Origin of the sequence: Streptomyces sp. NPDC051822 (assembly GCF_044452745.1) — a bacterium.
GTDB lineage: Bacteria > Actinomycetota > Actinomycetes > Streptomycetales > Streptomycetaceae > Streptomyces.
Window position 1 is genome coordinate 969916 of record NZ_JBITBZ010000002.1, and the last position, 57671, is coordinate 1027586.

At 72.4% G+C, this 57671-nt stretch carries 44 protein-coding genes (1 of these 44 running past the window's edge); 29 read left to right on the forward strand and 15 right to left on the reverse strand.

The window, feature by feature from the left end; translation table 11 throughout:
* The first annotated feature begins 20 nt into the window (after window positions 1-20).
* The 10 genes from ACIA8N_RS10210 (at window position 21) to ACIA8N_RS10255 (ending at window position 13225) form a co-directional block, all read left to right on the forward strand.
* A complete protein-coding gene (locus ACIA8N_RS10210; protein ID WP_365780527.1) occupies window positions 21-1031 on the forward strand; it encodes an EamA family transporter in 1011 nt (336 codons plus the stop codon).
* Between the two features lie 137 nt (window positions 1032-1168).
* Window positions 1169-2614, forward strand: coding sequence for an aldehyde dehydrogenase family protein (locus tag ACIA8N_RS10215; RefSeq protein WP_365780528.1), 1446 nt, complete (start codon window positions 1169-1171; stop codon window positions 2612-2614).
* Between the two features lie 170 nt (window positions 2615-2784).
* On the forward strand, window positions 2785-4719 hold the full coding sequence (locus tag ACIA8N_RS10220) for an acyl-CoA dehydrogenase family protein (RefSeq protein WP_365780529.1): 1935 nt from the start codon (window positions 2785-2787) through the stop codon (window positions 4717-4719).
* A 70-nt stretch (window positions 4720-4789) separates the two neighbouring features.
* Window positions 4790-6040 carry a 3-phosphoshikimate 1-carboxyvinyltransferase gene (gene aroA, locus ACIA8N_RS10225; RefSeq protein ID WP_365780530.1) on the forward strand — a complete coding sequence of 417 codons (1251 nt, stop codon included), beginning with the start codon at window positions 4790-4792 and terminating at the stop codon, window positions 6038-6040.
* Between the two features lie 49 nt (window positions 6041-6089).
* Complete coding sequence (gene dxr / locus ACIA8N_RS10230; RefSeq protein ID WP_365780531.1) at window positions 6090-7340, forward strand: 1-deoxy-D-xylulose-5-phosphate reductoisomerase; 1251 nt, start codon at window positions 6090-6092, stop codon at window positions 7338-7340.
* A complete protein-coding gene (locus ACIA8N_RS10235; RefSeq protein ID WP_365780532.1) occupies window positions 7337-8644 on the forward strand; it encodes a site-2 protease family protein in 1308 nt (435 codons plus the stop codon). The genes dxr and ACIA8N_RS10235 overlap by 4 nt, the downstream gene beginning before the upstream one ends.
* Before the next feature lie 103 nt (window positions 8645-8747).
* On the forward strand, window positions 8748-9905 hold the full coding sequence (gene ispG, locus ACIA8N_RS10240; RefSeq protein WP_030206559.1) for a flavodoxin-dependent (E)-4-hydroxy-3-methylbut-2-enyl-diphosphate synthase: 1158 nt from the start codon (window positions 8748-8750) through the stop codon (window positions 9903-9905).
* 129 nt (window positions 9906-10034) lie between these two features.
* Window positions 10035-10880 (forward strand): GNAT family N-acetyltransferase, encoded by an 846-nt coding sequence (locus ACIA8N_RS10245; protein WP_365780533.1) that lies wholly within the window; start codon window positions 10035-10037, stop codon window positions 10878-10880.
* A 28-nt stretch (window positions 10881-10908) separates the two neighbouring features.
* Complete coding sequence (locus ACIA8N_RS10250; protein WP_365780534.1) at window positions 10909-11454, forward strand: GNAT family N-acetyltransferase; 546 nt, start codon at window positions 10909-10911, stop codon at window positions 11452-11454.
* 70 nt (window positions 11455-11524) lie between these two features.
* Entirely contained in the window at window positions 11525-13225 is a 1701-nt protein-coding gene (locus tag ACIA8N_RS10255) for a proline--tRNA ligase (RefSeq protein ID WP_365780535.1), read from the forward strand.
* A gap of 63 nt (window positions 13226-13288) precedes the next feature.
* Here the strand turns inward: ACIA8N_RS10255 and ACIA8N_RS10260 are convergent, their stop codons facing one another.
* From ACIA8N_RS10260 to ACIA8N_RS10275, 4 genes are all read right to left on the reverse strand, one after another.
* Window positions 13289-14221, reverse strand: coding sequence for a slipin family protein (locus ACIA8N_RS10260; RefSeq protein WP_365780536.1), 933 nt, complete (start codon window positions 14219-14221; stop codon window positions 13289-13291).
* Between the two features lie 67 nt (window positions 14222-14288).
* The gene (locus ACIA8N_RS10265; protein WP_365780537.1) at window positions 14289-15197 is read right to left on the reverse strand and encodes an aminoglycoside phosphotransferase family protein; all 909 of its coding nucleotides are present in this window, start codon (window positions 15195-15197) and stop codon (window positions 14289-14291) included.
* A gap of 31 nt (window positions 15198-15228) precedes the next feature.
* Window positions 15229-15645, reverse strand: a complete 417-nt coding sequence (locus ACIA8N_RS10270; protein WP_365780538.1) for a ferritin-like domain-containing protein — start codon at window positions 15643-15645, stop codon at window positions 15229-15231.
* Entirely contained in the window at window positions 15642-16187 is a 546-nt protein-coding gene (locus ACIA8N_RS10275; protein WP_365780539.1) for a hypothetical protein, read from the reverse strand. Before ACIA8N_RS10275 ends, ACIA8N_RS10270 begins: the two co-directional genes overlap by 4 nt.
* A gap of 166 nt (window positions 16188-16353) precedes the next feature.
* Here ACIA8N_RS10275 and rimP point away from each other — a divergent pair, with 166 nt between their 5' ends.
* From rimP to ACIA8N_RS10320, 9 genes are all read left to right on the forward strand, one after another.
* A complete protein-coding gene (gene rimP / locus ACIA8N_RS10280) occupies window positions 16354-16860 on the forward strand; it encodes a ribosome maturation factor RimP (protein ID WP_365780540.1) in 507 nt (168 codons plus the stop codon).
* A 2-nt stretch (window positions 16861-16862) separates the two neighbouring features.
* Complete coding sequence (nusA, locus tag ACIA8N_RS10285) at window positions 16863-17858, forward strand: transcription termination factor NusA (RefSeq protein WP_030206586.1); 996 nt, start codon at window positions 16863-16865, stop codon at window positions 17856-17858.
* Between the two features lie 74 nt (window positions 17859-17932).
* Window positions 17933-18214 carry a YlxR family protein gene (locus ACIA8N_RS10290; protein ID WP_078623400.1) on the forward strand — a complete coding sequence of 94 codons (282 nt, stop codon included), beginning with the start codon at window positions 17933-17935 and terminating at the stop codon, window positions 18212-18214.
* A 147-nt stretch (window positions 18215-18361) separates the two neighbouring features.
* Window positions 18362-21463, forward strand: coding sequence for a translation initiation factor IF-2 (gene infB, locus ACIA8N_RS10295; RefSeq protein WP_365780541.1), 3102 nt, complete (start codon window positions 18362-18364; stop codon window positions 21461-21463).
* Window positions 21464-21611: 148 nt separating this feature from the next.
* Entirely contained in the window at window positions 21612-21905 is a 294-nt protein-coding gene (locus ACIA8N_RS10300) for a DUF503 domain-containing protein (protein ID WP_030206595.1), read from the forward strand.
* Window positions 21906-21935: 30 nt separating this feature from the next.
* Entirely contained in the window at window positions 21936-22376 is a 441-nt protein-coding gene (rbfA, locus tag ACIA8N_RS10305) for a 30S ribosome-binding factor RbfA (RefSeq protein ID WP_365780542.1), read from the forward strand.
* Window positions 22373-23272: a tRNA pseudouridine(55) synthase TruB gene (gene truB, locus ACIA8N_RS10310; protein WP_365780543.1), complete on the forward strand. Its 900-nt coding sequence runs from the start codon at window positions 22373-22375 to the stop codon at window positions 23270-23272. Before rbfA ends, truB begins: the two co-directional genes overlap by 4 nt.
* Window positions 23273-23509: 237 nt before the next feature.
* Window positions 23510-27127: a trypsin-like peptidase domain-containing protein gene (locus ACIA8N_RS10315; RefSeq protein ID WP_365786862.1), complete on the forward strand. Its 3618-nt coding sequence runs from the start codon at window positions 23510-23512 to the stop codon at window positions 27125-27127.
* A 31-nt stretch (window positions 27128-27158) separates the two neighbouring features.
* Window positions 27159-28124 (forward strand): bifunctional riboflavin kinase/FAD synthetase, encoded by a 966-nt coding sequence (locus tag ACIA8N_RS10320; protein WP_365786864.1) that lies wholly within the window; start codon window positions 27159-27161, stop codon window positions 28122-28124.
* An 80-nt stretch (window positions 28125-28204) separates the two neighbouring features.
* Here ACIA8N_RS10320 and ACIA8N_RS10325 read toward each other — a convergent pair whose 3' ends face one another.
* Entirely contained in the window at window positions 28205-29476 is a 1272-nt protein-coding gene (locus ACIA8N_RS10325) for a cytochrome P450 (protein ID WP_365786867.1), read from the reverse strand.
* A gap of 178 nt (window positions 29477-29654) precedes the next feature.
* Between ACIA8N_RS10325 and ACIA8N_RS10330 the strand changes: the two genes are divergently transcribed.
* Both ACIA8N_RS10330 and ACIA8N_RS10335 read left to right on the forward strand, forming a co-directional pair.
* Window positions 29655-30788, forward strand: coding sequence for a type III polyketide synthase (locus tag ACIA8N_RS10330; protein ID WP_399416064.1), 1134 nt, complete (start codon window positions 29655-29657; stop codon window positions 30786-30788).
* Between the two features lie 98 nt (window positions 30789-30886).
* Entirely contained in the window at window positions 30887-31789 is a 903-nt protein-coding gene (locus tag ACIA8N_RS10335) for a hypothetical protein (protein WP_365786871.1), read from the forward strand.
* An 11-nt stretch (window positions 31790-31800) separates the two neighbouring features.
* Here the strand turns inward: ACIA8N_RS10335 and ACIA8N_RS10340 are convergent, their stop codons facing one another.
* The 8 genes from ACIA8N_RS10340 to eccE all read right to left on the reverse strand — a co-directional run bounded on the left by ACIA8N_RS10340 (window position 31801) and on the right by eccE (window position 43491).
* Window positions 31801-32802: an ABC transporter ATP-binding protein gene (locus ACIA8N_RS10340; RefSeq protein WP_365786907.1), complete on the reverse strand. Its 1002-nt coding sequence runs from the start codon at window positions 32800-32802 to the stop codon at window positions 31801-31803.
* Window position 32803: 1 nt separating this feature from the next.
* On the reverse strand, window positions 32804-33790 hold the full coding sequence (locus ACIA8N_RS10345) for an ABC transporter ATP-binding protein (RefSeq protein ID WP_365786873.1): 987 nt from the start codon (window positions 33788-33790) through the stop codon (window positions 32804-32806).
* Window positions 33787-34692 carry an ABC transporter permease gene (locus ACIA8N_RS10350; RefSeq protein ID WP_365786875.1) on the reverse strand — a complete coding sequence of 302 codons (906 nt, stop codon included), beginning with the start codon at window positions 34690-34692 and terminating at the stop codon, window positions 33787-33789. The genes ACIA8N_RS10345 and ACIA8N_RS10350 overlap by 4 nt, the downstream gene beginning before the upstream one ends.
* The gene (locus ACIA8N_RS10355) at window positions 34689-35750 is read right to left on the reverse strand and encodes an ABC transporter permease (RefSeq protein ID WP_365786877.1); all 1062 of its coding nucleotides are present in this window, start codon (window positions 35748-35750) and stop codon (window positions 34689-34691) included. The genes ACIA8N_RS10350 and ACIA8N_RS10355 overlap by 4 nt, the downstream gene beginning before the upstream one ends.
* Window positions 35751-35754: 4 nt before the next feature.
* Window positions 35755-37596, reverse strand: a complete 1842-nt coding sequence (locus tag ACIA8N_RS10360) for an ABC transporter substrate-binding protein (RefSeq protein WP_365786910.1) — start codon at window positions 37594-37596, stop codon at window positions 35755-35757.
* Window positions 37597-37788: 192 nt separating this feature from the next.
* Window positions 37789-41130: an SCO5717 family growth-regulating ATPase gene (locus ACIA8N_RS10365; protein WP_365786879.1), complete on the reverse strand. Its 3342-nt coding sequence runs from the start codon at window positions 41128-41130 to the stop codon at window positions 37789-37791.
* A 229-nt stretch (window positions 41131-41359) separates the two neighbouring features.
* Entirely contained in the window at window positions 41360-42190 is an 831-nt protein-coding gene (locus ACIA8N_RS10370; protein ID WP_365786881.1) for a hypothetical protein, read from the reverse strand.
* Window positions 42190-43491: a type VII secretion protein EccE gene (eccE, locus tag ACIA8N_RS10375; protein WP_365786883.1), complete on the reverse strand. Its 1302-nt coding sequence runs from the start codon at window positions 43489-43491 to the stop codon at window positions 42190-42192. The genes ACIA8N_RS10370 and eccE overlap by 1 nt, the downstream gene beginning before the upstream one ends.
* A 188-nt stretch (window positions 43492-43679) precedes the next feature.
* Here eccE and eccB point away from each other — a divergent pair, with 188 nt between their 5' ends.
* From eccB to ACIA8N_RS10395, 4 genes are all read left to right on the forward strand, one after another.
* Complete coding sequence (gene eccB, locus ACIA8N_RS10380; protein ID WP_365786885.1) at window positions 43680-45230, forward strand: type VII secretion protein EccB; 1551 nt, start codon at window positions 43680-43682, stop codon at window positions 45228-45230.
* A 177-nt stretch (window positions 45231-45407) separates the two neighbouring features.
* Window positions 45408-46526, forward strand: coding sequence for a type VII secretion-associated serine protease mycosin (gene mycP, locus ACIA8N_RS10385; protein ID WP_399416094.1), 1119 nt, complete (start codon window positions 45408-45410; stop codon window positions 46524-46526).
* A 190-nt stretch (window positions 46527-46716) separates the two neighbouring features.
* Window positions 46717-47049 carry a WXG100 family type VII secretion target gene (locus ACIA8N_RS10390; protein ID WP_030550882.1) on the forward strand — a complete coding sequence of 111 codons (333 nt, stop codon included), beginning with the start codon at window positions 46717-46719 and terminating at the stop codon, window positions 47047-47049.
* A 53-nt stretch (window positions 47050-47102) separates the two neighbouring features.
* Window positions 47103-47393 (forward strand): WXG100 family type VII secretion target, encoded by a 291-nt coding sequence (locus tag ACIA8N_RS10395; protein WP_030206635.1) that lies wholly within the window; start codon window positions 47103-47105, stop codon window positions 47391-47393.
* 68 nt (window positions 47394-47461) lie between these two features.
* Here the strand turns inward: ACIA8N_RS10395 and ACIA8N_RS10400 are convergent, their stop codons facing one another.
* On the reverse strand, window positions 47462-47767 hold the full coding sequence (locus ACIA8N_RS10400; protein WP_365786890.1) for a DUF397 domain-containing protein: 306 nt from the start codon (window positions 47765-47767) through the stop codon (window positions 47462-47464).
* Between the two features lie 105 nt (window positions 47768-47872).
* Window positions 47873-51835 (reverse strand): type VII secretion protein EccCa, encoded by a 3963-nt coding sequence (eccCa, locus tag ACIA8N_RS10405; protein WP_365786892.1) that lies wholly within the window; start codon window positions 51833-51835, stop codon window positions 47873-47875.
* A 183-nt stretch (window positions 51836-52018) separates the two neighbouring features.
* On the opposite strand from eccCa, the gene eccD reads away from it, so the two are divergent.
* The 4 genes from eccD to ACIA8N_RS10425 form a co-directional block, all read left to right on the forward strand.
* Entirely contained in the window at window positions 52019-53500 is a 1482-nt protein-coding gene (gene eccD, locus ACIA8N_RS10410; protein ID WP_365786894.1) for a type VII secretion integral membrane protein EccD, read from the forward strand.
* Between the two features lie 201 nt (window positions 53501-53701).
* Entirely contained in the window at window positions 53702-53992 is a 291-nt protein-coding gene (gene rpsO, locus ACIA8N_RS10415; protein ID WP_030206644.1) for a 30S ribosomal protein S15, read from the forward strand.
* Window positions 53993-54275: 283 nt separating this feature from the next.
* On the forward strand, window positions 54276-56495 hold the full coding sequence (locus ACIA8N_RS10420; protein WP_365786896.1) for a polyribonucleotide nucleotidyltransferase: 2220 nt from the start codon (window positions 54276-54278) through the stop codon (window positions 56493-56495).
* On the forward strand, window positions 56492-57671 hold the 5' portion of the coding sequence (locus ACIA8N_RS10425; protein ID WP_030550873.1) for a pitrilysin family protein. Its footprint extends 200 nt past the window's final position; only the first 1180 of its 1380 coding nucleotides appear in the window; it begins with the start codon at window positions 56492-56494; its stop codon lies beyond the right edge, outside the window. Before ACIA8N_RS10420 ends, ACIA8N_RS10425 begins: the two co-directional genes overlap by 4 nt.

A 57671-nucleotide genomic window follows, 5' to 3' on the forward strand; every position in this document is an offset into this window, starting at 1 on the left:
CGCTCCCTACTCTCCTGCTCATGACAAGCCCTGCCGTCGACCCGGCCCCCGAGACGCGCCCGGATGCCCCCGAGCCCCGTACCACCGCCTCGACCGGCGACTCCGTCGGCTCCGCCGCCCCCGCCGTGCCCGCCGCGCCCGCCCGTCGGATCAGCGGCGCCGTCTGGGCCGCGCTCGGCATCGTGTACGTCGTCTGGGGGTCCACGTACCTCGGGATCCGGATCGTCGTCGAGACCCTCCCACCGTTCCTCTCCGGCGGCGCCCGCTTCGTCACCGCCGGCCTGCTCCTCGCCGCGATAGTCGCCTGGCGGCAGGGCCCCGCCGCCCTCAAGGTGACCCGCGGGGAGCTCGGCTCCGTCGTCCTCGTCGGCCTGCTCCTGATCCTCGGCGGCAACGGTCTCGTCGTCCTCGCCGAGACCTCCATCCCCTCCGGCCTCGCCGCGCTCCTCGTCGCCGCGGTGCCCGTCTGGGTCGTCCTGCTCCGCGCCGCCTTCGGCGAGCGCCCCGGCCTCGGCGCCTTCGGCGGTGTCCTGCTCGGCTTCGCGGGCCTCGGCGTCCTCACCGTCCCCGGCCTGAGCGGCGAGGTGAAGATCGGCGGCGTGCTGCTCGTCGTCGTCGCGGCCCTGCTGTGGTCAGTCGGCACCGTCTCCTCCGCCCGGCTTCCCATGCCCGCGAACCCCTTCACCGCGAGTGTGTACGAGATGCTGGCCGGCGGCCTCGGCGCGCTCCTCCTCGGTCTCACGCGCGGCGAACACCACGGCCTGGACCTGGGCGCCGTCTCCGGCCGCTCCTGGGGCGCCCTCGCCTACCTCATCGTCTTCGGCTCGATCGTCGCCTTCACCGCGTACGCCTGGCTCCTCCAGAGCGCCCCGATCTCGCTCGCCGCCACCTACGCCTACGTCAACCCGGTCGTCGCCGTCCTGCTCGGCGCACTCGTCCTGAACGAGGCCCTGACCTGGCCCATCCTCCTCGGCGGTGCGATCGTCGTCGGCGGCGTCTGGCTCATCGTGTCGACCGAACGGCGAGGTTGACGACGGGTCCCCTGTCCGGGGCGGACAGAGCGGCGACTCCACTACTCCATACCGGACAAGCCCGCGCCCGCCGTCCCGGCCCTAACGTGTCACCAGAGCAACCGCTCGCTCCCCGAAACGGAAAGGGCCGGGACGCAATGACGACCACCCACGCCTTCTGGCTCGCCGGCCGCGAGGCCACCGGCGACGCCTCCTTCGACGTCACGAACTCGTACGACGGACGTCTGGTCGGCAAGGTCAGCGTGCCCACCGAGGCCCAGGTCGAGGAGGCCGTCGCCGCCGCGCACGCCGTCGTCGACGAGTTCGCCGCGACCCCGGCGCACGTCCGCGCCGCCGCCCTCGACCACGTGTCGAAGCGGCTCGCCGAGCGCACCGAGGAGATCGCCCTGCTGATCTCCGCCGAGAACGGCAAGCCCATCAAGTGGGCCCGCGGTGAGGTCGGCCGTGCCGTCTCCGTCTTCCGTTTCGCCGCCGAGGAGGCCCGCCGCTGGAACGCCGGCGAGGCCCAACGCCTGGACACCGAGGCCGGTGGCGCGGGCCGCCTCGCCCTCACCCGCCGTATCCCCACGGGCGTCGTCCTCGGCATCGCGCCGTTCAACTTCCCGCTGAACCTCAGCGCCCACAAGGTCGCCCCGGCCATCGCCGTCGGCGCCCCCATCATCCTCAAGCCGGCCCCTTCGACCCCGATCTCCTCCCTGATCCTGGGCGAGATCCTGGCCGAGACCGACCTGCCGGCCGGCTCCTGGTCGATCCTCACCGTGCCGAACGACCGGATGCCCGCCCTCGTCCAGGACGAGCGCCTCCCGGTCATCTCCTTCACCGGCTCGGACAAGGTCGGCTACGCCATCCAGCAGTCGGTGCCCCACAAGCACTGCACCCTGGAGCTCGGCGGCAACGCCGCGGCCGTCGTCCTGCCCGACTGGTCCTCCGAGGCCGACCTGGACTGGGCCGCGACCCGTATCGCCACCTTCTCCAACTACCAGGGCGGCCAGTCCTGCATCTCCGTGCAGCGCGTGATCGCCGACGCCTCGGTCTACGACCGCCTGGTGCCGAAGATCGTCGCCGCCGTGGAGGCGCAGGTCACCGGTGACCCGTCCGACGCCGCCACCGACGTCGGCCCGCTGGTCGACGAGGCCGCCGCCAAGCGCGTCGAGTCCTGGGTGGACGAGGCCGTCGCGGCCGGCGCCAAGCTCCTCGCCGGCGGCAAGCGCGAGGGCGCGACCTACGCCCCGACCGTGCTGGCCGACCTTCCGGCCGACGTCACCCTGGCCCGCGCCGAGGTCTTCGGCCCGGTCCTGACGATCGCCAAGGTCGACGGCGAGGCCGAGGCGTTCGCCGCGGTCAACGACTCGGACTTCGGCCTCCAGGCCGGTGTCTTCACCCACGACCTGCAGACCGCGTTCCGCGCCCACCGCGCCCTTGAGGTCGGCGGCGTGATCGTCGGCGACGTCCCCTCGTACCGCGCCGACCAGATGCCGTACGGCGGCGCCAAGCGCTCCGGCGTCGGCCGCGAGGGCGTGAAGTTCGCGATGGACGACTACACCTACGAGCGCGTCCTCGTCCTTACGGGCCTCGCCCTGTAAGCCGTAGCCCCGCCCCGCCCGTACCCCCGCCGGTACGGGCCACGAGACCAGGCGGCCTGAGCCCACTGTGCGGGGGCTCAGGCCGTCTTCTCGTCTTCCTCTCATCTTCCTCTCGTCTTTCCGGACCGCCGGAAATCGGGTACGACGGACAAAGACCCCAGGAGGTGTCCATGTCCGCGCCCACCCAGCGGCCCAAGGTCACCGCACACGAAGCCCGGCAGACCGCCGAGGCCGCACGTGAGCGGGACTGGCACAAGCCGAGCTTCGCCAAGGAGCTCTTCCTCGGCAGGTTCCGCCTGGACCTCGTCCACCCCCATCCGCTCCCCGCCGAGGAGGACGCCCGCCGCGGCGAGGCCTTCCTGGCGGCCCTGCGCACGTTCTGCGAGACCCGGATCGACGGCGCCCGCATCGAGCGCGAGGCCCGCATCCCCGACGAGACGATCACCGGTCTCAAGGAGCTCGGCGCGCTCGGCATGAAGATCGACCGGAAGTACGGCGGTCTCGGCCTCACCCAGCTGTACTACAACCGCGCCCTCGCCCTCGTCGGCTCCGCCAGCCCCGCCGTCGGCGCCCTGCTCTCCGCGCATCAGTCGATCGGCGTACCGCAGCCGCTGAAACTCTTCGGCACCCAGGAGCAGAAGGACGCGTTCCTGCCGCGGCTCGCCAGGACCGACCTCTCCGCCTTCCTCCTCACCGAGCCCGACGTCGGCTCCGACCCGGCGCGCCTCGCCACCACCGCCGTACCGGTCCGGGACGGCGAGGGCGACGCGTACGTCCTCGACGGGGTCAAGCTCTGGACCACCAACGGCGTCGTCGCCGACCTGCTCGTCGTCATGGCCCGGGTGCCCGCCTCCGACGGCGGGCGCGGCGGCATCACCGCCTTCGTCGTCGAGGCCGACTCGCCCGGCATCACCGTCGAGCACCGCAACGCCTTCATGGGCCTGCGCGGACTGGAGAACGGCGTCACCCGCTTCCACCGGGTGCGGGTGCCCGCGGAGAACCGCATCGGCCCCGAGGGCGCGGGCCTCAAGATCGCCCTCACCACCCTCAACACCGGCCGCCTCTCGCTCCCCGCCGCCTGCGCGGGCGCCGGGAAGTGGTGTCTGAAGATCGCCCGTGAGTGGGCGGGCGTCCGCGAGCAGTGGGGCGGCCCCGTCGCCCGGCACGAGGCCGTCGGCACCAAGATCTCCTTCATCGCGGCGACCACCTTCGCCCTGGAGGCGGTGGTCGACCTCGCCTCGCAGATGGCGGACGAGGACCGCAACGACATCCGGATCGAGGCCGCCCTCGCCAAGCTGTACGGCTCCGAGATGGCGTGGCTCATCGCCGACGAACTCGTCCAGATCCGGGGCGGCCGGGGTTACGAGACGGCCGACTCGCTCGCCGCCCGCGGCGAGCGCGCGGTCCCCGCCGAGCAGCTCCTGCGCGATCTGCGGATCAACCGGATCTTCGAGGGATCGACCGAGATCATGCACCTGCTGATCGCCCGCGAGGCCGTCGACGCCCACCTCTCCGTCGCGGGGGACCTCATCGACCCCGGGAAGTCGCTCGGCGACAAGGCGAAGGCCGGCGCGCGGGCCGGCGGCTTCTACGCCCGCTGGCTGCCGGGACTCGTCACCGGAGCGGGACAACTGCCTGGGTCCTACGGGGAGTTCGGCGTCCTCGCCGGACACCTCAGGTACGTCGAACGGACCTCCCGCAAGCTGGCCCGCTCCACCTTCTACGCGATGTCCCGCTGGCAGGGCCGCATGGAGCTCAAGCAGGCCTTCCTCGGCCGGATCGTCGACATCGGCGCGGAACTCTTCGCGATGAGCGCCGCCTGCGTACGGGCCGAACTCCTCCGCACCACCGGCGACCACGGGCCGGAGGCCCACCAGCTCGCGGACGCGTTCTGCCGGCAGGCCCGGCTGCGGATCGAGGAGCTGTTCGGCCGCCTCTGGTCGAACACGGACGACGTCGACCGGAGGGTCGTCGACGGCGTCCTCGCCGGCCGCTACACCTGGCTGGAGGCCGGGATCGTCGACCCGAGCGGCGAGGGCCCGTGGATCGCGGACGCGGCTCCGGGCCCGTCCGCGGAGGAGGACGTGCACCGCCGGATCCCGTGAGCGCCGGGCCCGTGTTCCGCCATGCGGAACGCGGGCCCGCCCCGCCCACCGAAACGGCAGGATGACGTCCGTGACCGTCATCGACATCCCCGGCTCCAAGTCCGTCACCGCCCGTGCGCTCTTCCTCGCCGCGGCCGCGGAGGGCACCACCACCCTCCTCAGGCCGCTCGTCTCCGACGACACCGAGGGCTTCGCCGAGGGCCTCACCGCCCTCGGCTACGCCGTCCGCCGCGAGACCGGCGCCCGCGAGACCGGCGCCTGGCACATCGAGGGCCGCCCCGCGGGCCCCGGCGCGGACACGGCCGACGTGTACTGCCGCGACGGCGCCACCACCGCCCGCTTCCTGCCGACCCTCGCCGCCGCCGGCCACGGCACGTACCGCTTCGACGCCTCCGCCCAGATGCGAGTACGACCCCTTGGCCCCCTGACGACCGCGTTGCGCACCCTCGGTGTCGATCTGCGGCATGGGGAGAAGGAGGGCCACCACCCCCTCACCGTCGCCGCCGACGGGGTCAAGGGCGGCGCGCTCACCCTGGACGCCGGGCAGTCCTCCCAGTACCTGACCGCCCTGCTCATGCTCGGCCCGCTGACCGCAGAGGGCCTCGACATCACCGTCACGGACCTGGTCTCGGAGCCGTACGTCGAGATCACCCTCGCGATGATGCGGGCCTTCGGCGCCGACGTACGCCAGGAGGGCCGTACGTACCGGGTGGCTCCCACCGGCTACCGGGCGCGTACGTACGGCATCGAGCCCGACGCCTCGACGGCCAGCTACTTCTTCGCCGCCGCCGCCCTCGAACCGGGCCGCTCCGTCACCGTCCCCGGGCTCGGCACCGGCGCCCTCCAGGGCGACCTCGGCTTCGTCGACGTGCTGCGCCGCATGGGCGCCGACGTCGAGATCACCGACGCGGGCACGACCGTCCGCTCCACCGGCACCCTGCGCGGCCTGACCGTGAACATGCGGGACATCTCCGACACCATGCCGACCCTCGCCGCCCTCGCCCCCTTCGCCGAAGGACCGGTCCGTATCGAGGACGTCGCCAACACCCGGGTCAAGGAGTGCGACCGCCTCGACGCCTGCGCCGAGAACCTGCGCCGCCTCGGGATCACCGTCCGCACCGGGCCCGACTGGATCGAGATCCACCCCGGAACCCCCACCGGACCGGTCGAGATCGCCACCCACGGGGACCACCGCATCGTCATGTCCTTCGCGGTCACCGCCCTGCGCACGCCGGGCATCACCTTCGACGACCCCGGCTGTGTGAAGAAGACCTTCCCCGACTTCCACCGGGTCTTCGACACCTTCGTCCACACGCCGTGAAGCCCGCCCGCGTGAAGAGCGCACAGCGTTTGCCGCAAGAATGGGGGGCATGAGCGACCGCCCCTCTCCTCTCGCCGATCCGCACATCGCCTTCGACGTGTCCGAAGGACGCCGGGACATCGTCGTCCTCGGCTCGACCGGGTCCATCGGCACCCAGGCCATCGACCTGGTGCTGCGCAACCCCGACCGCTTCCGGGTCACCGCCCTGGCCGCCTCGGGCGGCCGGGTCGCGCTGCTCGCCGAGCAGGCGCACCGGCTGAAGGTCGCCGCGGTCGCCGTGGCCCGCGAGGAGGTGCTGCCGGAGCTGCGCGACGCGCTGAAGGCGCTGTACGGCCCCGAGCCGCTGCCCGAGCTCCTGGCGGGCCCCGAGGCCGCCACGCGGCTCGCCGCCTCGCCGTGCCACACCGTCCTCAACGGCATCACCGGCTCCATCGGCCTCGCGCCGACGCTCGCGGCGCTCGAAGCCGGCCGCACCCTGGCCCTCGCCAACAAGGAGTCGCTGATCGTCGGCGGCCCGCTGGTGAAGGCGCTCGCCAAGCCGGGCCAGATCATCCCGGTCGACTCCGAGCACGCGGCCCTCTTCCAGGCGCTCGCCGCCGGCACCCGCGCCGACGTCCGCAAGCTGGTCGTCACCGCCTCCGGCGGCCCGTTCCGCGGCCGTACGCGGGAGCAGCTGGCCGGCGTCACCCGCGAGGACGCGCTCGCCCACCCGACCTGGGCCATGGGCCCGGTGATCACGGTGAACAGCGCGACCCTGGTGAACAAGGGCCTGGAGGTCATCGAGGCCCACCTGCTCTACGACATCCCCTTCGACCGCATCGAGGTCGTCGTGCACCCCCAGTCGTACGTCCACTCCATGGTCGAGTTCACGGACGGCTCCACGCTCGCCCAGGCCACCCCGCCCGACATGGGCGGCCCCATCGCGATCGGCATCGGCTGGCCCGAGCGGGTCCCGGACGCGGCCCCCGCCTTCGACTGGACCAAGGCCTCCACCTGGGAGTTCTTCCCGCTCGACACCGAGGCGTTCCCGTCCGTCGGCCTCGCCCGGCACGTCGGCGAGCTGGGCGGAACCGCCCCCGCCGTCTTCAACGCGGCGAACGAGGAGTGCGTGGCGGCGTTCCTCGCCGGAAGGCTGCCGTTCAACGGAATCATGGATACGGTCACAGCGGTCGTCGCGGAGCACGGCGTTCCCGTCACGGGAACCTCCCTCACCGTCCCGGACGTCCTCGAAGCGGAGACCTGGGCGCGCGCCCGGGCCCGAGAGCTCGCAGCGAAGGCAACAGCGGAGGCCCGCGCATGACCGAAATGCTCCTGTACGCCCTGGGCATCGTGCTGTTCGCGCTCGGGCTGCTCGTCTCCATCGCCTGGCACGAGCTCGGCCACCTGTCCACGGCCAAGCTCTTCGGCATCCGCGTGCCGCAGTACATGGTCGGCTTCGGCCCCACCATCTGGTCGAGGAAGCGCGGCGAGACCGAGTACGGCATCAAGGCCATCCCGGCCGGCGGCTACATCCGCATGATCGGCATGTTCCCGCCCGGCGAGGACGGGAAGATCGAGGCCCGCTCCACCTCGCCCTGGCGCTCGATGATCGAGGACGCCAGGGAGGCCTCGTACGAGGAGCTCAAGCCCGGCGACGAGACCCGCCTCTTCTACACGCGCAAGCCGTGGAAGCGCGTGATCGTGATGTTCGCGGGACCGTTCATGAACCTGGTCCTGGCCCTCGCGCTGTTCTTCGGCTCGATGATGACGCTGGGCATCCAGGGCCAGACGACCGAGGTCGCCGGGGTCCAGAAGTGCGTCATCAAGCAGAGCGAGAAGCGCGAGAAGTGCGCGACGGGCGACCCCGTCTCCCCGGCGTTCAAGGCCGGCCTGAAGGACGGCGACAAGATCGTCGCCTTCAACGGCACGCCGGTGAACGACTGGGACGCCCTCTCCGACCGCATCCGGGAGACCATCGGCCCCGCGACGATCACCGTCGAGCGGGCCGGACAGCGCGTGGAGCTGCACCCCACGCTCGTCTCCAACAAGGTCCCGAAGAAGGACGAGGACGGCAAGGTCGTCCAGCCCCTGACCTACATCGACGCCGGCTACCTCGGCTTCGCCTCCAAGTCCGAGGTAGCGCCCCTCACCTTCGGCGAGACCACCGAACGCATGTCCGACCGCCTGGAGAGCAGCGTCGAGTCGGTCATCGCCCTTCCGGGCAAGATCCCCGACCTCTGGGACGCCACCTTCGGTGACGGCGAGCGCGCCGACGACTCGCCGGTGGGCGTGGTCGGCGCCGCCCGGATCACCGGCGAACTCATGAACATCGAGGCGCCGCCGACGACGATCCTCGTGATGTTCATGGACCTCCTGGTCATGTTCAACGTGTCGTTGTTCCTGTTCAACATGCTGCCGCTGCTGCCGCTCGACGGCGGTCACATCGCGGGCGCCCTGTGGGAGTCCGTACGCCGCCACACGGCCCGGATCTTCAAGCGTCCCGACCCGGGCCCGTTCGACGTGGCCAAGCTGATGCCCGCCGCCTACGTGGTGGCCGGCGTCTTCGTCTGCTTCACCCTGCTCGTCCTCGCCGCCGACATCGTCAACCCGGTGAGGATCACGTAGCACCCAAGGGGGCCGGACACCGTGGTGTCCGGCCCCCCGCGCCCGGGGCGGTAACCTCGGAGACCTGAGCCCGCCGACGCACAACCTTGAGGTTGCACAGAAGATGACCGCGATTTCTCTCGGTATCCCGACCGTTCCGACCCGGCTCGCCGAGCGGCGCAAGAGCCGCCAGATCCAGGTCGGCACCGTGGCCGTCGGCGGTGACGCCCCCGTCTCCGTGCAGTCGATGACCACGACCCGCACGTCCGACATCGGCGCGACGCTCCAGCAGATCGCCGAGCTGACCGCCTCCGGCTGCCAGATCGTGCGGGTGGCGTGCCCGACCCAGGACGACGCCGACGCCCTCGCGGTCATCGCCCGGAAGTCGTCCATCCCGGTGATCGCCGACATCCACTTCCAGCCGAAGTACGTGTTCGCCGCGATCGACGCCGGCTGCGCGGCCGTCCGCGTCAACCCCGGCAACATCAAGCAGTTCGACGACAAGGTCAAGGAGATCGCCAAGGCGGCCTCCGACGCCCGGACCCCGATCCGGATCGGCGTCAACGCCGGCTCGCTCGACGCGCGGCTCCTGAAGAAGTACGGCCGTGCCACCCCCGAGGCGCTCGTCGAGTCCGCCCTCTGGGAGGCGTCCCTCTTCGAGGAGCACGGCTTCCGCGACATCAAGATCTCGGTCAAGCACAACGACCCGGTGATCATGGTCGAGGCCTACCGCCAGCTCGCCGCCCAGTGCGACTACCCGCTGCACCTCGGCGTCACCGAGGCCGGTCCCGCCTTCCAGGGCACCATCAAGTCGGCCGTCGCCTTCGGCGCCCTGCTCTCCCAGGGCATCGGCGACACCATCCGCGTCTCGCTCTCCGCGCCGCCGGCCGAGGAGATCAAGGTCGGCATGCAGATCCTGGAGTCGCTGAACCTGCGCCAGCGCCGCTTGGAGATCGTCTCCTGCCCGTCCTGCGGCCGGGCCCAGGTCGACGTCTACAAGCTCGCGGAGGAGGTCACCGCCGGCCTCGACGGCATGACCGTCCCGCTGCGCGTGGCCGTCATGGGCTGCGTCGTCAACGGCCCCGGCGAGGCCCGCGAGGCCGACCTCGGCGTCGCCTCCGGCAACGGCAAGGGCCAGATCTTCGTCAAGGGCGAGGTGATCAAGACCGTCCCCGAGTCGAAGATCGTCGAGACCCTCATCGAAGAGGCGCTGAAGATCGCCGAGCAGATGGAGAAGGACGGCGTCGCCAGCGGCGAGCCGTCGGTCGCCATCGCCGGCTGAGGGACACGAGTCTCCCGCGAAGCCCCGCCGCCCGCCCCGGGCAGCGGGGCTTCGCACTGCCGCAGGCGTGGTTCCGGAGCCTCCGGGTACAGTGCGGGAATCAGCAGAACGTACCGTGAGGCCCCCCTCGTGTTGACACAACCCTCCACCCGGGTCCTCGAACCCGCCGACCTCGGCGCCGCACTCGCCGTCCTGGAGAGCGCCCCCGTCGAGAACGCCTTCGTGACCGCCCGCGTCCAGGTCGCCGGACTCGACCCGTGGCGCCTCGGCGGCGAGATGTGGGGCTGGTACAGCGAGGGCCGGCTGCGTTCCCTCTGCTACTCCGGTGCCAACCTGGTGCCCCTCTGCGCCACCCCCGAGGCCGTCCGCGCCTTCGCCGACCGGGCCCGCAGGGTCGGCCGCCGCTGCTCCTCGATCGTCGGCCCCGCCGAGCCCACCGGCGAACTGTGGCGGCTACTCGAACCCAGCTGGGGCCCCGCGCGCGACATCCGCGCCCGCCAGCCGCTGATGGTCGCGGAGGCGCCGTCCACCACGGTCCCGGCCGACCCGCTGGTGCGCCGCGTCCGCAAGGACGAGATGGACGTGATCATGCCCGCCTGCGTGGCCATGTTCACCGAGGAGGTCGGCGTCTCCCCGCTCGCCAACGACGGCGGCCTGCTCTACCAGGCCCGGGTCGCCGAACTCGTCGGCGCGGGCCGCTCCTTCGCCCGCATCGAGGACGGCAAGGTCGTCTTCAAGGCGGAGATCGGCGCCGCCACCCGGCAGGCCTGCCAGATCCAGGGCGTCTGGGTCGCCCCCGAACACCGCGGCAAGGGCCTCTCGGAGACCGGCATGGCCGCCGTGCTCCGGTACGCGCTCGCGGATGTCGCACCTCTCGTCAGCCTGTACGTGAACGACTACAACACCCCGGCGAGGGCGGCGTACCGCCGTGTCGGCTTCCAGGAGACCGGCGCCTTCATGAGCGTGCTGTTCTGAGGCCCCGGCCGCTTGTAGGGTGCGCCGCATGGATGACGCAGAGGTCATGATCGGACCGGTCAATCTCGCCGCCCGGGTGGACGAGGCGCTCGCCGTGCAGGCGCTCGCCTTCGGCCTGGACGAGGACGAGATCGCCGTACGCCGCCACATCGTGCTGCGCCACCTGCTGTGCCCCGGCGCCCGCGCCTACGGGGCCACCACGCCCGACGGCGCGCTCGTCGGATTCGTGTACGGGATGCCCAACGACCGCACCCACTGGTGGTCCACCGTCGTCGAGCCGTACCTGCGCGCCACCGGCACCGCCGACTGGCTCGACGACTCCTTCGTCATCACCGAACTGCACGTCCACCCGGCCCACCAGGGCAGGGGCCTCGGCCGTGAACTGATCACCACCATCACCGACACGGCCGCCGAGCCGCGCTCGATCCTCTCCGCGATCGACACGGAGAGCCCGGCCCGCGGCCTCTACCGCTCCCTCGGCTACACCGACCTCGCCCGCCAGGTCCACTTCCCGAGCGCCGCCCGCCCGTACGCCGTGATGGGGGCGCCCCTGCCGCTCGAGCGCCGGAACTGATTTCTCCGACGCGGTGCCGCCCGGCTAACCTCGGGCCATCACCGTCAGTCCCGGCAGGAGTACGAGAACCATGGCCAACGCACCGGTCCAGCGCATGTCCCAGTTGATGGCGAAGACGCTGCGCGACGACCCGGCCGACGCCGAGGTCCTCAGCCACAAGCTCCTCGTCCGCGCCGGCTACGTCCGTCGCACCGCCGCCGGCATCTGGAGCTGGCTGCCCCTCGGCAAGAAGGTCCTCTCCAACATCGAGCGCATCGTCCGCGAGGAGATGGACGCGATCGGCGCGCAGGAGGTCACCCTCCCCGCGCTGCTGCCCCGCGAGCCGTACGAGGCGACCGGCCGCTGGAACGAGTACGGCGCCGAACTCTTCCGTCTCCAGGACCGCAAGGGCGGCGACTACCTCCTCGGCCCGACGCACGAGGAGATCTTCACCCTCCTGGTCAAGGACCAGTGCTCGTCCTACAAGGACCTGCCGGTCATCCTGTACCAGATCCAGAACAAGTTCCGTGACGAGGCCCGCCCCCGCGCCGGCATCCTGCGCGGCCGTGAGTTCCTGATGAAGGACTCGTACTCCTTTGACACCGAGGACGAGGGCCTGGCCCGGTCCTACGCCCTGCACCGTCAGGCCTACGAGCGCGTCTTCGAGCGCCTCGGCCTCGACTACCGCATCGTCGCCGCCACCGCCGGCGCCATGGGCGGCTCGAAGTCCGAGGAGTTCCTCGCCCCGGCCGAGGCCGGCGAGGACACCTTCGCCGACTGCCCGAACTGCGACTTCGCGGCCAACACCGAGGCCGTCTCCTACGAGCTGCAGACGGTCGACGGCTCCGCCGTCCCGGCCGCCGAGGAGATCCCGACCCCCGACACCCCGACGATCGAGACCCTCGCCGCCTCGCTCGGCGTGCCGGCCTCCGCCACGCTCAAGAACCTCCTCGTGCGGGTCGACGGCGAGATCGTCGCCGTGGGCGTGCCGGGCGACCGTGAGGTCGATCTCGGCAAGGTCGAGGAGCACTTCGCGCCGGCCACCGTCGAGATGGTGACCGAGGCGGACTTCGCGGCCCGTCCCGACCTGGTACGCGGCTACGTCGGCCCGCAGGGCCTGGAGAAGGTCACGTACCTCGCCGACCCGCGCGTGGCACCCGGCACCTCCTGGATCACGGGCGCCAACAAGGAGGGCATGCACGCGAAGAACGTCGTCGCGGGCCGTGACTTCGAGGTCTCCGAGTACGTCGACGTCGTCGTCGTGCAGGAGGGCGACCCGTGCCCGAAGTGCGGCACCGGCCTGAAGCTGGACCGCGCCATCGAGATCGGCCACATCTTCCAGCTGGGCCGCAAGTACGCCGACGCCCTCAAGCTCGACGTCCTCGGCCAGAACGGCAAGCCGGTCCGCGTGACCATGGGCTCGTACGGCATCGGCGTCTCCCGCGCGGTGGCGGCGCTCGCCGAGCAGACCGCCGACGAGAAGGGCCTGTGCTGGCCGGCCGAGGTCGCCCCGGCCGACGTCCACGTCGTCGCCGCCGGCAAGGCGCTCCAGACCGAGCTGGCGCTCGACGTCTCCGACAAGCTGGCCGCGGCCGGTCTGCGGGTCCTGGTCGACGACCGCGCGGGCGTCTCCCCGGGCGTCAAGTTCACCGACTCGGAGCTCATGGGCGTCCCGCAGATCCTGGTGGCGGGCCGCCGCGCGGCCGAGGGCGTCCTGGAGCTGAAGGACCGCCGCACGGGCGAGCGCGAGGAGCTGACCGTCGACGAGGCGATCGCCCGCCTCACGGCGTGAGCGAACGAGGTGGCCGGGCCCGACCGGGCCCGGCCACCTCTCTGCCGCGCGGGCGCGGGGGCCTCAGCCGGCGTCCTCCCGCGGCGCCGGTTCCACCGACGTCCCCGTCAGGTCCTCGATCGCGTCCGCCGCGTCGGCCCGTCCCGCCAGGTACGCGTCCGTGCGTGGGGGCACCGGCGGTACCGGCGGCATGTGCGTCATCGTCTCGGCGTGCCCCGCGGAGGCCCCCGGGGACCCGGGCGTCGCCCGTTCCAGGAACCTCAGCAGCTCCACCGGGATCGGCAGCACCAGCGTCGAGTTCTTCTCGGCCGACACGGCCATCACCGTCTGCAGCAGCCGCAGCTGGAGCGCCGCCGGCTGCGCGGACATGACCTGCGCCGCCTCCGACAGCTTCTTCGACGCCTGGAGCTCCGCGTCCGCGTTGATCACCCGCGCCCGCCGCTCCCGGTCCGCCTCCGCCTGCCGGGCCATGGAGCGCTTCATCGTCTCCGGCAGCGACACGTCCTTGATCTCGACCCGGTCGATCTGCACGCCCCAGCCGATCGCGGGGGAGTCCAGCATCAGTTCGAGCCCCTGGTTGAGCTTCTCCCGGTTCGACAGCAGGTCGTCGAGGTCGCTCTTGCCGATGATGGACCGCAGCGAGGTCTGCGCCATCTGCGAGACCGCGAACTTGTAGTCCTCGACCCTGACGAGCGCCTCCGCGGCGTCGACGACCTTGAAGTAGACCACCGCGTCCACCCGGACGGTCACGTTGTCCCGGGTGATGCCCTCCTGCGCGGGCACGGGCATCGTGACGATCTGCATGTTCACCTTGTGCAGGCGGTCCACGCCCGGAACGATCATGGTGAAGCCGGGCGCGCGGACGTCGTTGCGCAGTCGGCCGAAGCGGAAGACGACGCCACGCTCGTACTGCTTCACGACCCGGGCCGCCGCGCCCGTGTACACCGCGACCGCCGCGGCCGCGCCGGCCGCCGCCATCAGCAGCTCTTCGATCATCACGGCCCCCTGGGAATCGAGCCGCCGAACGCCGCGGACCGGCGAACGGTACAAAAAGGGTATTCCCCTACAGCCAGCTCGCGAACTCGAGAAGCAGCTCGGCATCCTGCCGCCGCCCCGCCGCCAGCGCCCGCGTGCCCGATTCCACCGCGCGGAACAGGGTCCAGCCGTGCAGCCGCTCCCGGTCCAGGTCCAGCGAGTCCGCCAGCTTGTTGACCCGCCGCCGGGCCGCCGAGGCGCCCGAGGACGCGGCCACCAGGTCCTCGACCCGGTCCCGTACGAGCCGGGCCAGGTCGTACGCCCGCTCGCCGACCAGCGGCTCGGGCCCGACGGCCAGCCAGGGCGCCCGGTCCCCGGCGAGGACCTTGCCCTGCCGGAAGTTCCCGTGCAGCAGCAGCGTCTCCGCCTCGCCCGCCACCAGCTCCTCACGCGCCGCGAGCGCCGCCGCCGTCAGCTCGCCGGTCGCCGCGTCGGACAGGTGCGGGCGCATCGCCTCCGCCTGCCGGGCCGTCCGCTCGGTCACCGTCTCGAAGCCGTGCTCCGCCGGGGGCTCGACCCACAGCTTGCGTACCGTCCCCGCCGCCTCCAGGAGCGCCTTCGCCTCGGGCAGCGAGCGCAGCGAGACCTCGTGGTGCAGCCGTTCGAGGACGAGGGCGTCCGCCCCTGTCCCCCCGACCTCGTCGAGCAGCAGGGCGGCGCCCCAGCCGTTCCAGTGCGCGAGGGCCTCCCGCTCCCGCTCGGGCCGGCTGAAGGGGGGTGCGATCTTGAGCGCGGCGGGGGAGCCGTCCGAGCGCCGGACGAGCACGACGAGGCTGCTCCGCCCGCCCGGCGCCAGCACGCGTTCGGCGTCCAGGGAGGCCTGGTCGAGCACCTGGTCGGCGAGCCCGGGCAGTTTCCCGAGCCACTCGGCCGCGGCGGCGTCCCCGTACGTCTCACCGAGCGCCTTCACCAGTCGCTGCGGCGGTTCGAAAGCCATACGTGCGTTGTTCCTTCGGTCGGGGCGGGGCTCACACCCGCTCGGCGAGCCCAGGAAAGGTTACGTCGCTGCCGCGCCAGCGGACGGCCCGTACCGCCGCCTCCCTGAGCGCGGCGGCCGCCTCGCGCCGCCGTGGTCCCTCGGATGCCCGGACCAGGTCGGAGTACACCCCGGCGACCCGGTCCTCCAGTACCGCCGCGAGCCGCACCGCGCCGGCCGGGTCCGCGACCCCGAACGGCAGCTCGTACGCGGCCGCCGCCACCACCGGCGTGCCGCCGAGGTCCCGGACGGCCCTGCGCAGCGCGTCACGGCGCCCCCGGTGGGCCTCGTGGGCCGCCGCGGCCTCGGCCCGCCGCTCGGCTCCGATCCGGCCGCCGACGACCCCGTACCCGTACACCGCCGCGTGCTCGGCGGCCAGCGCGGCCTGGGTCGCTTCGAGGGCGCTCATGCCCGGGCTCCTTCGGTCAGCAGATAGGCGTGGGCCGCGCCGGCGGCGGCCACGGAGGCGAGCAGCCTGGCGTACTCGGGCGGCGCGGTGAGCAGGGCGGCGGTGTGCGCGTCGGCGGCCGTGCGCTCGGCCGCCGCGAGCTCCTTGAGCGCCGCGAGGGGGTCACCGGTGACCGGTACGGGGGCGGAAGCGGTCTTCGAGGGTGCGCTCTTCGATGGCGTGGCCGTCGCGGGCCGCACCGTCGTACCGCCCTCCCCGAGGGCCTTCGCGTGCGCCGCCACCGAGCGCCGGAGCGGGGTCAGCCGGGGCGCGAGCGCCGGGTGGGCGGCGAGGGTCGCGTCGTACCGTTCGAGCAGGGTCCGGGAGGCGGTCACCGAGCGGAGCCGCAGCGCCGCCTCGGCGCGCGCCACCCGTTCGGCCTCCAGTTCGGCGGCGCCGGGCCGCCGCGGACCGGGGGCCTCCGAGGTGCAGCCCGCGAGGACCGCCGTGGCGGCGGCCGAGACCCCCGCCGTCAGGAGTGCGCGCCTGCCCGTCGTCGTCACGCTCTCTCCTCAGCCGTGGTATGTCGTCGAAGATCGTCGGATCACCGCAGGCGAGCGTACCCGCGGGGCCCGGGGCGGTGGACGGCAACACCCTCCCGGACCGGATACCCTTTGGTCTGACACGCGACGAACACACAACAGCACACGCGGCCGAGGAGTCACCCGGATGAGCACCACCCAGAGCGACAGGCTGCGCGGACTCGTGGAGCCGCTCGTCCACGCGAGGGACCTGGATCTGGAAGAGATCGAGGTGTCCCGGGCCGGCCGCCGCGGACTGCTGAGGATCGTCGTCGACTCGGACGAGGGCGTGGAGCTGGACGCCTGTGCCGAGCTGAGCCGCGCGATCTCGGAGAAGCTCGACGAGACCGACGCGATGGGCGAGGGCGAGTACGTCCTCGAAGTCAGCTCTCCTGGCGCCGACCGGCCTCTGACGCAACACCGCCACTACGAGCGGGCCGTCGGCCGGCTGGTGAAGCTCCAGCTGTCCGTCGACGATGCTTCCGAAGAGCTGGTCGCGCGGATCCTCACCGTGGACGCGGACGGCCTCGACCTCGAAGTGCCGGGCGTGAAGGGGCGCAAGCCCACCGCCCGCCGGGTCGGGTTCGCCGACATCGTCAAGGCGCGTGTCGAGATCGAGTTCAACCGCAAGGACAAGAAGGAAGAGGAGGCGTAGCCGTGGACATCGACGTGAAGCTGCTCAAGGGCTTGGCGCATGAGAAGGAGATCTCCTTCGACCTGCTGGTCGAGGCGATCGAGTCGGCCCTCCTCATCGCCTACCACCGCACCCCCGACGCCCGCCGCCACGCACGCGTGGAGCTGGACCGGGCCACCGGGCACGTGACGGTGTGGGCGAAGGAAGACCCCTCCGACCTGGAGGAGGGCCAGGAGCCCAAGGACTTCGACGACACCCCGTCCGACTTCGGCCGGATCGCGGCGAGCACCGCCCGCCAGGTCATCCAGCAGCGGCTGCGGGACGCCGAGAACGACGTGACGTTCGGCGAGTACGCGCGCCGCGAGGGCGATGTCGTCGCCGGTGTGGTGCAGCAGGGCAAGGACCCGAAGAACGTCCTGGTCCGCCTCGACGACAAGCTGGAAGCCATTCTTCCGGTGCAGGAGCAGGTGCCGGGCGAGGACTACACGCACGGTCTGCGGCTGCGCACGTACGTCGTCCGGGTGGCGAAGGGTGTGCGCGGTCCGTCCGTCACCCTTTCGCGTACGCATCCCAATCTGGTGAAGAAGCTGTTCGCACTCGAGGTGCCGGAGATCGCCGACGGATCGGTCGAGATCTCGGCCATCGCCCGTGAGGCCGGTCACCGCACCAAGATCGCCGTCCGTTCCACCCGTTCGGGTCTGAACCCCAAGGGCGCCTGCATCGGCCCGATGGGCAGCCGCGTGCGGAACGTGATGGCGGAGCTGCTGGGCGAGAAGATCGACATCGTCGACTGGTCGGACGACCCGGCCGAGATGGTGGCGAACGCGCTCTCCCCGGCGCGGGTCTCCCGGGTCGAGATCGTCGACATGGCGGCCCGTTCCGCCCGTGTGACGGTGCCGGACTACCAGCTGTCGCTCGCCATCGGCAAGGAGGGCCAGAACGCCCGCCTCGCCGCGCGCCTCACCGGCTGGCGGATCGACATCCGGCCGGACACGGAGCCGAGCGGTCCGGAGGACTGAGACCGTTTTTGGCCAACGACTGTTCGATTCTTGCCCCAAACAGGTGAGGTCGGTACGGGGAGGTAGACTTAATCGTGTCTGGCCGGACGCAGGCCCGTGCGTGCCCTGAGCGAACCTGTGTGGGATGCCGGGAGCGAGCGGCCAAGAGCGATCTGCTGCGGATCGTGGTGAGCAAGGACGAATGCGTTCCCGATCATCGCGGTACGCTGCCCGGCCGGGGTGCGTACCTGCACCCCGCCGTGGTCTGTCTCGACCTGGCGGTCCGCCGCCGAGCGTTCCCGAGGGCCTTCAGGGTCCAGGGCCCGCTCGACACCGCGGAACTCCGTCACCACGTCGAGCGGCCGACACCGCAGTGAAGAAGTACGGCACGGAACACCGTGCGGTCAGGTACCTCGCGAGTTGGAAGTAGGTCGAGATTGCGATGAGCACTCGATGAGTACGCGATGAGTACGCCCATGAAGTAGCGACGGTCCGGCGGTAACCGGACCTCACAAAGGAGCAAAGTGGCTAAGGTCCGGGTATACGAACTCGCCAAGGAGTTCGGTGTGGAGAGCAAGGTCGTCATGGCCAAGCTCCAAGAACTCGGTGAATTCGTCCGTTCGGCGTCCTCGACGATCGAGGCGCCGGTCGTGCGCAAGTTGACTGACGCACTGCAGGGTCCCGGCGGCAACGCCGGCAAGACCGCTGCCAAGCCTGGCGCGCCCCGCAAGGCGGCGCCCTCCCCCGCGGCGCCGTCCCCGGCCGCCGCGGCACGTCCCGCTGCCCCGAAGCCCGGCGCCCCGGCCCCCAAGCCGGCCCCCGCCGCGCCTGCGGCGCCCGCCCCGGTCACTCCGGTGACTCCGGCCGCGCCCGCGAGCAGCACCCCCTCTCCGGCTCCGGCCGCCTCGGGCCCCCGCCCGGGCCCGAAGCCCGCGCCGAAGCCGGTCACGCCGGCTCCGGCCGCCCCCGAGTTCACCGCGCCTCCGTCGGCTCCCGCCGCCGGTCAGCGCCCCGGTGCCTCGGGTCCCCGCCCCGCCGGCGAGCGTCCGGCCCGTCCGGCCCAGCAGGCTCCCCGCCCGCAGGGTCAGGGCGCGCCGCGTCCGCAGGGCCAGGGCGCTCCCCGTCCGGGCGGTGCCCGTCCGGCCGGTCCGCGTCCCGGCAACAACCCCTTCACCTCGGGTGGCTCCACCGGCATGGCGCGGCCGCAGTCGCCCCGTCCCGGTGGCGGCGCCCCGCGTCCGCAGGGTGGCCCCGGCGCCGCTCCGGGCGCTCCGCGTCCGCAGGGCGGCCCCGGTGGCGCCCCGCGTCCCCAGGGTCAGGGCGGCGCCCGTCCGACCCCCGGTGGCATGCCTCGCCCGCAGGCTCCCCGTCCGGGCGGCGCGCCCGGCGGTAACCGTCCGAACCCGGGCATGATGCCGCAGCGTCCCGCGGCCGGCCCGCGTCCCGGTCCTGGCGGTCGTGGCCCCGGTGGCCCCGGCGGCCGTCCGGCAGGTCCCGGCGGTGGCGGCGGCGGTCGTCCCGGCTTCACCGGTCGTCCGGCCGGTCCCGGCGGTGGCGGTGGCGGCTTCGCCGGCCGTCCCGGTGGTCCCGGTGGTGGCGGCGGCGGTCGTCCGGGTGGTCCCGGCGGCGGTGGCGGCGGCTTCGGCGGTCGTCCCGGTGGCTTCGGTGGCCGTCCCGGCGGTCCGGGTGGACGTGGTGGCACGCAGGGCGCCTTCGGTCGTCCCGGCGGTCCCGCGCGTCGTGGTCGCAAGTCGAAGCGTCAGAGGCGCCAGGAGTACGAGGCCATGCAGGCCCCGTCCGTGGGCGGCGTGATGCTTCCCCGCGGTGGCGGCGAGGTCATTCGCCTGTCGCGCGGTGCGTCCCTCACCGACTTCGCCGAGAAGATCGGCGCCAACCCGGCGTCGCTCGTCGCGGTGATGATGAACCTCGGCGAGATGGTCACGGCGACGCAGTCGGTCTCCGACGACACGCTGCAGATGCTCGGTGACGAGATGAACTACACCGTTCAGATCGTCAGCCCCGAGGAGGAGGACCGCGAGCTGCTCGAGTCCTTCGACATCGAGTTCGGCGAGGACGAGGGCGGCGAAGAGGCTCTGGTCTCCCGTCCGCCGGTCGTCACCGTCATGGGTCACGTCGACCACGGTAAGACCCGACTGCTCGACGCGATCCGCAAGACGAACGTCGTCGCGGGCGAGGCCGGTGGCATCACCCAGCACATCGGTGCCTACCAGGTGGGTACCGAGGTCAACGGCGAAGAGCGTCGCATCACCTTCATCGACACCCCGGGTCACGAGGCGTTCACCGCCATGCGTGCCCGTGGTGCGAAGTCGACCGACATCGCGATCCTCGTGGTCGCGGCCAACGACGGCGTCATGCCGCAGACGATCGAGGCGCTCAACCACGCCAAGGCCGCCGGCGTCCCGATCGTCGTCGCGGTCAACAAGATCGACGTCGAGGGTGCGGACCCGACCAAGGTCCGCGGTCAGCTGACCGAGTTCGGTCTGGTGGCCGAGGAGTACGGCGGCGACACGATGTTCGTCGACATCTCCGCCAAGCAGGGTCTGCACATCGACTCCCTGCTCGAGGCCGTCGTCCTCACCGCCGACGCCTCGCTCGACCTGCGGGCCAACCCGAACCAGGACGCGCAGGGTATTGCGATCGAGTCCCACCTCGACCGTGGTCGCGGTGCCGTCTCGACCGTCCTGGTCCAGCGCGGAACGCTGCGCATCGGCGACACCGTGGTGGTCGGCGACGCGTACGGCCGCGTCCGGGCGATGCTCGACGACAAGGGCAACAACGTCGAGGAGGCGACCCCGTCGACTCCCGTCCTGGTGCTCGGTCTCACCAACGTGCCGGGTGCCGGCGACAACCTCCTGGTGGTCGACGAGGACCGTACGGCGCGTCAGATCGCCGAGAAGCGCGCTGCGCGTGAGCGCAACGCCGCCTTCGCCAAGCGCGTCCGCCGGGTGTCCCTCGAGGACCTCGACAAGGTGCTCAAGGCCGGTCTCGTCCAGGAACTCAACCTCATCATCAAGGGCGACGCGTCCGGTGCGGTCGAGGCCCTCGAGGCTTCGCTGCTCCAGCTCGACGTCGGCGAAGAGGTCGACATCCGTGTCCTGCACCGCGGTGTGGGTGCGGTCACCGAGTCGGACATCGACCTGGCCATGGGCTCCGACGCCATCGTCATCGGCTACAACGTCCGCGCTGCGGGCCGCGCGGCGCAGATGGCGGAGCGCGAAGGCGTCGACGTCCGGTACTACTCGGTCATCTACCAGGCGATCGAGGAGATCGAGGCGGCCCTGAAGGGTCTCCTCAAGCCGGAGTACGAAGAGGTCGAGCTCGGTACGGCGGAGATCCGCGAGGTCTTCCGCTCGTCCAAGCTGGGCAACATCGCCGGTGTCCTCATCCGCTCGGGCGAGGTCAAGCGCAACACCAAGGCGCGTCTGGTCCGCGACGGCAAGGTCATCGCCGAGGACCTCACGATCCACGGTCTGCGCCGCTTCAAGGACGACGTCACCGAGATCCGCGAAGGCTTCGAGGGCGGTATCAACCTCGGAAACTTCAACGACATCAAGATCGACGACGTCATCGCGACGTACGAGATGCGCGAGAAGCCGCGCGGCTGATCGCGTCCCATCGCAGCAGTGAGCCGGGGCCGGTCGGCGGAAAGTATTCCGTCGATCGGCCCCGGCCGTTGCGTGTACGGTTTCCGGTGTCCCCGCCGAGTGGTCGGCGGGAACACCGAACCCGAACCGGCGGGACATCCGGACACACATGTATGTGGGGACACTGTCCTTCGATCTGCTCCTCGGCGACGTTCGTTCGTTGAAGGAGAAACGCTCCCTCGTCAAGCCGATCGTCGCCGAGCTCCATCGGAAGTTCGCGGTGAGCGTGGCGGAGGTCAGCGGCCAGAACCTCCACCGGCGGGTCGAGATCGGCGTCGCGATGGTGTCGGGGGACACGGCACATCTCAGCGACGTACTGGACCGGTGCGAGCGGCTCGTCGCCGCCCGCCCCGAGGTGGAGCTGCTGTCGGTGCGCCGCAGGCTCCACACTGATGAAGACTGATTTGAGCAAGGCAAAGAAGGAGAAGGACCAGTGGCCGACAACGCGCGGGCGAAGAAGCTGGCAGACCTCATCCGGGAGGTGGTCGCCGAGAAGCTGCAGCGCGGCATCAAGGACCCCCGCCTGGGTACGCACGTGACCATCACGGACACCCGCGTCACCGGCGACCTGCGGGAGGCCACGGTCTTCTACACGGTCTACGGCGACGAGGAGGAGCGGGCGAGCGCCGCCGCCGGCCTGGAGAGTGCCAAGGGCATCCTCCGTTCGGCCGTGGGCCGTGCCGCCCAGACCAAGTTCACGCCGACGCTGACCTTCGTGGCCGACGCCCTCCCGGAGAACGCCAAGACCATCGAGAACCTCCTCGACAAGGCGCGGGCCATCGACGCCCAGGTGCGGGAGGCGTCCTCGGGCGCCGCCTTCGCGGGCGACGCCGACCCCTACAAGAAGCCGGGCGAGGACGAAGCCGCCGAATGAGCAACGCAGCAAAGACGCCCGACGGCCTTGTCATCGTCGACAAGCCGTCGGGCTTCACCTCGCACGACGTCGTGGCCAAGATGCGTGGGATCGCCAGGACCCGCCGCGTCGGCCACGCCGGCACCCTCGACCCCATGGCCACGGGCGTCCTCGTCCTCGGCGTGGAGCGGGCCACCAAGCTCCTCGGTCACCTCGCGCTGACCGAGAAGGAGTACCTGGGCACCATCCGCCTGGGCCAGACCACGATCACCGATGACGCCGAGGGCGAGATCACGGCGTCGGTCGACGCTTCGAAGGTCACCCGAGAAGGCATCGACGCGGGCGTCGCCGAGCTGACCGGCGCCATCATGCAGGTGCCGTCGAAGGTCTCCGCGATCAAGATCGACGGCAAGCGGTCGTACGCGCGCGTGCGTGGCGGCGAGGAGTTCGAGATCCCGGCCCGCCCGGTCACCGTCTCCTCCTTCCAGGTGTACGACGTCCGCGAGGCGACCGCCGAGGACGGCACTCCCGTCGTCGACCTGGTCGTCTCCGTCGTCTGCTCCTCCGGTACGTACATCCGGGCGCTCGCCCGGGACCTCGGCGCCGGGCTCGGCGTGGGCGGTCATCTGACCGCGCTGCGCCGCACCCGGGTCGGCCCGTACAAGCTGGACTCGGCGAGGACGCTCGACCAGCTCCAGGAGGAGCTCACCGTCATGCCGGTCGCCGACGCGGCCGCGGCGGCGTTCCCCCGGTGGGAGGTCGACGAGAAGCGGGCCGCGCTGCTGCTCAACGGCGTCCGTCTGGAGATGCCGGCGTACCCGGCGGGTCCGGTCGCGGTCTACGGGCCGGACGGGAAGCTCCTCGCACTCGTCGAGGACCAGCGGGGCAAGGCCAAGAGCCTCGCCGTCTTCGGCTGACACACGGGCCGCTGGGACAAGGGCCGCTGAGACACGGGCCGTAGGACTTCACGGTGGGGCGGGCACGCGCGCGTGCCCGCCCCACCGTTGTCCCCCCATCCCCCCGGGGGAGTCTGTCCGGCGGACACCGCGAAATCACCCCATCGGGGAGGCGCTCGGAGTGAATGGGGGAGTGCCAGGGGGCGCGTTTCCCCTCGTGCGCCTCCGGGTGATCACCGGCGACCTACCGTCGACACCATGGGACGCGGGGACCTGGCGACGCTGGTACGTATCTGCGATCTGGCGGGCCGGCCGCGCGGTACCGGATTCCTCGCCGACCACCACGGAACGGTCGTCACCAGCCACGAAGCCGTCGACGGGCTCAGCCGTGTCCTTCTGCGCGCCCCCGGCGACCGGAGCTGGCTCGCCGAGGCCGAGGCCGTCACCCCCCTGCCGGAGCGCGGCCTCGCGCTCGTGCGCACCGAAGGGCTCGGCGTCCGCCCGCTGCCGCTCGCGACCCGCGACCGGATCGACCCCGGCACGTACGTGCGGATCGCCGCCCAGGGCTGGCGCGAGGCCCGTGTCCTCGGCCCCGCCGCCGTCACGTACGTCGCCGCCGACCGCTGCCACGACCTCACCGAGGCCCTCGAACTCGCCATCGGCACCGAGGGGGCCGAGGCCCTCCGCCTCAGCGGACAGGCCGCCGGCGGCCCCGTCCTCGACACCGCCACCGGCACCGTCCTCGCCGTCCTCGGCACCGCTCTGCACGGCCGTCGCAAGGCCGCCGGATACGCCGTGCCCATCCGGCCCGACGGTCCCCTCACCGCCGTGCTCCGGCGCAACGCGGCCACCGTCCCCGCCTACGGCCCCGACCTCAACCTCGCCGGAATCCTGGAGCTCACCGCGACCTCCGCCGGACCAGCGCGGGAGCCCGACCCCTGGCCCGAGCCCGTCGAACGGCCCGAGTGCGTCCGCGAGTTCACCCGCTTCGCGGCGGGCGACGCACCGGTCCTCGCGCTCGTCGGCGCCCCCGGCACCGGCCGCACCACCGCGCTCGCCGCGCTCTGCGCCCGCCGCGCCGGGGGCGCCGCCCCGGCCCCCACCGTCCGGCTGCGCGGCGCCGACCTGCGCGCCGAGGACCGCTCGCTCGCCGACGCCGTCGGCCGCGCCCTGCACCAGGCGGGCCGTATCGTCGCCGCCTCCGGTGCGCTCGGGGACACCACGACCGCCACCCCCGAACGGGCCGCAGCCCTCGCCCACGAGGCGGGCCGCCCGCTCCTCGTCGTCCTCGACGGCCCCGAGGAGATGCCGCCGCTCCTCGCCCACCGGCTCGCCGACTGGACCACCGCCACCGAGGACTGGCTCCGCGCCCACCACACCCACCTCGTCACCGCCTGCCGCCCCGAGCACTGGGAACTGGCCGGGGCCCTCTACACGCCGGGCGCGCTCCACCGGCCGGCCACTGGACAGGGACACGGACCCGGACTGGGACCCGGACCCGGACTGGGACTCGGACCTGGGGAAGCAGCGCCCGCCGCCCTCGTCCTCGGGCCGTACTCCGCGACGGAGGCGCGGGCCGTACGCGAGGGATACGGCCTCCGGGAGACGGACCTCGCCGAGTGCGACGCCCGGCACCCGCTCGCTCTGCGGCTGCTCGCCGAGGTGCGGGCCGCGCTGCCGGGGCACGTACCCGGGCGGCCGGCACGCGAGGAGATCTTCACCGCCTACCTGGACCTCATGTGCCTGCGGATCGCCGTCCGGATCGCCGCGGGCTCCCGGCCGCTCGCCCGGGGGACCGCCGTACGCCGGCTGGCCGCGCGCGTGACCGGCCAGGTCCACGAGGCGGCCCGCCGGTGCCTAGGCCCCGGGCACGGCGTCCTCGACCGGACCTCCTTCGAGCAGCTCTTCCCCTGGCGGGACGGCTGGGCCTCCGCGGTCCTCACCGAAGGCCTGCTCGTCCCCGCCGGCAGCGGCTACCGCTTCGCCCACGAGGAGCTCGCGGACTGGGTGCAGGCCGCCCACCTGGACCTGGACGCGGCCCTCCCCACGCTCCTCTCGGCGGGCACCGCTTCCCCGGCGCCGGGAGGCGAGGCCCGGCCGGGTCCGCCCGGCTCGTCCCTCCACCCGCTCGGCCCCGTCGCCCCGACGTTCCCCTCGGCCCCTCCCGCCGCACCGGTTCCCCGGCAGCGCACCGCCGAGGACCCGCTGCCGGCCGGCCGGCCACCCGTCCCGCGCCACCGCATCGGCCCCGTGCTCCAGGCACTGCTGCTGCTCCACCGCGAACGCGGCCCGGCGGCCCTCGCCCCGCACCTCACCACCCTCGCCGAAGCCCTCGCCCGCTTCGCGGACGCGGACCCCGGAGGACCGCCGGCCGGTGACGGGCCCTGGTGGGCCGCCCGGCTGTTCGGGGAGACCCTGCGGCGGCTGTCCGACCCCCGGCCGTATCTGCCCGCCCTGCGGCTGCTCGCCGACCTGATCGGGGCCCGCCCCGGGCGGCACGCCGAGTTCGCCGCGTTCGGGCCGGAATTCTGGCTGGGGCTCCCGCTCGGTGAGGACGAGCGGATCGACCTGCTGCGACGGCTCGTGCCCGCAGACCCGCCGCCAGGCGCGGAAAGCGACGGTGAGCGGAGTCTCGACGCCGTCGCCGGGATGCTCGCCGCCGACCCCCGGGGCGTCCAGCCCCTCCTCTGCCGCTGGTTCGGCGACGACCGCCCCCTCCCCTCCGCCCCGCACGCGACCGTCGCCGACGCCGCCCAGGCCCTGCTGCACACCCATCGGGCGCTCGCCGTCGACGACCTGTGCGAGGCGCTCGTCGCCACCGCCCACCCGCTCGCCGACGGTCTTCTCGCCTCCCTCGCCGAGGACGAGCCCGCCGCCCTCTGCCGGGCCGTCGACCGCTGGGCCCACGACGACGGGCGCCCGGAGCGACGCGTCGCCGCCGCCGCGTACGGACATCTGGTCGCCGGACGCGCCGCCACCTCCGCCGACCGCGAACTCCTCCGCTACGCCGCCCTCGCCCTGCTCGCCCGCCCGGGCGACCAGGCCCTCCACGGTGCCGCCCTCGGCCTCCTGATCCGCGACCCGCACACCAGGGCCCGCCACCTGCCCCGCGCCCTCGCCGAGCCCCGGGTGCCCGCCGACGCGCTCGCCGAGGCCCTCGCGGCCCACCCCGGGCCGGTGCTCGCCGCCTTCCGGGCCCGGCTGCACGGCACGGGCGAGGCTCCGGCCGCCGCCCTGCGCGCCCTCGCCGAGGTCGACACGCCCGCCCTCGCACGCCGGATCGCCGTGCTCGTCCGCGAGTACGTGGCCCGCCACCCCGAGGGCGCGGGACACGCCGCCGCCTTCGTCGACCGGCGGTTCGAGGACGGCCCGGCGGCCAGGGCCGTGCTCTTCCCGCTGGTCGCCGGGCTGATCCGGGGCCGCCCCGCCGCGGTCCGCCGCGCCCTCGCCCCCGTCCTCGCCGCCCCCGGCACCGGAGCCTCCCGCCATCTGCGGGCCGAACTGCTCGACGTACTCCTCGAACACGAGCGGTACGAGGCCGAGGCGGGCGAGTTCACCGTCCTGGAGGCCCTCCTGAGGGCCGCGGCCGAGGGCGCCGAACTCCGCAGCGAGCCGCGCACCAGGGAGCTCACCCTCCGGGCCGGCACCCTGTGGGCCCGTACCCCCGAAGGCGCGGGGCGGCTCGACCCGGCCCTCGCGGGACTCGCCCGCGCGCGGCCCGCGTTCGCCGTGCTGCTCGCCCGCTGGACGGTCGCGGCCCCCGTCGACTGGGTCCCGCTGCTCGGCCCCGAGTCCCTCCAGGCGCTGCGGCGCCACGGCACTTCCATGCCGATGCGAACCGACGGCCGTGGGCATGGCAGTCTTAGACCTGCGTAATCGGCGAACAGGCGGACGAGGAGCGGTCACAGTGCAGCGCTGGCGTGGCTTGGAGGACATCCCCCAGGACTGGGGGCGCAGCGTCGTCACCATCGGCTCCTACGACGGGGTGCACCGCGGACACCAGCTGATCATCGGGCGGGCCGTGGAGCGCGCCCGGGAGCTGGGCGTGCCGGCCGTCGTCGTGACCTTCGACCCGCACCCCTCCGAGGTCGTGCGGCCCGGCAGCCATCCGCCGCTGCTCGCCCCGCACCACCGGCGCGCCGAGCTGATGGCCGACCTCGGGGTCGACGCGGTGCTCGTGCTCCCCTTCACCGCCGAGTTCTCCCAGCTGTCCCCGGCCGACTTCATCGTCAAGGTGCTCGTCGACAAGCTGCACGCGAAGGCCGTCATCGAGGGCCCCAACTTCCGCTTCGGGCACCGGGCCGCCGGGAACGTCGCCTACCTGTCCGAGCTGGGCGCCACCTACGACTACGAGGTCGAGGTCATCGACCTGTACGTCTGCGGCGAGGCGGGCGGCGGTGAACCCTTCTCCTCCACCCTCACCCGCCGGCTGGTCGCCGAGGGCGACATGGCGGGGGCCGCCGAGGTCCTCGGCCGCCCGCACCGGGTCGAGGGCATCGTGGTCCGCGGCGCGCAGCGCGGCCGCGAGCTCGGCTTCCCGACGGCCAACGTCGAGACCCTGCCGCACACGGCGATCCCGGCGGACGGCGTCTACGCGGGCTGGCTGACGGCCGCGGGCGAGCGGATGCCGGCGGCCATCTCGGTCGGCACGAACCCGCAGTTCGACGGCACGGAGCGGACGGTGGAGGCGTACGCCATCGACCGCGAGGGGCTCGACCTGTACGGGCTGCACGTTGCCGTGGACTTCCTGGAGTACGTGCGCGGGATGCTCAAGTTCGACACCCTGGACGACCTGCTCCTGGCGATGGCGGGCGACGTGAAGCGCTGCCGGGAGCTGACCGAGGCGTACGACCGCGAGCACGCGGAGGCCTGAGCCGGGGCGGAGGTCTGAGCCGGGGCGGAGGCCTGGTCCGGGCGGAGGCCTGATCCCGGCCCCCGCCCGCCCCGTACGGCTCACCAGGTGACGAAGAGCTCCTTCGGACCGCGGATCAGCCCCTTCGACTGCCACACCACGTCCTCGGGGGCGTCCGCCAGCCGCAGCCCCGGATAGCGGCTCAGCAGCGTCGACAGCATCACCTCCGACTCCATCCGGGTGAGCATCGCGCCCATGCAGTGGTGCGGCCCGTGCCCGAAGGACACGTGCCCGGTGCCCTCCCGGTCGAAGTCGAGGGTGTGCGGGTCGTCGAAGACCTCCGGGTCCCGGTTGGCCGCCAGGTAGGAGGCGTACACCGCCTCACCCGCCCGGATCAGCACCCCGCCGATCTCGACGTCCTCCGTGGCGATCCGGGGCAGCCCCACGCCGTTGCGGTGCGGGATCCAGCGCAGCAGCTCGTCCACGGCCTGCGGGATCAGCTCCGGCTCCGCGCGCAGCCGGTCCGCGAGCTCCGGACGGGTGAGCAGGACGTAGACCATGTTGGCGCTGTTGTTCCGTACCGCGTGGGCGCCGCTGATCAGCACGGCCATGGCCAGCGAGACGGCCTCGTCCACGTCGATCCTGCCGTCCGCGAGGGACTCGGCGAGCACCCCCGCCAGATCGTCCCCGGGCTCGGCGAGCCGCCGGTCGAGCAGCCGGGTGATGTAGCCGTGGATCTGCGCCTTGGCCGCCCGGCTGCTCTCAGGACCCGGCCCGGACGACAGGATGAGATCGGGCCAGGAGGCCAGCTCGGCGCGGTCCTCCTCCGGGATGCCGAGCAGGTCGCACACCACCGCCATCGGCAGCGGGCCGTGCAGGTGCTTCACCAGGTCGGCGGGCCGGCCCGCCGCCTCCATCGCGTCCAGGAGCCGGTCGGTGGTCGCCTGGGCCGCCGGGCGGAGCCGCTTGGTGTTCTGCCCGGTGAAGGCCTTGGTGACGGCCTTGCGCAGCTGGGTGTGGTACGGCGGATCGGCGTAGTTGAGGGCGGCCTTCGAGGCCACCATGTGCCCGGTCATCTTCGTGACCTGGCGGTCGAGGAGGGCCGTCCGGCTGAACCTGGGGTCGGAGGTCACCGCGCGCACGTCCTCGTACCGCGTCACCAGCCAGGCCTCGTTGGCCGCGGCGAACGGCAGCCGGATGCGGGCGACGGGCTCCTTGTCGAGGAGCTCGCTGAGCAGCGGGTCGAAGGCGAGGGCCGGAAGGTCGTCGACGGCCCAGTCACGGACGGGCGGCAGGGCGGCCGGGGGCTCGTGGGCCGTACCGGCGGGCGCCGTTCTCGCGGAGGGCGCTTCGGAGGTCGTCTCGGAGGTCATGTGGTGCCTGTTCCCGGCGGCGGACGGCGGCGACCCGCCGAGCGCCCACAGCCCCCTGAACGGAGCACCCCGCCGTTCACCCTGCGTAGGCATCCGGTCGCGCTCGCGGTTGCGGCTTGGCGATCACCGGGTGAGTGTGGGCCGCAGTTCACGCGAACGAGACGAAGGAGCGAGTGTCGTGGTGACTTTGTGCAAGCCCGCTGTGTCCGTGCCCGAGCACGTGATCACGATGGAGGAGACCCTCGACCTCGCCCGCTCACACCATGAGGGGCATCCCCAACTGGCCCTGGCACTGCGGCTGATCGGCAACACCGGGGTGGCCAGGAGACACATCGTCCAGCCCATCGAGGAGACCCTGAAGCATCCGGGCTTCGAGGAACGGAACATCCGCTACGAGGCGGAGGCCAAGGCCCGGGTCCCGGCGGTCGTCCGGGAGGCGCTGGACAACGCGGCGCTGCGTCCCGCGGACATCGACATGATCGTCTACGTGTCGTGCACGGGCTTCATGATGCCCTCGCTCACCGCCTGGATGATCAACACCATGGGCTTCCCCAGCCACACCCGTCAGGTCCCCATCGCGCAGCTCGGCTGCGCCGCCGGCGGAGCGGCGATCAACCGCGCGCACGACTTCTGCACCGCGTACCCCGACGCCAACGTCCTCATCGTGGCCTGCGAGTTCTGCTCGCTCTGCTACCAGCCCACCGACCTCGGCGTCGGCTCGCTGCTCTCCAACGGACTGTTCGGCGACGCCGTCGCCGCCGCCGTGGTGCGCGGCCGGGGTGGCACCGGCATCGGCCTGGAGCGCAACAGCTGCCACCTCGTGCCCGACACCGAGGACTGGATCGCCTACAGCGTCCGCTCCACCGGATTCCACTTCCTGCTCGACAAGCGGGTGCCCGGGACGATGGAACCGCTGGCCCCCGCGCTCCGCGAGGTCGCGGGAGCGCACGGGTGGGACGCCGGGGAGCTGGACTTCTACATCATCCACGCGGGTGGCCCCCGCATCCTCGACGACCTGAGCCGCTTCCTGGAGGTGCCCCCGGAGGCCTTCCGCTTCAGCCGCGCCACGCTGACGGAGTACGGCAACATCGCCAGCGCCGTCGTCCTGGACGCCGTCCGCCGGCTCTTCGACGAGGGCGGGCAGGCCGAGGGCGCGAGGGGCATCCTCGCCGGGTTCGGCCCCGGCATCACCGCCGAGATGTGCCTCGGACGGTGGACGAACGCCCCGGTCTCGCCCGAGCCGAGCCTCGGCACCCGTCGCATCGTGGGCTACTCGCCGCCGTTCCGTCCGGCCCGTACGCCCGCCGCCTGAGCGTCGGCCACCACCCCGTACGGGCGCGAGCACCGCGTGCCCGTACGGATACCGCCCGCACCGCATCGCCCCAGCACGCCCCAGCAGAGGAGAACCGTATGTCCGTCACGCCACCCTCCCGTTCCCGCAAGCGCCCACGGGCCCTGCGCGGCCCCGCCGCGATCACCGCGCTGCTCGCCGGCGCCGCGGCGGCCTCGCTCGCCGGCGCGCCCGCCGAGGCGTCCGCGCCGCGCGCGGTCCGGGTGCCCATGCACCAGTGCTGGGTGAACGGGGTCTCCGCTCCGCCCGGCGACCTGGTGAAGGGCACCAAGGGCGACGACCACATCTTCTGCGACAGCGACCTGGAGAACGTCACCGTGTGGGGCGGCGACGGCAACGACATGATCGAGGTGCGCGGCCTGGTCATCGACTCGGCCGTGATGGGCGGTGAGGGCGACGACGTCATCCGCGCCAAGCACCTCGTGCCCCAGAACGCCTCCAGCATGGTCCGGGGCAACATGGGCAACGACGTCATCAAGGTGGCCACCGTCTCCGGCGACGGCGCGACGCGCGGTGCGGTCGTCCACGGCGACGGCGGTGACGACAAGATCACCACCGGCTCGGTCACCGGCGCCCCCGGCAAGTTCAACCGGGGCGGCGGCATCGTCACCGGGAACGACGGCGCCGACACCATCAAGGTCGGCACGATCGACTTCTCCGGCCGCGTCCTCGGCGGCAGCGAGGCGGACGTCATCGAGGCGAAGGCGCTCGGCCCCGAGTCCGGCGGGCTCATCCAGGCGGGCCCCGGCGACGACAGGATCAGCGGCCCCGACGGTGCGCTCCTCATCGTCGGAGAGCACTGGGGATCGGTGGACGCCGGCGTCGGAAAGGACACCTGCACGGTGAAGTCGGTGTCCACCCGGACGTCCATCAGCTCCTGCGAGGTGATGCCGAAGCCGGCGAACCCGGAGGGCAAGCCGGCGAATCCCGAGGGCAAGCCGGCGCACCCCGCCGCGCGCTGAGCCCCCCGGTCTCAGACCACCGCCTCCCGCGTCACCCAGTGGCAGGCCACCGCCTGTGCCCCGCTGCCGCCGAGAACCGGCAGGTTCTCGCCGCGGCAGCGGTCCGCGACCGCCGCGGCCTCACCCGAGGCGAGGACCTGGCAGCGGGCGTGGAAGCGGCACCCGGACGGGATGCGTGACGGGTCCGGGGGCTCGCCGGTGAGCACCACCGGAGCGTCCCCGGACTCCGGAAGCACCGACAACAGTGCCCGTGTGTAAGGGTGTTGCGGACTGGTCAGTACGGACTCCACCGTGCCGGTCTCCACCACCCGGCCGAGGTACATCACCGCCACCCGGTCCGCGATGTTCCACGCGAGCCCCAGGTCGTGCGTCACCACCAGCGCGGACAGACCGAGTTCGTCCCGCAGGCGCAGCAGCAGCGCCAGGATCTCGCCCCGTACGGACGCGTCGAGGGAGGCCACCGGCTCGTCGGCGACGATGAGTTCGGGCTCCAGGACGAGCGCCCCCGCGATCACCACCCGCTGCCGCTGCCCGCCGGACAGCTCGTGCGGATAGCGCAGGAAGAAGCGCTCGGGGGGCCGCAGTCCGGCCCGCGCGAGAGCCCCGGCGACCGCCTCCCGCTCGCCGGTCCCCGTCCGGTGGACCCCGTGGATCCGCAGCCCCTCCGCCACCGCGTCGTACACGGTGTGCCGGGGGTTCAGCGAACCGCTCGGGTCCTGCAGGACCAGCTGCGCCCGCTTCCGGTAGGCCTTGAGGGCCCCGGAGGAGTAACCGAGCGGCTGCCCGTCGAACGCGACCGTGCCCGACGTGGGCCTGACCAGGCCGAGCAGCGAGCGCGCGAGCGTCGTCTTGCCGCAGCCCGACTCCCCGACGAGCGCCACGATCTCGCCCGCGCCGATGTCGAGGTCCACCCCGTCGACCGCGCGCGCGGTGGCCGCGCCCCGCCGCCCGGGGAAGGTGACGTGCAGTCCGCGCGCCGACAGCAGCGGCCCCGTCGTCGTCTCCGTACTCATGTCACTCATGTCGTACTCCCACATGCACGCAGGCGGCCCGGTGACCCGCACCCGCCTCCCGCAGTTCCTGGTCGCTCGTCCCGCAGGCGTCGACGGCCACCGGGCAGCGCGGATGGAAGGTGCAGCCTCCGGGCAGGTCCGCCGGATCCGGCGGGTCGCCCGGCAGTCCCCGTGGCGCCCGCCGGGACGCGAGGTCCCCGACGCGCGGGAACGCCGAGGAGAGCGCCCGGCCGTAGGGGTGCACGGCGGCCTCGTACACCGCCCGCGCCGGCCCCTCCTCGACGACCCGGCCCGCGTACATCACGGCGAGCCGGTCGCAGGTGTCGGCGAGGACCGCGAGGTCGTGGCTGATCATCAGGAGGCTGATGGACTGCTCGGCGACGAGCCGCTCGATCAGCCGCAGGATCTGCGCCTGGATCATCACGTCGAGCGCCGTCGTCGGCTCGTCCGCGACGATCAGCCGGGGGTCGCAGGCCAGGGCCATCGCGATCATCACGCGCTGCCGCTGCCCGCCGGACAGCTCGTGCGGGTAGGCGGCCGCGCGCGCGGCGGGCAGACCGACGTGTTCGAGCAGCTCCCCGGTGCGCCGACGGGCCGCCGCGGGGGTGGCGCGGCCGTGGACGAGCAGCGGCTCGGCGATCTGGTCCCCGATCCGGTGCACCGCGTTGAGCGAGTGCATCGCGCCCTGGAAGACGATCGAGGCACCCGCCCAGCGCACGGCCCGGAGCTGTCCCCACCGCATGGCGAGGACGTCGTCGCCGTCGAGCAGGATCCGGCCCTCGATCCGCGCCGAGGACGGAAGCAGCCGCAGCAGCGCGAGCGCCAGTGTGGACTTGCCGCAGCCGGACTCGCCGGCCACACCGAGCTTGCTGCCTGCCTCCAGCGTCAGGTCGACCCCGCGCACGGCGGGCACGGCGCTCGCGCCCGACCCGTACGTCACGCTCAGACCGCGTACCTCCAGGAGGCTCCGCGCATGCGTCGTGTTCATCGACCCACCCCCAGCTTCGGGTTGAGCACGGACTCGACGGCCCGGCCGCAGAGCGTGAAGGCGAGGGCGACCAGCGCGATGGCGATGCCCGGCGGGGCCAGGTACCACCAGTGTCCGGAGGAGACCGCACCCGCCTCGCGGGCGTCCTGGAGCATTCCGCCCCAGGAGACGACCGTCGGATCGCCGAGCCCGAGGAAGGCGAGGGTCGCCTCGGTGAGGATGGCGGTGGAGATGCCGAGCGTGGTCTGCGCGAGGACCAGCGGCATCACGTTGGGCAGCACGTGCCGGCTCATGACGTGCCGGTGACCGCCGCCGAGCGCCGTCGCCCGTTCGATGTACGGGCGGGACTCGACGGCGATGGTCTGGGCCCGGACCAGGCGGGCGGTGGTCGGCCAGGAGGTCACGCCGATCGCGAGGACCACCGTCCACATCGACCGGGACATGACGGTGGCGAGCACGATCGCGAGGACCAGGGTGGGCATCACCAGGAACCAGTCGGTGATCCGCATGACGACGGTCGAGAACCAGCCGCCGTAGTGCCCGGCGATGATCCCCACGAGGGTGCCGATGGCGACCGAGAGGGCCGCCGCGAGCAGACCGACGATCAGTGAGATCCGCGCCCCCCAGATCAGCAGCCCCAACAGGGAGCGGCCGAACTGGTCCGTTCCGAGCGGGAATTCGGCGCTCGGTGACTCCAGGGCCGTGCCGGGGGCCTTCGTCACCGACTGCACGTCGGCGCCGACGAGCAGCGGGGCGGTGAGGGCGAGCAGGGCGATCAGGGCCAGCGCGGCGAGGCCGAAGAGCCCGGCGCGATGGGTCCGGTACTGCTTCCAGAAGCGGGACACCGAGGTCCGGCGCCGCTCCCATGCCAGCGACGACGCGGTCGGGTTCACTGAGGTCATCGGCCCACCCGGGGGTCGAGCAGCGGATAGAGCAGGTCGGCGATCAGGTTCATCAGGATCATCGCTCCGGCGAAGACCACGAAGAGCCCCTGGACGAGGGGCAGGTCGGGCACGCTGAGCGCCTGGTAGAACAGCCCGCCGAGCCCCGGCCAGGAGAACACCGTCTCCACCAGGATCGAACCGGCGGCCACATGGCCCAGATTGATGAAGATCATGGTGACGGTCGGCAGGAGCGCGTTCGGTACGGCGTGCCGGCGCCGCACGGCGTCGTCGCGCAGGCCCTTCGCCCGCGCCGTCGTCAGATAGTCGCCCCCCATCTCGTCGAGGAGCGAGGAGCGCATCACGAGCAGGGTCTGCGCGTACCCGACGGCCACGAGCGTGACGACGGGCAGCACCAGGTGGTGGGCCACGTCGAGGACGTACGCGAATCCCGTCTCGCCCGTGCCCGACTCCATGCCGCCGGTCGGGAAGAGCCCGGGGACCGGCCCCATGCCCACGGAGAACACGATGATCAGCAGCAGTCCGAGCCAGAACGACGGCACCGACCACAGGGTCAGCGCGAGGCCGGTGTTCAGCTTGTCGCCGAGGCCGCCGTGGCGCCAGGCCGAGCGGGTGCCGAGCCAGAGCCCGAGCGCCGAGTAGATCACCACGGCGACCCCGGTGAGGAGCAGGGTCGCGGGCAGCTTCTCCGCGATCAGCTCCCCGACCGGGGCGCGGAACTGGAACGAGGTGCCGAGGTCACCGCTGAGCGCCTTGGCGCAGTAGTCGGTGAACTGCTGCCACAGCGGCAGGTCGAGGCCGAACTGACGCCGGAGCGTCGCGAGTTGTCCGGCGGAGGTGGGCACGCCGTGCGTCATCGCCTTCACCGGGTCACCGGGGATGATCCGGAAGAGGAAGAAGCTGGTGACGAGAACGGCGAACAGCGAGACGAGCGCGCCGCCCAGCTTCCCCGCCGCGTGGCGGAGATAGCCGAGGGAGGAACCGGTGCGGGGTGCGCCGTCCGTGGCGCGGGCCTTCTCGGCCCGCGCCACGTCGGCGGGAGTGCTTGCCGTCGTCACGTTCCTACTCGCGGTCGTCGGCGGTGGAGCGGCGGCGGCGGGCGGCCCAGAGGCCCACGCCCAGGAGCACGATCGCGGCGGGGCCGACGACGAGCCAGAGGCCGGCCGAGGAGGAGCTCTCCTTCTCCCCGGCGGCCGAGGCCGTGGGCACGGCCGACCACCAGCTCCAGTAGCCGTCCTGTCCCCACAGGTTGCCGGCGGCCTCCGGCATGGTCGTGATGGACGCGATCTGGTCCGTGCGGTACGCCTCCAGGGCGTTCGGGTAGGCCATGATGTTCATGTACCCCGTGTCGTACAGCCGGGACTGCATCCGCTTCACCAGATCCGCCCGCTTGGCGGCGTCGTACTCCACCGCCTGCTGCGCGTAGAGCCCGTCGAACTCCTTGTCGCAGATGAAGTTGTCGGTGGCGCCGGTGTCCTTCGGAGTGGCCGGCAGCGTCCCGCAGGTGTGGATCGAGAGGACGTAGTCCGGGTCGGGGTTCACGGACCAGCCGTCGAAGGCGAGGTCGTAGTCCCCCTTGACCCACGGGTCCGACACGCTGTCGAGGCATTCGACCTTCAGACCGATGCCGAGCTTGCCCCACCACTCCGTGAGGTACTTGCCGACCGCCTTGTCGTTCGGGTCGGTGGCGTGGCAGAGGATCCGGAAGGCCAGCGGCTTCCCGTCCTTGCCGATGCGCTTGCCCTCGGCGTTCTTCCGGTACCCGGCCGCGTCGAGGACCTTCTCCGCCTCGGCGGGGTCGTACGCCCGTTTCTGTCCGTCCGCCGGCTTCCAGAAGTACGAGCCGAAGCGCGGCGGGATGTAGCCCTCGCCCTCGACGGCGTGGCCCTGGAAGACCTTGTCGACCAGGGCCGTCCGGTCGACCGCGAGGAAGAGCGCCTTGCGCACGGCCGGGTCGAGCAGCGCCTTGTGTCCGTTGCCGAAGGTCCTGCCGTCCTGCGCCTTCGCGCCCGGGTTGGTGGCGAGGGCGTAGAAGCGGCGGCCGGGCGCGTCGTTGACCTTGATGTTCTTCTGCGTCTTGAGGGCGTCGGCCTGGGCGGGCGTCAGGTTCGGTACGAAGGACACCTCGCCCTTCTGGAGGGCGGCGACGGCGGCGTCCCCGTCCTTGTAGTACTTGAAGACCAGCTCGTCGAACTTCGGCGCGCCCCGCCAGAAGTTCTTGTTCGGCTTGAGCTTGATGTACTGGTCGACCTTGTAGTCCGTGATGACGAACGGGCCGTTGCCCACGATGGGGAACTGCTTGTCGTTGTTGAACTTCGAGAAGTCGCCGACCTTCTCCCACACGTGCTTCGGCACGATCGGCACGTCGAGCGCCGCCATCGTCGCCTGCGGCTTCTTCAGCCGGATGACGAGCGTCCGCGGGTCGGGGGCGGTGACCTTCGCGAAGTTGGCCGTGAAGCTGCCGTTGGCGGTGGCGGCGTTCGGGTCGGTCATCATCTTGTTGAAGGTCCAGGCCGCGTCCTCGGCGGTGGCCTGCTTCCCGTCCGACCAGGTCGAGTCCTCGCGGATCGTGTACGTCCAGGTCAGCTTGTCCGGCGAGGGGGTCCACGCGGTCGCCAGGCCCGGGATCGGGCGGGCGTCCTTCGCGTCGTAGTTGGTGAGGTACTCGTACGCCAGCCGGTGGATGCTGGTCGAGGTGAGCTTCTGCGCGAGGAACGGGCTCAGCGAGTCGATGCTCTGCGAGACGGCGACGGTGAGCGTCTTCGGGGCGGCGGACGTGGCGTCCTCCGCGGCGGCGGTACCGGGGGCGGCCACGAGCGAGACGGCGGTGACACCGGAGGCGAGCAGCAGGCGGAGTGCTCTGTGGGCGACGGGGGCGGGACGGGGTGGAGCCTTCGTGACCATGACCATGGGACGTGACCTCGCGTCGGGGGATCTGTCGTGGATCTTGGGCTGACGATGGGTGAAGCGAAGGTTTATCAGCGGTGGTCTGCCGTCGTCAACGATCCGTCAAACCCCTTGTGGGCTGCGCGAATGCCAAGAGGCCCCGTACCGGGAAACCGGTACGGGGCCTCATTGGTCTACTCCTGTGACGCCTTACTGCTGAGGGGCTGGCGGAGCCTGCGGAGGCTGCTCGGCGTGCCACTCGGGCGGCGGGACCTGGGCCTGTCCCTGATCGTGACCCTGACCGGGTCCCTGGCCGAACCCGGAGCCGTGATCCTGCGGATCCGCCTGCGGGGGCAGCGGCTGACCGGGCTGCGGCTGCTGCCAGCCCTGGGGCATCCCGGCCTGGCCGGGGGGCGGCCCGTACGGCTGTCCGGGCGCGGGCTGTGCTCCGTACGGCTGACCCGGCGCGGGCTGCGCACCCGGCCCCGGCTGCGCACCGTACGGCTGCCCACCCGGCCCGGGCTGACCGGGCATCGGCTGACCGGGCATCGGCTGTCCCTGCGCGGGAGGTGCTCCGTACGGCTGTCCGGGCGCGGGCTGCGCGCCGTACGGCTGACCCGGAGCCGGCTGCTGTCCGTAGGGCTGCTGCTGCGGGTACGGCTGCCCGGGGGCGGGCTGCGCCCCGTACGGCTGACCGGGTACGGGCTGCCCGGGCGCGAACTGACCCGGTACGGGCTGCCCCGGCGCGAACTGACCGGGCGCGGGCTGCCCCGGCATCGGCCGGCCGTGCACCGGCTGTCCGGGCACGGGCTGACCGCCCGGCATGGGCTGACCGGGCATGGGCTGCCCGCCCGGCATCGGCTGTCCCGGCATCTGCGGGCCGCCCGGCATGGGCGGGGCCATGTGCGGAGGCAGCGCGCCCTGGCCGTCGCCGGTCCAGAGCCCCTGCGCCTGCTGCGCCCGTACGAAGTCCTCGGCCACCATCGCCGAGAGGTGGAAGTACGCCTCCCGGGTCTTCGGCCGCATCATGTCGAGGTCCACCTCGGCGCCGGCCGACAGGTGCTCGTCGAAGGGCACGACCACGACACCGCGGCAACGGGTCTGGAAGTGCTGGACGATGTCCTCGACCTTGATCATCTTGCCGGTCTCGCGGACCCCCGAGATGACCGTGATGGAGCGCTGCACCAGATCCGCGTAGCCGTGCGCGGAGAGCCAGTCCAGCGTCGTCGAGGCGCTGGAGGCGCCGTCCACCGAGGGCGTGGAGATGATGATCAGCTGGTCGGCGAGGTCGAGCACCCCGCGCATCGCGCTGTACAGCAGACCGGTGCCCGAGTCCGTGAGGATGATCGGGTACTGCTTGCCGAGGACGTCGATCGCGCGCCGGTAGTCCTCGTCGTTGAAGGTCGTCGAGACCGCCGGGTCCACGTCGTTGGCGAGGATCTCCAGACCCGAGGGCGCCTGCGAGGTGAACCGGCGGATGTCCATGTACGAGTGCAGGTACGGGATCGCCTGCACCAGGTCGCGGATGGTCGCCCCGGTCTCGCGCCGCACCCGGCGGCCCAGCGTGCCGGCGTCCGGGTTGGCGTCGATCGCCAGGATCTTGTCCTGCCGCTCGGTCGCCAGCGTCGCGCCGAGCGCGGTGGTCGTCGTGGTCTTGCCGACACCGCCCTTGAGCGAGATGACCGCGATCCGGTAGCAGGAGAGGACCGGCGTGCGGATCAGCTCCAGCTTGCGCTGCCGCTCCGCCTCCTCCTTCTTCCCGCCCAGCTTGAAACGGGCGGCGCCACCGGGCGTCCGGCTGGACTTCGGCTTCTGCTTGTTGTTCCGCAGCAGCCGGTCCGAGGACAGCTCGACGGCCGCGTTGTACCCGAGCGGGGCGCCCGGCACGGAACGCTCGCGCTGGTCGTGCGTCACGGGCGAGGGCCACGCGGCCCCGGTCCGCGGGTCGACCGGCTGATGCGGGTCCTGCGGCGGCTGGGGTGCGGAGGCCTGCGGGGGTACGGCGGCGGGGTGCGGGTAGCCGTACCCGCCGCCCGGCATCCGCGCCTGCGGAGGCACGCCACCGGGGACACCCGGCTGCTGCGGGTAGCCGTAACCGCCCTGCTGCGGGGGCGTCCCGGACTGCGGGTAGCCGTAGCCGCCCTGCGGGCCGGGAGCGGGCGCCTGGGGCGTCTGAGGAGCCTGCGGATAGCCGTAGGAACCCGGCGGCTGGGCTTGGGGCTGCGGCTGCGCCTGGGGGTACGGCTGGGCGTGCGGCGGTACGGGGCCGGGCGCGGCGGGAGTCTCGGGCGGGGGCCAGGCGGCGGCGGGCGGCAGCGGCGCGGCCTGGGGCGCCGGCTGGGCGGCCTGGGCCTGCTGGGCGGGCCACTGCTGGGCGGGGGCGGGCGCGGCCGGCTGGAAGGACGGCGGCAGCGGCGGCAGCCCGGCGCCCGCACCGGCCTGCGGACCGGCGGCGGGAAGGGGCCCGGGAGCTGCGCCCGCAGCGGCGCCGGGGCTGAAGCCCTGCGGTGCGTCGGGGTGCGGGTAGGCGGCGGGTGCCGCGGGCGCGGCGGCGGCCGGGTGGACCTCGGGGGCCGCGGACTCGCCGGGAGCCTCGGCGGCAGCGGCGGAAACGGGGGCGTCGGCGACCGCTCGGGACTCCCCGTCGGCGCCTTCGGCGGCCTCCGTGTCGCCGGTGCTCTCCGCACCAGGCTCGGTCGCGTCGGCCGTCGCGGCCGATTCCGCGGTGTCGCTGCTCGTCGCCGCGGGCTCGGCCCGCGCCGACACGCTGCCGTCGTTGGCGGTGGCGTCTTCCGCGGAGGAGCCGTCAGGGCCGGGGGCATCGGCGTTCGCGGCCGGAGTCGCGTCGCCGTCCTGGCGGTCCGGACCCGGGACGGGCGCCTGACCTGCGTCCGTCGTGTCCGTCGTGTCCGTCTCGCCCGTCGTGACATCGGGCGTCGCCGCGGCGGCCGATGCCTCCGCCTGCGCCGCACGCTCCGCCATCTCCTGCTGGAGCGCGGCGGGGGAGAAGCGCATGGTCGCCCCGCTCTCGATGTCCCCACCTCCGAAGGGCCCTCCGGAGGGCCCTCCGGAGGCGGAGGCCTCCGGTGTGGAAACGGATGAGGGGGCGGGAGCGGAGGTACCCGCCACGGGAGGCTCACCCGCACCCGGCGGAGTCGTACCGACCGGAGGAAGACCCGCGGCCGGTGGAGCCGTGACGACCGGAGCCACCGGAGCCGGAGCCACCGGAGCCGGAGTCACCGGAGCCGGCGGGCTCACGGGAGTCGCGGGAGGCACCGCGACCTCGCCCGTCCCCGCCGGCGGAGCCCCCGCGTTCCAGCTCGGCTCGAAGCCGCTGCCCGCCGGGAGGCCCGGTACGGGGAGCGGCGCTCCGCTCGGCGGCGGGGGAGTGGCACCGCCCGCCCCCGCACCGCCCGACGCGTTCTGCGTGTACCAGGCGGGCGGGGTGTAGTCGATGGTGAACTCACCCGTCATCTCGGCGGGATCCGCGTCGGACTGATCGTCGGCGGGCGGATTCCAACCCCCGTGGATCTCGTCGCGATCGCCGTTCACTTTGCCTCCTGGTGTGGTCGAGCACCCTTGTGCCGTGGTGGGGCGGGGCCCTTCCACCCTAATCGGCGCGGGCAACCCCCGGGCAGGCCCGAAGGCCCCTCCGCGCCCCTCCCCGTGAACCGGTCAGGGGCCCAAGTGACCTGACCGCGCCACAGAGTGAAAACCCCCACCGTTCAAAACATTGCAAAAGCGGACGTACCTGCACGACTTCGCGCCGTTCCGTCGCCGCTCAGTCCATCCGGCGCGCGCCGCCCAACAATCCGGTCTCGGCGTCCGTCGCCTGCGTCATGACGAACTGGCGGTCGCTCGGCGTGCACCAGAGGGTCACCCCGTCCGCGAGCGTGGACAGGGCCTCGTACTCGTGGCGCGGCAGGCTCATGATGCGGCCGATCTGCGCGGCCTCGTCGGGGGAGACCCGCTGGACGCCGACGAGCGAGGACTTCTCCAGGAGCCGGGGCGCCACCGGGCTCAGATAGGGCAGCAGCGTCAGCACCGACTGCCAGGGCGCCGACACGACCCGGCCGCGCGGCGGCCGCATGCCGCAGTCGCGCACCACGACCACCGGACTGCCGGCGGACGCGCCCTGCGGCGGCACCCGCCCCACGTCGTGCAGCGAGATGCACGGCTGTCCGCCGCCCGCGGCCTGCGCGAGCGCCGTCCACGCCTGCGCGCGGCCGGTCTCGACCGCCACCCGGGCGCCCGTGGCGGCCGCCCGCAGCGCGAGCACCTGAGCGGTCCACAGGCCGCCGATGAGGGTGATGTCGTACGGGACGGGCCGGTTGATGCCGAGCACGGCCGGGCGGCTCTCGGCGTCGACGCCGATCACCATGCCGTCGTCGCCGACCGGCAGGGCCAGCGCGTCGAGCTGGTCGAGGGGGACGGAGTGCCGGTCGCGGCGCGGGCCGACGAGCCCGAAACCGAACCGGGGTCGCGCGCCCCGCCCCGTACCCCGGGCGTCCGTACCCCGGGCGGAACCACCCCGCGGATCCGTACCGCGCGAGGCCGGCCTGCCGGAACGGGCCGGCGTACCGAAGGAGGAAGAGGAAGCGGAGGAGGACATCAGCGCGCACCCCCCAGCGGAAGCGTCGCGAGGATGCCGGGCACCTGTTCCCTGTCGAGCCGCACCAGGCCCGTCCTCACCCCGCGCGCCGCACGCTCGAGTTCGTGCCGCGCGGTCACCAGCTCCTCGTCGCTCCGTCCGGTGATCCGTACGTGTCCGGTCACCGTCACCTCCTGCCGGTCCCCACCGCTCAGCGTCAGGCTGAACGTCGTCGCGAGCGCGGGCAGCGAGGTCAGCAGGGCCACCAGCTGAGGCATCGAGGCCCCAGAGCCGCCCTGGCCGCCCAACTGGGGCCAGCGGCCCACCCAGTACGTCGTGTGCCGCCGGTCGTCGACCCGCCAGGTCCTGGCGGTCTCCTGCGTCCGCCGCCCCTGCGCCTGCCCCCGGCCCGCCTGCGCTATCGCCATCGGGCTCGCACAGGTGGAGGTGGCGATCGCCGAGGTCAGCTCCTGCTCCGTCAGGACGCTCGCCCGGAAACCGGCGCCGGCCAGCCGGCTCGCCAGCTGGTCCGCCGCCCGGACCACGCACTTCTGCGCACCCGCCAGGCCGCCGCCGCGCGCGGCGACCGCCTCCGGGCACAGCTCGGGGTCGAGCTTGAGCGCGATCCAGGTGATCCGTACCGCGGGCGAACCCGTCTGCGCCTGCAGCGGCCCGTAGTTGCGCGCCGCCATCGACTGCGCGGGCAGGTGCGGCGCGGGCGCCGGCTGGGTGTGCTGCACGATCTGCGCCGACTCCAGCCGGATGCCGTCCACGCTCAGCACGTCCCGGACGAGCCCCACGGGCAGTGGCCGCGCCGCCCGGTCGGGACGCAGCGCCGTGCCGTCCGACTCGACCCGAAGAACGGCGGTCAGGAAGGTGCCGTCGCCGACCATGCCGACCGGCCGCCGGTCCCGGTCGCTGTAGGCGTAGGTCCGCAGCGCCGGGTCGCACTCCACGACCGGGGCGAACCCCGGCTCCGTGCCCTCCGGCACCGTGAACGACGACGCCCGGCGGCTTCGGGCCCGCAGCGCGAGGAAGGTGCCGAGCCACTCGGGCAGCGAGCGCCGGTGGCGTCGTACGACCGCGAGGAGCAGGAGCACGACGGCGACCACGCCCGCGGGCACCAGCAGCATCGGATCGACGACCCAGGCGACCGCGAGCAGGGCCGCCGCCACCTCGATCAGTACGAGCTGTTGCAATCGGAACGAACCGAAGTGTCCCGGACGTGCCTGAAGCCTCGGTGAGACCGAGGAGACGGGTCCCGTGGGCGGGGGTTCGGAGGCGGTGGCCGCGGCGGGCCGCGTCCGCGTCGCGGAAGCCATGATGGAGAATCCCCCTCAATTCGTCCCGATCACCCTGGCCTGCCAGGGCTTTGGCGGCCGGATCACCCTACCCGCCCCACGAACACCACGGGACAGCAGGCATAGTAGGGGGCCGGTCCGACGGCCGGGGCCCGGGTGCCACTCCCCGGCTCCCGCGCGAAGATCGCGCCTGACGAGAATGGGGACTCATGGCATCGCGGCGGGACGAGCTCAACGCGTACACCTTTGCGAAGAAGCGCACGGTGGCGGCATTCCTCCAACCCTCGCCCTCCGGCACGGAGGAGGGGGCGCCGAGGCCGCTGCGCGCGATCGTCCCCGGGCTGATCGTCGCCGCGCTCGTCGTCGCCGGCTTCGGCGCCTGGGGCATGTTCAGCCCCCAGGCCCCCAAGGGCTGGGACGTTCCCGGCACCCGGGTGATCGTCGGCAAGCAGTCGACGACCCGGTACGTGGTCCTGGAGACCGGCAAGGGCAAGGACAAGAAGACCCTGCTCCACCCCGTCCTCAACCTCGCCTCCGCGCGACTCCTCCTCAACCCCGACCAGTTCCAGGTCGTCCAGGTCGCCGACAAGGAGCTCGACAAGGGCAAGCCGCCGCGCGGCCCGATCCTCGGCATCCCGTACGCCCCCGACCGGCTGCCCACGGCCGACGAAGCCGGCAAGCCCAAGCGCTGGGCGGTCTGCGAGCAGCCCGGCGGCGGTGCGGGCGCCGGCGTCCAGAAGGCGACCTTCCTCTTCGCCGAGCGGGACCTGAAGCGCACCGAGGGAGCCGGCCGGCTCAAGGACGGCGAGGTCCTCTACGTCAAGGGACAGAAGGGCGCCGCCCAGTTCCTCGTGGACCACACGGGCACCAAGTACCCGCTGAAGGCCGACTCCGTCGGGCTGCTCACCGCCCTCGTCGGCCCCGCCAAGGAGCCGCAGGCCGTCACCGACGACTGGCTCGCCACCCTGAAGACCGGTGACGAGGTGGACTTCCCCCGCATCGACGGAGAGGTCGGCGCCCCCACCGAGGTCCCCGGCAGCACCCTGAACGCCACCGAGAGCCGGATCGGCATGGTCCTCCTCGCCCAGACCGGCTCCGGACCCCAGAACTACGTCGTCCTCGCCGGGAAGGTCCAGCCGGTCTCCCCGTTCACCGCCTGGCTGCTCATCAGCTCCCGGCAGACCAACGTCCTCGACATGGACGGCAAGGCGACCACCGTCGACGCCTCCTCCTTCGTCCCGGACCCCACCGTCTTCCACGCCGCCGCGCGCTGGCCGCGGCTGCAGTCCAGGACGGTCAACGCCGCCACCGGCGCGGGCGCCCGCGACACCGTCTGCAGCGTCCTCACCGGCGTCGACGAGAAGGGCGGGACGACCCTCACCACCTGGGCCGGCACCGAGTACCCCGCAGACATCACCGCCGGCGGCACCAGCACGTACGTCACCCCCGGCACCGGCCTGCTCTACACCCAGACCCAGGGCAGCGGCCAGCAGACGCCCGACGGCTCGCTGTTCCTGGTCACCGACACCGGCCTGCGCTACGCCGTCCAGGCCAACGGCGACAGCGACTCCGCCCGCTCCGAGATCGGCGCGGGCGACAAGGAGCAGCCCACCGACGAACGCCCGGAGCCCAGCGACGCCCAGAAGCGTCTCGGCTACGAGAAGGTCATGCCGGCCCGCGTCCCGATCGAATGGTCGGAGTTCCTGTCGAAGGGTCCCCGGCTCGACACCAACAGCGCGCGTCAGCCGCAGGGTTCCTAGGGGGTGGCACCGGTGACGACGACGAACCGCGCGGCCGTGTGCCGCCCCGCGGCCCACCGCGCGGCCGCCCTGCTCGCCGCGGGCACCCTCACCGCCCTCCTCGCGGCGCCCGCGGCGGCTGCCGCTCCCCGCGAGGACGGTCCCGCCCTCGACGGCAGCGGCGAGTGCACCTTCCCGATGAAGAAGCAGATCGAGGGCACCCCCTGGCCGCTCCAGCGGGTCCTCCTGGACGAGCTGTGGCAGGACACCAAGGGCAAGGGCGTCCGGGTCGCCGTCATCGACACGGGAGTCGACGACGTCAACCAGCAGCTGCGGCCCGCCGTCGACGCCAAGGCGGGCAAGGACTACCTGAAGCCCGACAAGAAGAACCCCGGCTTCGGCGACGAGAAGCGCGGCAAGACCGACGGCACCGTCGACGACGTCGGCCACGGGACCAAGGTCGCCGGCATCATCGCCGCCCGCCCCCGCAAGGGCACCGGCTTCGTCGGCATCGCCCCCGAGGCGACGATCATCCCGATCCGGCAGAACGACGAGAAGAACAGCGGCAAGTCCGACACGATGGCACTGGCGATCGACCATGCCGTGGCCAAGGACGCGGACGTCATCAACATCTCGCAGGACACCACCCAGCCCCTCGCGGACGATTCGCCCATGGGCCTCGCGATCGCCCGCGCGATCAAGGCGGGCGTCGTCGTCGTGGCCTCCGCCGGCAACGACGGCATGGACGGCAAGCTCAAGAACACGTACCCGGCGGCCTTCCCCGGCGTCCTCGCCGTCGCCTCCTCCGACCGCAACAACGAGCGCGCTCCGTTCTCCCAGTCCGGCACCTTCGTGGGCGTCGCGGCGCCCGGCGTCGACATCGTCTCCACCGTCCCCGGCGGCGGCCAGTGCGTCGACAACGGCACCAGCTTCTCCGCCCCGTACGTCGCCGGCGTAGCCGCCCTGCTCCGCGCCAAGTACCCGAAGTGGACGGTCGCGCAGATCGTCACCCGGATCCAGCAGACCGCGGTCCGCTCCGTCAACGGACGCGACAACCACGTCGGCTGGGGCGTGGTCGACCCGGTGCGGGCGCTCGCCGACACCCCCGGCACGCCTCCCTCCTCGCCCACGCCCGATCCGGGGCCGCCCAAGCCGCCGGCCCCCGAGCCGGCCCGTCTGGCGCTGTCGGAGACGCCTCAGGAGCGCTCCGAGCGGCTCGCCACCTACGCGTTGGGGATCGGTGTCGTCCTGGTGGCCGTGGTCGCCGGAACCGCCACCGTGATCCGCGACACCCACCGCCGGAGGGGGGCCCGTTGACCCGCGTACCGGTCAAGTATCCGGACCTTCCTTTGCAGTTGGAACTGCCGCCGTCAATGGCTAAAGTGACCGCTGGGCGCACGGCAGTGCGATCCCAGCACGGGGGCGGCATCAGAAGATTCCCGTCCGCATCACGACCGGACGGCCCGACGGCACAGCCGTCGACGCCGCCGAAGGAAGAAGGGGCAAGATGTCGAAAGACCTGAACGTAACCAGTGCCGAACAAGTCAAGCTCGCCGGCCGGATCCAGGACTTCTCCGACGAGCTCCAGTCCCGCATCACCTCCCTCAACGGCGTGGTCGACCGCGTCCAGGCGGGCTGGCAGGGCGCTGCGAGCAAGGAGTACGACCGGGTCCAGAACGACCTGAACATGCGTCTGCGCAGCATGCGCGCCGAGCTCACCAAGCTCGAGGAGATCATGCGCATGAGCGCCGACGGGTTCACGCAGGAGGAGGAGGACCGCCTCCGGTCCTTCCGCACCATGGACAGCTCCGGCGGTCAGAGCGCCATCCTCGGCGTCTGAGCCGTCCGACCCGACCAGTCCTCCGCGCCACTCAAACTTCAGGAGTCATCATCATGACCACTGCGGTCAATTACGACACCGTGACGCAGGCGGCGGCCGACACCCGCCTCACCTCCAGCACGCTCACCCAGAAGCTCGACGACCTCATGGCCGAGGTGAACCGCGTCGCCTCCAACTGGGAGGGCGAGGCGAAGGTCGCCTACCGCGAGAGCCAGGACCGCCTGACCCGCGACATGGCCGGCATGAACCAGGACCTGGCGCGCATCGCCCAGCTCCTCGACGAGTCGGTCATGGGCTACCAGGACACCGACAAGGGCAACGCCGCCCGGTTCCGCATGATGTGAGACCGCGCAGCACGCGTGAGGGGGTGGCCCGTTCCCACGGGCCACCCCCTCACGCGTACCCGCTGTCGTCAGCGGAGGTCGAACTCGCCGTCACGGGCGCCCAGGACGAACGCGTCCCACTCGGCCTTCGTGTAGCGAAGCACCGTCTCCTTGTCGAGGGACGAACGCATCGCCACCGCCCCGTCGGGGAGCTTCGCGATCTCCACCCGCTCCTCGTCCGGGCTCGTCCCCGGGGCGCCCTCCCACTCGACGCCGGAGATGTCCAGCGCGTACAGCTCGTCCTTCTGGCGCTGCTTCTCGGCGGCCAGAGCGCTGTCCGCTGCGCTGTCGGCCGCGCTGTCGGCGCTGCTCGTCCTGGTGCCTGCGTCAGTCATCGGCGCGTTCCCTTCGCGGTGGTACGTCGGTCCCTCCCACACTAGTTGGGAGGGACCGTTCCGTTCAGCCGGAAACGAGTGGCGACCCGGCGGCCGGCCCGACGGTCAGTGCTGCTCCGGAAGCCAGCCCAGCTGCACCAGCGGCGTGCCCCGCTTCCGCGACACGAACGTGCCCCGGCCCGGCGGCATCGGACGGGCCCGGACGCTGCCCAGGATGTCGCCCTCCTGCGGATCGCCGGAGAGGACCATGCCCTGCGCGCCCAGCTCCCGCATGCGCTGCATGAACGGCTCGTACATCGCCCGGGAGGCACCGGCCTGGCTGCGCGCCACGATGAACCGGACGCCGACGTCACGCGCGAACGGCAGGTTCTCCACCAGGGCGGCGAGCGGGTTCCCCGAGTTGGTCGCCACCAGCTCGAAGTCGTCGACCAGGACGAAGAGTTGCGGGCCCGTCCACCAGCTGCGGTCCCGCAGCTGCTGCGGTGTGATGTCGGGCTTCGGCGCCCGCCTCGTCATCACCGTGTTGATCGCTTCCATGTGCATCTGCATGGCCGAGGCCATCGGCGCGTACTCCAGGAGGTGCGAGGGCGCCACCGCCTCCAGCATGGTGCGCCGGTAGTCGCCCACCACGATCCGCGCCTGCTCCGGCGTGTACCGCTCGCACAGCTGCTTCGCGATGAGCCGCAGCAGCGCCGTCTTCCCGGACTCGCTCTCACCGAAGATCAGGAAGAACGGATCCGACTCGAAGTCGACGAACACCGGCTCCAGGTTCGTCTCGTCGATACCGATCGCGATGCCGTGCTGCGGGTACTCGAAGCCCTTCGGCAGCCGCTCCGCCGGCAGCTTGCGCGGCAGCAGCCGCACCGCCGGGGCAGGCGCCCCGGTCCAGCTCGCCCGTACCGCCTGGACGAACGCCGCCGTGCCCTCCGCCAGGTCTGCGGCCGAGCTCGATCCGTCGATCCGCGGCAGCGCCCCCATGAAGTGCAGCTTCTCCGGCACCTGGCCGCGCCCCGGCACCCCGGGCGGCACGTTCGCCGCGACCTTCCGGTCGAACTCGGAGTCCATGACGTCACCGAGCCGCAGTTCGAGACGGCCCAGCATCTGGTCCTTGAGCGCCGCCCGCACCTCCATGTAGCGGGAGGCGGTGATCACCACGTGGATGCCGTAGCCCAGACCGCGCGCCGCGAGGTCGGCGACGATCGGCTCCAGCATGTCGTAGTCGTTGCGGAAGCCGCCCCAGCCGTCGACGACCAGGAAGACGTCGCCCCAGGCCTCGCCCGGCAGCTCGCCCGCGGCCCGCTTGCGCCGGTAGGTCGTCATCGAGTCGATGGAGTGCGTACGGAAGAACTCCTCCCGCCGGTTCAGCACGCCCAGCACCTCGGCGACCGTCCGCCGCACCCGCTCGGGGTCGAGCCGCGACGCCACCCCGCCGACGTGCGGCAGGTCGGCGAGCGACACCATGCCGCCGCCACCGAAGTCCAGGCAGTAGAACTGCACCTCGGCGGGGGTGTGGGTGAGCGCGAACGACGAGATCAGCGACCGCATGATCGTCGACTTGCCGGACTGCGGACCGCCCACCACCATCATGTGACCGGCGGCGCCGGAGAAGTCCCGGTACAGCACCTCGCGCCGCTGCTCGAACGGCTTGTCGATGAGACCGAGCGGCACCGTGAGCCCGCCCTGACGCGTGTACTCCGTCGCCGTGAGCCCCCGGTCCGCCGTCTGCGCGAGACCCGGAAGAAGCTGGTCGAGCGAGGGCGCCTGGTCCAGCGGCGGCAGCCACACCTGGTGCGCCGGCACCCCCTGGCCCTCGAGCCGCCGCACGATCACGTCGAGGACGGTGTCCGCGAGCGCGTCGTCCTCCTCGGCCCGCAGCGCCGTCAGATACGCCGGGTCCGGCGCCGCGTACACCACGGGCACCGGCGCCGCCGTGAACAGCGCGGGGCGCCGCTCCACCGGCATCTGACCGATCTCCAGCCGGGGCCCGCCCGTCCGGTACGTGCCCGAGACGTACGCCGCCTTGAAGCGGGTCATCTCGTCCGTACCGAACTTCAGGTACCCCGAACCCGGCACCGACGGCAGGTGGTACGCGTCCGGCACACCGATCGCCGTCCGCGACTCCGCCGCCGAGAAGGTCCGCAGACCGATCCGGTACGAGAGGTACGTGTCCAGACCGCGCAGCTTGCCCTCCTCCAGGCGCTGCGACGCGAGCAGCAGATGCACACCCAGCGAACGGCCGATGCGGCCGATCTGGATGAACATGTCGATGAAGTCAGGCTTGGCCGTCAGGAGCTCGGAGAACTCGTCGATCACCAGGACCAGCGAGGCCAGCGGCTCCAGCGGGGCACCCGCCGCCCGCGCCTTCTCGTAGTCGTGGATGTTCGCGTAGTTGCCCGCCGACCGCAGCAGCTCCTGGCGCCGCTGCAGCTCGCCGCGGATCGCGTCGCCCATGCGGTCGACCAGGGTCAGGTCGTCCGACAGGTTGGTGATGACCGCCGCCACGTGCGGCATCTGCGACATGCCCGCGAAGGTCGCGCCGCCCTTGAAGTCCGCGAGGACGAAGTTCAGCGTCTCCGAGGAGTGCGTCACCGCGAGACCCAGGACCAGCGTCCGCAGCAGCTCCGACTTGCCGGAACCCGTCGCGCCCACGCACAGACCGTGCGGGCCCATGCCCTCCTGGGCGGCCTCCTTCAGGTCCAGCATGACCGGCTGGCCGTCCTCGCCGACACCGATCGGCACCCGGAGCCGCTCGGCCACCGACCGGGGCCGCCAGGTCCGCGCCACGTCCACCGAGGCCGCGTCGCCCAGGCTCAGCAGATCCGTGAAGTCCAGATTGGCGAGCAGCGGCTCGTCGTCGTCCCCGCCGCCCATCCGCAGCGGCGCGAGCTGCCGGGCCAGCGCCTCGGCCGCCGGCAGCGAGATGCCGTCCGGCAGCCCCTCGTAGGCGAAGCCGCCGCCCGACTCCAGGCGCAGCCTGCCCGGCCGTACGACCACGGAGAGGCCACCGCGCGGCTCGTCGAGGTCGCCGGAGACCACCTCCACGATCGTCACGCCCTGAAGGCCCTCCGGCGCGGCGAGCAGCGAGTCCGGCGGCACCATCCCGCCGTCGAGGACCACGACCACGTGCGGCTGGTCGAGGACCGGCTGGTTCTCCCGGGAGAACCGCGGCCGCCCGTCCAGCTTCGACCGGATCAGGTTCTCGAGCTCGCCCAGGTCATCGCCGAACAGCCGCTTCGTACCGGCACCGTCATAGCTGTCGGACTGACCCGACACCTGCGTGTGCGGCAGCCACTTCGTCCAGTCCCAGCGCTCCTGCGCGGGCCGCGCCGCCACCACGGCGAGCATCAGGTCCTCGGGGGAGTGCAGGGTCACCAGCTGCGCCACCAGGGCGCGCGCCGCGGCCTGCGCCGACTCCGTCTCACCCGACACCGTCACGTGGTAGAAGGCGCGCATCGAGACCGCCATCGGCAGCCCGTCCAAGGTGCCGTGCACCGCCAGGAACTGCTGCATCGCCCCCGCGCACAGCGGCTCCAGCTCGTCCACCGGAGCCGTGTCGGGCGCCACCAGCGGAGTCGCCAACTGCTGCGCCCCGAGGCCGATCCGGGCCTGCCCGAAGTCATGGTCGCCGACCCGCCGCTCCCACACCCGCGAACCCTCGGCCACCACCGACCACAACTGCTCGGGAGAGGGGTGCAGATACAGCTGCGCGTCCCGCTGCCTGCGCGCCGTGCGCCGGACCGTACGCCGGGTCTGCGCGAGGTATTTGAGGTAGTCGCGGCGGACATCTGACATTTGCCCCTGCGTACCGCGACGGAATCTGACGAACTGGGCGACGGCCATCGCGATCGTCGACACCAGCATCAGGGTGCCCATGATCCGCATGATCGCCGACGGCGTCATGAAGAAGAAGACCACCGACGAACCCATGCCGAGCATCGGCAGGAGCTGCATCAACGCCGACTCCTGCTGTCCCCGCGGCAGTTCCGGCGGAGACTCCAGGACCAGTTCCCCACCGGGCACTTCCGGCGGAAGAGACCTCGGCGGGCGTTTGACGACGATCTGGCTCACCGGCGCATCAATCCCTCGTTGGAGGCGGGTTCGTGGCGGGAGCATCCGCCCGGCACCCCTGTCGGCAGCCGGGCGCACGGACTTCCCCCATGGGACGGCGATCCTACTTGCAGCCCCCACCGGCCGTCCCCGGTAGGGTGGCGCGCGCATCGTGCGCAACCGCGAATCAGGGGGTCCACACACGTGAGTACGACCGCAGCGACCGGCTTCTGCCGCGTCACCGTCGTGGCGCCGGACAGCCGCATCGACGTCGCGCTCCCCGAGGACATCGCCGTCGCCGACGTCTACCCGGAGATCCTGCGGCTCACCGGGCAGACCCAGGCCGCCGGCACCCCCACCGGCTACCACCTGGTCCGCCGGGACGGGTCGGTCCTCGACGGCGCCCGCACCCTCGCCGCCCAGCAGGTACTCGACGGCGAGGTGCTCTCCCTGCGCCCCTTCGCGCAGTCCCTGCCGCCGGCCGTCTACGACGACGTGTCCGACGCCGTCGCCTCCGCCGTCACCCGCGACCGGCACCTGTGGAGCGACGAGCTGCTGCGCGGCGCCGGACTCCTCGGCGGCGTGCTGCTCCTCGTCCTCATGGGCTTCGTCCTCTGGTTCGCCGACCCGGTCCGCCACGACATGCACAGCCTGCCCGGGATCATCGCGGGCGCCGCAGGCCTCCTCCTCACCGCGTTCGCCGGTGTCCGGGCCCGTGTGTACGGCGACCGGGCGACCGCCGTCGCCCTCGGCCTCGGCGCCCTGCCGCTGCTCCTCATCGCCGGCTCCGGCATCGTCGGCCCCGACGCCGGGGCGGGCCCCGGCCGCCTGCAGTTCCTGCTCGGCTGCGTCACCGTCCTCGTCGCCTCGGTGGCCCTGGTCGCGCTCACCCCCAGCGGTGACGCGCCCTTCGTCGCCGCCACCTTCCTCGCGGCCGTCGGCACCCTCGCGACCTTCCTCATGATCCTCACCGAGGCCACCGCGACCGAGACCGCCGCCGTCTGCGCCCCCGTCGCCATCGGCCTCGTCGCCTTCCTGCCCGGCCTCTCCGCCCGCTTCGCGCGGCTCCCCATCGGCTACGCCGCCCCGCGCAGCGCCGCCGACGACGAGTTCCTCGGCGAGCAGCAGCAGTACCCGGCTGGCGAGGACGCGCAGCCCGTCGACGGCGAGCGCATCGCGCTCCAGGCCCGCCGCGGCCACGAGATGCTGCTCGGCCTGGTCGGCGGCTGCGCGGCCGTCGTCGTCGGCTCCGCCGCCGTCCTCGGCTTCGCCGGAAACGTCTGGGGCCAGCTCCTCGCCCTCGCCGCAGGCCTGGCGATGCTGCTGCGCGCCCGCCTGTTCCGCTACACCTCGCAGGTCGCCTGCGTCCTCGTCGCCGGCATCTCCGCCATCGCGCTGCTCGTCCTCGGCCTGTCCCTCAACCCGCCGGCCGACCTGGTCAAGGACCTCCTCATGTACGGGGACCGGGGCGGCCTGGACATCCGTACGATCTGGCTCACCGCGTCCGTCGCCGCCGGCGCCGCGCTGATCACCGCGATCGGCCTGATCATCCCGAGGAAGGGCCTCTCGCCGTTCTGGGGCCGGCTCCTCGACCTGGCCGAGGGCTTCGTCCTGCTCTCCCTCGTCCCGCTCTGCCTCGCCGTCCTCGACGTGTTCTCCGCGGTCCGCTCCCTCACCAGCAAGTAGGCCCCCGCACAAAAGGGCAGCTGCTGCGCTCCGGCGAGCTGGTACGCTGTGTGACGGCCGTTTGTGTACGCGCTCCCGGAAGCCTTCCCAGGCCCTGGAAGCTGCGCCCATCGGACCTTCGCCCGTCGAGTCACGGAAGCTTCCCCTGAGATCAAGACCAGGGGCACTCACGGGCGCACGAACACCTAAGAGGAGATCAGCGTGGCTCTCGACGCCGCTGTCAAGAAGCAGATCATGACCGAGTTCGGCACCAAGGAGGGCGACACCGGCTCTCCCGAGGTCCAGGTCGCCATGCTCTCCCGTCGCATCTCGGACCTGACCGAGCACCTCAAGCAGCACAAGCACGACCACCACTCCCGCCGTGGTCTGCTGATCCTGGTCGGCCAGCGCCGCCGCCTGCTGCAGTACCTGGCCAAGAAGGACATCCAGCGCTTCCGTACGCTGGTCGACCGCCTCGGCATCCGCCGCGGTGCGGCCGGCGGCGCCAAGTAACACGCCGTTGAGGGAGCGGTTCCCACTTTCAGGGGGCCGCTCCCTTTGCTGTACGTGCGGAAAGCAGACACCGGCACTTAGGCTGGTGGCACAACCCCATATACGACGAGCGAGGAGCCGCCGGCTCGCCGCCGGTCCTCGGTAGTGGCCCCCGGACACGAATCCCCGGGTGCTTCGATCGAAGACCGGCCAGCCCCGAAGCGAGCTTCTCCGCCGCCGTCGCACACCGTCCCCCGCCACACGGGCCCGGGACGCAAAGACGAACACGTAGGAGAAACCCATAGTGGAGAACGAGACCCACTACGCCGAGGCCGTCATCGACAATGGCGCCTTCGGTACCCGCACCATCCGCTTCGAGACCGGCCGCCTCGCCAAGCAGGCCGCCGGCTCGGCCGTCGCCTACCTGGACGACGACACGATGGTCCTCTCGGCGACCACCGCCTCGAAGCGCCCCAAGGACCAGCTCGACTTCTTCCCCCTCACGGTGGACGTCGAGGAGCGGATGTACGCGGCCGGCAAGATCCCCGGCTCCTTCTTCCGCCGGGAGGGCCGCCCCTCCGAGGACGCGATCCTCACCTGCCGCCTGATCGACCGGCCGCTGCGCCCCTCCTTCAAGAAGGGCCTGCGCAACGAGATCCAGATCGTCGAGACGATCATGGCGCTCAACCCCGACCACCTGTACGACGTGGTCGCGATCAACGCCGCCTCCTGCTCCACGCAGCTGGCCGGCCTGCCCTTCTCCGGCCCGATCGGCGGCACCCGTGTCGCCCTGATCAAGGGCCAGTGGGTCGCGTTCCCGACGCACACCGAGCTCGAGGACGCCGTCTTCGACATGGTCGTCGCCGGTCGCGTCCTCGAGGACGGCGACGTCGCGATCATGATGGTCGAGGCCGAGGCCACCGAGCGCACGATCGAGCTCGTCAAGGGCGGCGCCGAGGCGCCGACCGAGGAGCTCGTGGCCGCCGGTCTCGAGGCCGCGAAGCCCTTCATCAAGGTCCTCTGCAAGGCCCAGTCGGACCTCGCCGCCAAGGCCGCCAAGCCCACCGGCGAGTTCCCGGTCTTCCTCGAGTACCAGGACGACGTCCTGGAGGCGCTCGCCGCCGCCGTCAAGGGCGACCTCGCCAAGGCGCTCACCATCGCCGGCAAGCAGGAGCGCGAGACCGAGCTCGACCGCATCAAGGAGCTCGCCGCCGAGAAGCTCCTCCCGGCCTTCGAAGGCCGCGAGAAGGAGATCTCGGGCGCCTACCGCGCGCTGACCAAGAAGCTGGTCCGCGAGCGGATCATCAAGGACAAGGTCCGCATCGACGGCCGCGGGCTCACGGACATCCGTACCCTCGCCGCCGAGGTCGAGGCCATCCCGCGCGTGCACGGCTCGGCGCTGTTCGAGCGTGGCGAGACCCAGATCCTGGGCGTCACCACCCTCAACATGCTCCGCATGGAGCAGCAGCTGGACACCCTCTCCCCGGTGACCCGCAAGCGCTACATGCACAACTACAACTTCCCGCCGTACTCCGTCGGCGAGACCGGCCGCGTGGGCTCGCCCAAGCGCCGCGAGATCGGCCACGGCGCCCTCGCCGAGCGCGCCCTCGTGCCGGTCCTCCCGACCCGCGAGGAGTTCCCCTACGCGATCCGTCAGGTGTCCGAGGCCCTCGGCTCCAACGGCTCGACGTCGATGGGCTCGGTCTGCGCCTCCACCATGTCGCTGCTGAACGCCGGTGTGCCGCTCAAGGCCCCCGTCGCCGGTATCGCCATGGGTCTGATCTCCGAGGAGATCGACGGCAAGACGCACTACGTCGCCCTCACCGACATCCTCGGTGCGGAGGACGCCTTCGGCGACATGGACTTCAAGGTCGCCGGTACCAAGGAGTTCGTCACCGCCCTCCAGCTCGACACCAAGCTGGACGGCATCCCGGCCTCCGTCCTGGCCGCGGCCCTCAAGCAGGCCCGCGACGCCCGCCTCCACATCCTCGACGTGATGATGGAAGCGATCGACACGCCGGACGAGATGTCCCCCAACGCCCCGCGGATCATCACCGTCAAGATCCCCGTGGACAAGATCGGTGAGGTCATCGGCCCCAAGGGCAAGATGATCAACCAGATCCAGGAGGACACCGGCGCCGACATCACGATCGAGGACGACGGCACCATCTACATCGGTGCCGCCCAGGGCTCGCAGGCCGAGGCCGCCCGCGCCGTGATCAACGGCATCGCCAACCCGACCATGCCGGAGGTCGGCGAGCGCTACCTGGGTACGGTCGTCAAGACCACCACCTTCGGTGCCTTCGTCTCCCTGATGCCCGGCAAGGACGGTCTGCTGCACATCTCGCAGATCCGCAAGCTCGCCGGTGGCAAGCGCGTGGAGAACGTCGAGGACGTGCTCGCGATCGGCGCCAAGGTCCAGGTCGAGATCGCCGAGATCGACCAGCGCGGCAAGCTGTCGCTCGTCCCCGTCATGGCGGATGAGGACGGCGCCGCCGACGACAAGGGCGACACCGACCAGTGACGTCCCGTAGTTCCGTGACGACGGCCCGCCCCTCTTCGGAGGGGCGGGCCGTCGCCCGTACCCAAACGCTTCTCCCGGGCAAGGACGGCATCGGCACGGTCCGGCGCACGACCCTTCCCGGCGGCCTCCGGATCGTCACCGAGACCCTCCCCTCCGTGCGCTCCGCCACCTTCGGCATCTGGGCGCACGTCGGCTCCCGCGACGAGACCCCGGCGCTGAACGGCGCCACCCACTACCTGGAGCACCTCCTCTTCAAGGGCACCCACAAGCGGTCCGCCCTCGACATCTCCGCCGCGATCGACGCGGTCGGCGGCGAGATGAACGCCTTCACGGCGAAGGAGTACACCTGCTACTACGCCCGGGTCCTCGACACCGACCTGCCGCTCGCGATCGACGTCGTCTGCGACATGCTCACGGGCTCGCTCATCCTCGAAGAGGACGTGGACGCCGAGCGCGGTGTCATCCTCGAAGAGATCGCGATGACCGAGGACGACCCCGGCGACGTCGTGCACGAGCTGTTCGCGCAGACGATGTTCGGCGACACCCCGCTGGGCCGCCCGGTCCTCGGCACCGTCGACACCGTCAACGGGCTCAGCCGCGGCCAGATCGCCCGCTTCTACAAGAAGCACTACGACCCGACCCACCTGGTCGTCGCCGCCGCCGGCAACGTCGACCACGCCACGGTGGTACGCCAGGTCCGCCGCGCCTTCGAGAAGGCCGGCGCCCTCACCCGTACCGACGCCGTCCCCGTCGCGCCGCGCGACGGCGTGCGGAACCTGCGCACGGCGGGCCGCGTCGAGCTCCTTAACCGCAAGACGGAGCAGGCCCACGTGGTCCTCGGCATGCCGGGCCTGGCCCGCACCGACGAGCGCCGCTGGGCCCTCGGCGTACTGAACACCGCCCTCGGCGGCGGCATGTCCTCCCGCCTCTTCCAGGAGGTCCGCGAGAAGCGCGGCCTGGCCTACAGCGTGTACTCGTACACCTCGGGCTTCGCCGACTGCGGCCTCTTCGGGGTGTACGCGGGCTGCCGGCCCGGACAGGTCCACGACGTCCTGAAGATCTGCCGCGACGAACTCGACAAGGTGGCCTCCGACGGCCTCACCGACGACGAGATCGCCCGCGCCGTCGGCCAGCTGTCCGGTTCGACGGTGCTCGGCCTCGAGGACACCGGCGCCC

Coding starts and splice junctions, on each gene's coding strand:
- ACIA8N_RS10260 (WP_365780536.1), bottom strand. CDS start 14,221: ATGATCGAAGAGCTGCTGATGGCGGCGGCCGGCGCGGCCGCGGCGGTC.
- eccB (WP_365786885.1), top strand. CDS start 43,680: ATGGCATCGCGGCGGGACGAGCTCAACGCGTACACCTTTGCGAAGAAG.
- ACIA8N_RS10395 (WP_030206635.1), top strand. CDS start 47,103: ATGACCACTGCGGTCAATTACGACACCGTGACGCAGGCGGCGGCCGAC.
- ispG (WP_030206559.1), top strand. CDS start 8,748: ATGACCGCGATTTCTCTCGGTATCCCGACCGTTCCGACCCGGCTCGCC.
- ACIA8N_RS10370 (WP_365786881.1), bottom strand. CDS start 42,190: ATGTCCTCCTCCGCTTCCTCTTCCTCCTTCGGTACGCCGGCCCGTTCC.
- dxr (WP_365780531.1), top strand. CDS start 6,090: ATGAGCGACCGCCCCTCTCCTCTCGCCGATCCGCACATCGCCTTCGAC.
- ACIA8N_RS10250 (WP_365780534.1), top strand. CDS start 10,909: ATGGATGACGCAGAGGTCATGATCGGACCGGTCAATCTCGCCGCCCGG.
- ACIA8N_RS10220 (WP_365780529.1), top strand. CDS start 2,785: ATGTCCGCGCCCACCCAGCGGCCCAAGGTCACCGCACACGAAGCCCGG.
- ACIA8N_RS10255 (WP_365780535.1), top strand. CDS start 11,525: ATGGCCAACGCACCGGTCCAGCGCATGTCCCAGTTGATGGCGAAGACG.
- ACIA8N_RS10235 (WP_365780532.1), top strand. CDS start 7,337: ATGACCGAAATGCTCCTGTACGCCCTGGGCATCGTGCTGTTCGCGCTC.
- ACIA8N_RS10350 (WP_365786875.1), bottom strand. CDS start 34,692: ATGACCTCAGTGAACCCGACCGCGTCGTCGCTGGCATGGGAGCGGCGC.
- ACIA8N_RS10270 (WP_365780538.1), bottom strand. CDS start 15,645: ATGAGCGCCCTCGAAGCGACCCAGGCCGCGCTGGCCGCCGAGCACGCG.
- rimP (WP_365780540.1), top strand. CDS start 16,354: ATGAGCACCACCCAGAGCGACAGGCTGCGCGGACTCGTGGAGCCGCTC.
- ACIA8N_RS10335 (WP_365786871.1), top strand. CDS start 30,887: ATGTCCGTCACGCCACCCTCCCGTTCCCGCAAGCGCCCACGGGCCCTG.
- truB (WP_365780543.1), top strand. CDS start 22,373: ATGAGCAACGCAGCAAAGACGCCCGACGGCCTTGTCATCGTCGACAAG.
- ACIA8N_RS10340 (WP_365786907.1), bottom strand. CDS start 32,802: ATGAGTACGGAGACGACGACGGGGCCGCTGCTGTCGGCGCGCGGACTG.
- eccE (WP_365786883.1), bottom strand. CDS start 43,491: ATGGCTTCCGCGACGCGGACGCGGCCCGCCGCGGCCACCGCCTCCGAA.
- ACIA8N_RS10325 (WP_365786867.1), bottom strand. CDS start 29,476: ATGACCTCCGAGACGACCTCCGAAGCGCCCTCCGCGAGAACGGCGCCC.
- ACIA8N_RS10300 (WP_030206595.1), top strand. CDS start 21,612: ATGTATGTGGGGACACTGTCCTTCGATCTGCTCCTCGGCGACGTTCGT.
- ACIA8N_RS10390 (WP_030550882.1), top strand. CDS start 46,717: ATGTCGAAAGACCTGAACGTAACCAGTGCCGAACAAGTCAAGCTCGCC.
- ACIA8N_RS10345 (WP_365786873.1), bottom strand. CDS start 33,790: ATGAACACGACGCATGCGCGGAGCCTCCTGGAGGTACGCGGTCTGAGC.
- mycP (WP_399416094.1), top strand. CDS start 45,408: ATGAAGAAGCAGATCGAGGGCACCCCCTGGCCGCTCCAGCGGGTCCTC.
- ACIA8N_RS10215 (WP_365780528.1), top strand. CDS start 1,169: ATGACGACCACCCACGCCTTCTGGCTCGCCGGCCGCGAGGCCACCGGC.
- ACIA8N_RS10400 (WP_365786890.1), bottom strand. CDS start 47,767: ATGACTGACGCAGGCACCAGGACGAGCAGCGCCGACAGCGCGGCCGAC.
- ACIA8N_RS10360 (WP_365786910.1), bottom strand. CDS start 37,596: ATGGTCACGAAGGCTCCACCCCGTCCCGCCCCCGTCGCCCACAGAGCA.
- ACIA8N_RS10210 (WP_365780527.1), top strand. CDS start 21: ATGACAAGCCCTGCCGTCGACCCGGCCCCCGAGACGCGCCCGGATGCC.
- ACIA8N_RS10315 (WP_365786862.1), top strand. CDS start 23,510: ATGGGACGCGGGGACCTGGCGACGCTGGTACGTATCTGCGATCTGGCG.
- ACIA8N_RS10265 (WP_365780537.1), bottom strand. CDS start 15,197: ATGGCTTTCGAACCGCCGCAGCGACTGGTGAAGGCGCTCGGTGAGACG.